Source organism: Bacillus sp. J14TS2 (assembly GCF_018333015.1).
Taxonomy (GTDB): Bacteria; Bacillota; Bacilli; order Bacillales; family Bacillaceae_C; genus Lederbergia.
Genome location: NZ_BORE01000010.1, coordinates 115,344 through 173,014 on the forward strand (window position 1 = coordinate 115,344; position 57,671 = coordinate 173,014).

65 protein-coding genes and 2 pseudogenes (2 of these 67 cut by a window edge) are annotated in these 57,671 nt (G+C 37.3%); 15 read left to right on the forward strand and 52 right to left on the reverse strand.

Annotated elements, in window-relative coordinates; translation table 11 throughout:
- The 25 genes from KI375_RS16215 to KI375_RS16325 form a co-directional block, all read right to left on the reverse strand.
- A protein-coding gene (locus KI375_RS16215; protein ID WP_212974510.1) for an MFS transporter crosses the window boundary here: on the reverse strand, positions 1–463 show its 5' end (the start). 809 nt of this gene lie to the left of the window's left edge; 463 of the gene's 1,272 nt are visible here — the first part of the coding sequence; it begins with the start codon at positions 461–463; the stop codon falls past the left edge of the window.
- A gap of 76 nt (positions 464–539) precedes the next feature.
- Positions 540–1,043: a winged helix-turn-helix domain-containing protein gene (locus KI375_RS16220; RefSeq protein ID WP_207449221.1), complete on the reverse strand. Its 504-nt coding sequence runs from the start codon at positions 1,041–1,043 to the stop codon at positions 540–542.
- Positions 1,044–1,287: 244 nt separating this feature from the next.
- Complete coding sequence (locus KI375_RS27440; RefSeq protein ID WP_306419834.1) at positions 1,288–1,485, reverse strand: dihydrofolate reductase family protein; 198 nt, start codon at positions 1,483–1,485, stop codon at positions 1,288–1,290.
- Positions 1,486–1,533: 48 nt separating this feature from the next.
- Complete coding sequence (locus KI375_RS27445) at positions 1,534–1,896, reverse strand: dihydrofolate reductase family protein (protein ID WP_244852746.1); 363 nt, start codon at positions 1,894–1,896, stop codon at positions 1,534–1,536.
- A 121-nt stretch (positions 1,897–2,017) separates the two neighbouring features.
- Positions 2,018–2,935 carry a VOC family protein gene (locus tag KI375_RS16230; protein ID WP_212974511.1) on the reverse strand — a complete coding sequence of 306 codons (918 nt, stop codon included), beginning with the start codon at positions 2,933–2,935 and terminating at the stop codon, positions 2,018–2,020.
- A gap of 116 nt (positions 2,936–3,051) precedes the next feature.
- Positions 3,052–3,834: an alpha/beta fold hydrolase gene (locus tag KI375_RS16235; protein ID WP_212974512.1), complete on the reverse strand. Its 783-nt coding sequence runs from the start codon at positions 3,832–3,834 to the stop codon at positions 3,052–3,054.
- An 89-nt stretch (positions 3,835–3,923) separates the two neighbouring features.
- Positions 3,924–4,652: a nuclear transport factor 2 family protein gene (locus KI375_RS16240; RefSeq protein WP_212974513.1), complete on the reverse strand. Its 729-nt coding sequence runs from the start codon at positions 4,650–4,652 to the stop codon at positions 3,924–3,926.
- Positions 4,653–4,729: 77 nt separating this feature from the next.
- Positions 4,730–5,509 (reverse strand): helix-turn-helix transcriptional regulator, encoded by a 780-nt coding sequence (locus tag KI375_RS16245; protein WP_212974514.1) that lies wholly within the window; start codon positions 5,507–5,509, stop codon positions 4,730–4,732.
- Positions 5,510–5,572: 63 nt separating this feature from the next.
- The gene (locus tag KI375_RS27450) at positions 5,573–5,926 is read right to left on the reverse strand and encodes a hypothetical protein (protein ID WP_244852748.1); all 354 of its coding nucleotides are present in this window, start codon (positions 5,924–5,926) and stop codon (positions 5,573–5,575) included.
- A gap of 30 nt (positions 5,927–5,956) precedes the next feature.
- A complete protein-coding gene (locus tag KI375_RS27455; RefSeq protein ID WP_244852750.1) occupies positions 5,957–6,544 on the reverse strand; it encodes an HD domain-containing protein in 588 nt (195 codons plus the stop codon).
- 140 nt (positions 6,545–6,684) lie between these two features.
- Entirely contained in the window at positions 6,685–7,188 is a 504-nt protein-coding gene (locus KI375_RS16255) for a DinB family protein (RefSeq protein ID WP_212974515.1), read from the reverse strand.
- A gap of 250 nt (positions 7,189–7,438) precedes the next feature.
- Positions 7,439–9,985, reverse strand: a complete 2,547-nt coding sequence (locus tag KI375_RS16260; protein WP_212974516.1) for a right-handed parallel beta-helix repeat-containing protein — start codon at positions 9,983–9,985, stop codon at positions 7,439–7,441.
- Positions 9,986–10,205: 220 nt separating this feature from the next.
- Positions 10,206–11,204: an acrylyl-CoA reductase family protein gene (locus KI375_RS16265; RefSeq protein WP_212974517.1), complete on the reverse strand. Its 999-nt coding sequence runs from the start codon at positions 11,202–11,204 to the stop codon at positions 10,206–10,208.
- 58 nt (positions 11,205–11,262) lie between these two features.
- The gene (locus KI375_RS16270; protein ID WP_212974518.1) at positions 11,263–11,886 is read right to left on the reverse strand and encodes a hydrolase; all 624 of its coding nucleotides are present in this window, start codon (positions 11,884–11,886) and stop codon (positions 11,263–11,265) included.
- Between the two features lie 211 nt (positions 11,887–12,097).
- The gene (locus KI375_RS16275) at positions 12,098–13,084 is read right to left on the reverse strand and encodes a zinc-dependent alcohol dehydrogenase family protein (protein WP_212974519.1); all 987 of its coding nucleotides are present in this window, start codon (positions 13,082–13,084) and stop codon (positions 12,098–12,100) included.
- A gap of 30 nt (positions 13,085–13,114) precedes the next feature.
- Positions 13,115–13,864: a MerR family transcriptional regulator gene (locus KI375_RS16280; RefSeq protein ID WP_212974520.1), complete on the reverse strand. Its 750-nt coding sequence runs from the start codon at positions 13,862–13,864 to the stop codon at positions 13,115–13,117.
- Between the two features lie 13 nt (positions 13,865–13,877).
- Positions 13,878–14,849, reverse strand: coding sequence for an alpha/beta fold hydrolase (locus KI375_RS16285; protein WP_212974521.1), 972 nt, complete (start codon positions 14,847–14,849; stop codon positions 13,878–13,880).
- 151 nt (positions 14,850–15,000) lie between these two features.
- The gene (locus tag KI375_RS16290) at positions 15,001–15,465 is read right to left on the reverse strand and encodes a DinB family protein (protein WP_212974522.1); all 465 of its coding nucleotides are present in this window, start codon (positions 15,463–15,465) and stop codon (positions 15,001–15,003) included.
- A gap of 264 nt (positions 15,466–15,729) precedes the next feature.
- Positions 15,730–16,506 (reverse strand): ABC transporter ATP-binding protein, encoded by a 777-nt coding sequence (locus tag KI375_RS16295; protein WP_212974523.1) that lies wholly within the window; start codon positions 16,504–16,506, stop codon positions 15,730–15,732.
- 2 nt (positions 16,507–16,508) lie between these two features.
- On the reverse strand, positions 16,509–17,492 hold the full coding sequence (locus KI375_RS16300; protein ID WP_212974524.1) for an ABC transporter substrate-binding protein: 984 nt from the start codon (positions 17,490–17,492) through the stop codon (positions 16,509–16,511).
- Positions 17,493–17,514: 22 nt separating this feature from the next.
- Positions 17,515–18,282: an ABC transporter permease gene (locus tag KI375_RS16305; RefSeq protein ID WP_212974641.1), complete on the reverse strand. Its 768-nt coding sequence runs from the start codon at positions 18,280–18,282 to the stop codon at positions 17,515–17,517.
- 287 nt (positions 18,283–18,569) lie between these two features.
- Entirely contained in the window at positions 18,570–19,556 is a 987-nt protein-coding gene (locus KI375_RS16310) for a zinc-binding dehydrogenase (RefSeq protein WP_212974525.1), read from the reverse strand.
- Entirely contained in the window at positions 19,553–20,338 is a 786-nt protein-coding gene (locus tag KI375_RS16315) for a VOC family protein (protein ID WP_212974526.1), read from the reverse strand. The genes KI375_RS16310 and KI375_RS16315 overlap by 4 nt, the downstream gene beginning before the upstream one ends.
- Position 20,339: 1 nt before the next feature.
- Positions 20,340–20,774: a PaaI family thioesterase gene (locus tag KI375_RS16320; RefSeq protein WP_212974527.1), complete on the reverse strand. Its 435-nt coding sequence runs from the start codon at positions 20,772–20,774 to the stop codon at positions 20,340–20,342.
- Positions 20,775–20,778: 4 nt separating this feature from the next.
- On the reverse strand, positions 20,779–22,326 hold the full coding sequence (locus KI375_RS16325; protein WP_212974528.1) for a class I adenylate-forming enzyme family protein: 1,548 nt from the start codon (positions 22,324–22,326) through the stop codon (positions 20,779–20,781).
- Between the two features lie 262 nt (positions 22,327–22,588).
- Between KI375_RS16325 and KI375_RS16330 the strand changes: the two genes are divergently transcribed.
- The 5 genes and pseudogenes from KI375_RS16330 to KI375_RS16350 all read left to right on the forward strand — a co-directional run bounded on the left by KI375_RS16330 (position 22,589) and on the right by KI375_RS16350 (position 25,699).
- Positions 22,589–23,182, forward strand: coding sequence for a TetR/AcrR family transcriptional regulator (locus tag KI375_RS16330; protein ID WP_212974529.1), 594 nt, complete (start codon positions 22,589–22,591; stop codon positions 23,180–23,182).
- A 260-nt stretch (positions 23,183–23,442) separates the two neighbouring features.
- A pseudogene (locus tag KI375_RS16335) lies at positions 23,443–23,737 on the forward strand (transposase); the annotation flags it as partial.
- Between the two features lie 64 nt (positions 23,738–23,801).
- Positions 23,802–24,113 carry a hypothetical protein gene (locus tag KI375_RS16340; protein ID WP_212974531.1) on the forward strand — a complete coding sequence of 104 codons (312 nt, stop codon included), beginning with the start codon at positions 23,802–23,804 and terminating at the stop codon, positions 24,111–24,113.
- Positions 24,114–24,118: 5 nt separating this feature from the next.
- Positions 24,119–24,994 (forward strand): Nmad3 family putative nucleotide modification protein, encoded by an 876-nt coding sequence (locus tag KI375_RS16345; RefSeq protein ID WP_244852769.1) that lies wholly within the window; start codon positions 24,119–24,121, stop codon positions 24,992–24,994.
- Positions 24,995–25,129: 135 nt separating this feature from the next.
- Positions 25,130–25,699 carry a hypothetical protein gene (locus KI375_RS16350; RefSeq protein WP_212974533.1) on the forward strand — a complete coding sequence of 190 codons (570 nt, stop codon included), beginning with the start codon at positions 25,130–25,132 and terminating at the stop codon, positions 25,697–25,699.
- A 64-nt stretch (positions 25,700–25,763) separates the two neighbouring features.
- On the opposite strand, the gene KI375_RS16355 is transcribed toward KI375_RS16350, so the two are convergent.
- The 6 genes from KI375_RS16355 to KI375_RS16380 all read right to left on the reverse strand — a co-directional run bounded on the left by KI375_RS16355 (position 25,764) and on the right by KI375_RS16380 (position 31,449).
- Complete coding sequence (locus tag KI375_RS16355; protein ID WP_212974534.1) at positions 25,764–26,993, reverse strand: cytochrome P450; 1,230 nt, start codon at positions 26,991–26,993, stop codon at positions 25,764–25,766.
- A gap of 39 nt (positions 26,994–27,032) precedes the next feature.
- A complete protein-coding gene (locus KI375_RS16360; protein WP_212974535.1) occupies positions 27,033–27,266 on the reverse strand; it encodes a ferredoxin in 234 nt (77 codons plus the stop codon).
- Positions 27,267–27,719: 453 nt separating this feature from the next.
- Positions 27,720–28,949: an amidohydrolase gene (locus KI375_RS16365; protein ID WP_212974536.1), complete on the reverse strand. Its 1,230-nt coding sequence runs from the start codon at positions 28,947–28,949 to the stop codon at positions 27,720–27,722.
- A 24-nt stretch (positions 28,950–28,973) separates the two neighbouring features.
- On the reverse strand, positions 28,974–30,200 hold the full coding sequence (locus KI375_RS16370; protein ID WP_212974537.1) for an amidohydrolase family protein: 1,227 nt from the start codon (positions 30,198–30,200) through the stop codon (positions 28,974–28,976).
- A 204-nt stretch (positions 30,201–30,404) separates the two neighbouring features.
- Positions 30,405–30,653 carry a nucleoside deaminase gene (locus KI375_RS27460; RefSeq protein WP_244852754.1) on the reverse strand — a complete coding sequence of 83 codons (249 nt, stop codon included), beginning with the start codon at positions 30,651–30,653 and terminating at the stop codon, positions 30,405–30,407.
- A gap of 112 nt (positions 30,654–30,765) precedes the next feature.
- Positions 30,766–31,449 carry an ankyrin repeat domain-containing protein gene (locus KI375_RS16380; protein WP_306419835.1) on the reverse strand — a complete coding sequence of 228 codons (684 nt, stop codon included), beginning with the start codon at positions 31,447–31,449 and terminating at the stop codon, positions 30,766–30,768.
- A gap of 213 nt (positions 31,450–31,662) precedes the next feature.
- Between KI375_RS16380 and KI375_RS16385 the strand changes: the two genes are divergently transcribed.
- Entirely contained in the window at positions 31,663–32,544 is an 882-nt protein-coding gene (locus KI375_RS16385; RefSeq protein WP_212974539.1) for a LysR family transcriptional regulator, read from the forward strand.
- Positions 32,545–32,684: 140 nt separating this feature from the next.
- Here the strand turns inward: KI375_RS16385 and KI375_RS16390 are convergent, their stop codons facing one another.
- The 6 genes and pseudogenes from KI375_RS16390 to KI375_RS16415 form a co-directional block, all read right to left on the reverse strand.
- Positions 32,685–33,152 (reverse strand): NUDIX hydrolase, encoded by a 468-nt coding sequence (locus KI375_RS16390; RefSeq protein WP_212974540.1) that lies wholly within the window; start codon positions 33,150–33,152, stop codon positions 32,685–32,687.
- A gap of 297 nt (positions 33,153–33,449) precedes the next feature.
- Positions 33,450–34,937, reverse strand: a complete 1,488-nt coding sequence (locus tag KI375_RS16395) for a UDP-N-acetylmuramoyl-L-alanyl-D-glutamate--2,6-diaminopimelate ligase (RefSeq protein WP_212974541.1) — start codon at positions 34,935–34,937, stop codon at positions 33,450–33,452.
- Positions 34,938–35,185: 248 nt separating this feature from the next.
- Complete coding sequence (locus KI375_RS16400; protein ID WP_212974542.1) at positions 35,186–35,821, reverse strand: carbon-nitrogen hydrolase family protein; 636 nt, start codon at positions 35,819–35,821, stop codon at positions 35,186–35,188.
- A gap of 329 nt (positions 35,822–36,150) precedes the next feature.
- Positions 36,151–36,699: an NADPH-dependent FMN reductase gene (locus tag KI375_RS16405; RefSeq protein ID WP_212974543.1), complete on the reverse strand. Its 549-nt coding sequence runs from the start codon at positions 36,697–36,699 to the stop codon at positions 36,151–36,153.
- Between the two features lie 245 nt (positions 36,700–36,944).
- Positions 36,945–37,543, reverse strand: a pseudogene (locus KI375_RS16410) (NADPH-dependent FMN reductase).
- 114 nt (positions 37,544–37,657) lie between these two features.
- Positions 37,658–38,515 (reverse strand): VOC family protein, encoded by an 858-nt coding sequence (locus KI375_RS16415; protein ID WP_212974545.1) that lies wholly within the window; start codon positions 38,513–38,515, stop codon positions 37,658–37,660.
- A gap of 709 nt (positions 38,516–39,224) precedes the next feature.
- Here KI375_RS16415 and KI375_RS16420 point away from each other — a divergent pair.
- Positions 39,225–39,569: a DUF3889 domain-containing protein gene (locus tag KI375_RS16420; RefSeq protein WP_212974546.1), complete on the forward strand. Its 345-nt coding sequence runs from the start codon at positions 39,225–39,227 to the stop codon at positions 39,567–39,569.
- Between the two features lie 17 nt (positions 39,570–39,586).
- Here KI375_RS16420 and KI375_RS16425 read toward each other — a convergent pair whose 3' ends face one another.
- From KI375_RS16425 to KI375_RS16435, 3 genes are all read right to left on the reverse strand, one after another.
- Complete coding sequence (locus KI375_RS16425) at positions 39,587–40,351, reverse strand: DUF817 domain-containing protein (RefSeq protein ID WP_212974642.1); 765 nt, start codon at positions 40,349–40,351, stop codon at positions 39,587–39,589.
- 116 nt (positions 40,352–40,467) lie between these two features.
- On the reverse strand, positions 40,468–40,692 hold the full coding sequence (locus KI375_RS16430; RefSeq protein WP_212974547.1) for a helix-turn-helix domain-containing protein: 225 nt from the start codon (positions 40,690–40,692) through the stop codon (positions 40,468–40,470).
- 10 nt (positions 40,693–40,702) lie between these two features.
- Complete coding sequence (locus KI375_RS16435) at positions 40,703–41,185, reverse strand: DUF2975 domain-containing protein (RefSeq protein WP_212974548.1); 483 nt, start codon at positions 41,183–41,185, stop codon at positions 40,703–40,705.
- Positions 41,186–41,395: 210 nt separating this feature from the next.
- Here KI375_RS16435 and KI375_RS16440 point away from each other — a divergent pair, with 210 nt between their 5' ends.
- Positions 41,396–41,953 (forward strand): PadR family transcriptional regulator, encoded by a 558-nt coding sequence (locus KI375_RS16440; RefSeq protein WP_212974549.1) that lies wholly within the window; start codon positions 41,396–41,398, stop codon positions 41,951–41,953.
- Complete coding sequence (locus KI375_RS16445) at positions 41,950–42,429, forward strand: DUF4188 domain-containing protein (RefSeq protein ID WP_212974550.1); 480 nt, start codon at positions 41,950–41,952, stop codon at positions 42,427–42,429. The genes KI375_RS16440 and KI375_RS16445 overlap by 4 nt, the downstream gene beginning before the upstream one ends.
- An 85-nt stretch (positions 42,430–42,514) precedes the next feature.
- Here KI375_RS16445 and KI375_RS16450 read toward each other — a convergent pair whose 3' ends face one another.
- From KI375_RS16450 to KI375_RS27465, 7 genes are all read right to left on the reverse strand, one after another.
- Positions 42,515–43,108 (reverse strand): sugar O-acetyltransferase, encoded by a 594-nt coding sequence (locus tag KI375_RS16450; RefSeq protein ID WP_212974551.1) that lies wholly within the window; start codon positions 43,106–43,108, stop codon positions 42,515–42,517.
- Positions 43,109–43,314: 206 nt separating this feature from the next.
- The gene (locus KI375_RS16455; RefSeq protein ID WP_212974552.1) at positions 43,315–43,869 is read right to left on the reverse strand and encodes a histidine phosphatase family protein; all 555 of its coding nucleotides are present in this window, start codon (positions 43,867–43,869) and stop codon (positions 43,315–43,317) included.
- Positions 43,866–44,648, reverse strand: a complete 783-nt coding sequence (locus KI375_RS16460; RefSeq protein WP_212974553.1) for a nucleotidyltransferase domain-containing protein — start codon at positions 44,646–44,648, stop codon at positions 43,866–43,868. The genes KI375_RS16455 and KI375_RS16460 overlap by 4 nt, the downstream gene beginning before the upstream one ends.
- Positions 44,649–44,681: 33 nt before the next feature.
- Positions 44,682–45,194 carry a DNA topology modulation protein gene (locus KI375_RS16465; RefSeq protein ID WP_212974554.1) on the reverse strand — a complete coding sequence of 171 codons (513 nt, stop codon included), beginning with the start codon at positions 45,192–45,194 and terminating at the stop codon, positions 44,682–44,684.
- 55 nt (positions 45,195–45,249) lie between these two features.
- On the reverse strand, positions 45,250–45,810 hold the full coding sequence (locus tag KI375_RS16470) for a histidine phosphatase family protein (RefSeq protein WP_212974555.1): 561 nt from the start codon (positions 45,808–45,810) through the stop codon (positions 45,250–45,252).
- Between the two features lie 64 nt (positions 45,811–45,874).
- Complete coding sequence (locus KI375_RS16475; RefSeq protein ID WP_212974556.1) at positions 45,875–47,986, reverse strand: GDYXXLXY domain-containing protein; 2,112 nt, start codon at positions 47,984–47,986, stop codon at positions 45,875–45,877.
- 346 nt (positions 47,987–48,332) lie between these two features.
- Positions 48,333–48,500, reverse strand: coding sequence for a DinB family protein (locus tag KI375_RS27465; protein WP_244852757.1), 168 nt, complete (start codon positions 48,498–48,500; stop codon positions 48,333–48,335).
- Positions 48,501–48,925: 425 nt separating this feature from the next.
- Here KI375_RS27465 and KI375_RS16485 point away from each other — a divergent pair, with 425 nt between their 5' ends.
- From KI375_RS16485 to KI375_RS16505, 5 genes are all read left to right on the forward strand, one after another.
- On the forward strand, positions 48,926–49,525 hold the full coding sequence (locus KI375_RS16485) for a short chain dehydrogenase (RefSeq protein ID WP_212974557.1): 600 nt from the start codon (positions 48,926–48,928) through the stop codon (positions 49,523–49,525).
- A gap of 629 nt (positions 49,526–50,154) precedes the next feature.
- On the forward strand, positions 50,155–51,102 hold the full coding sequence (locus KI375_RS16490) for a helix-turn-helix transcriptional regulator (protein WP_212974558.1): 948 nt from the start codon (positions 50,155–50,157) through the stop codon (positions 51,100–51,102).
- Between the two features lie 221 nt (positions 51,103–51,323).
- Positions 51,324–51,485 (forward strand): hypothetical protein, encoded by a 162-nt coding sequence (locus KI375_RS16495; protein ID WP_212974559.1) that lies wholly within the window; start codon positions 51,324–51,326, stop codon positions 51,483–51,485.
- A 74-nt stretch (positions 51,486–51,559) separates the two neighbouring features.
- Positions 51,560–52,459, forward strand: coding sequence for a DNA-3-methyladenine glycosylase family protein (locus tag KI375_RS16500; RefSeq protein ID WP_212974560.1), 900 nt, complete (start codon positions 51,560–51,562; stop codon positions 52,457–52,459).
- 67 nt (positions 52,460–52,526) lie between these two features.
- Positions 52,527–52,784: a VOC family protein gene (locus tag KI375_RS16505; RefSeq protein ID WP_212974561.1), complete on the forward strand. Its 258-nt coding sequence runs from the start codon at positions 52,527–52,529 to the stop codon at positions 52,782–52,784.
- 531 nt (positions 52,785–53,315) lie between these two features.
- Here the strand turns inward: KI375_RS16505 and KI375_RS16510 are convergent.
- The 4 genes from KI375_RS16510 to KI375_RS16525 form a co-directional block, all read right to left on the reverse strand.
- Positions 53,316–54,023, reverse strand: a complete 708-nt coding sequence (locus KI375_RS16510; RefSeq protein WP_212974643.1) for a DNA alkylation repair protein — start codon at positions 54,021–54,023, stop codon at positions 53,316–53,318.
- Between the two features lie 115 nt (positions 54,024–54,138).
- A complete protein-coding gene (locus KI375_RS16515; RefSeq protein WP_212974562.1) occupies positions 54,139–54,561 on the reverse strand; it encodes a DUF1801 domain-containing protein in 423 nt (140 codons plus the stop codon).
- Positions 54,562–54,637: 76 nt separating this feature from the next.
- Complete coding sequence (locus KI375_RS16520) at positions 54,638–55,375, reverse strand: GNAT family N-acetyltransferase (protein WP_212974563.1); 738 nt, start codon at positions 55,373–55,375, stop codon at positions 54,638–54,640.
- Between the two features lie 191 nt (positions 55,376–55,566).
- Positions 55,567–56,124: a DUF4256 domain-containing protein gene (locus KI375_RS16525; RefSeq protein ID WP_212974564.1), complete on the reverse strand. Its 558-nt coding sequence runs from the start codon at positions 56,122–56,124 to the stop codon at positions 55,567–55,569.
- Between the two features lie 439 nt (positions 56,125–56,563).
- Between KI375_RS16525 and KI375_RS16530 the strand changes: the two genes are divergently transcribed.
- Positions 56,564–56,893 (forward strand): tRNA-binding protein, encoded by a 330-nt coding sequence (locus tag KI375_RS16530; protein ID WP_212974565.1) that lies wholly within the window; start codon positions 56,564–56,566, stop codon positions 56,891–56,893.
- Between the two features lie 312 nt (positions 56,894–57,205).
- Here KI375_RS16530 and bla read toward each other — a convergent pair whose 3' ends face one another.
- Positions 57,206–57,671: the 3' portion of a class A beta-lactamase gene (bla, locus tag KI375_RS16535; protein WP_212974644.1), read on the reverse strand. 464 nt of this gene lie beyond the right edge of the window; only the last 466 of its 930 coding nucleotides appear in the window; its start codon lies off the right edge, out of view — the gene reads right to left on this strand; its stop codon occupies positions 57,206–57,208.

Here is a 57,671-nt window from a genome sequence, read left to right on the forward strand (position 1 = left end):
CTAAACCATTAAAAGTGATATCCACTCCTTGATATGCAATGGTAAAAAGTGAGTTTCCTTTTGTCAGCTTTTCTTTGGGTAGGACTTTCGGTAGTGCTGCCAGTTGAGCAGGGAAAATTAACACATTGAAAGTAGATATAATCGGCGTCAAAACGAGTACGAGTGTAACAGAAAGAAAGTCTAAATAATAAGCAAGTGGAATGACTAGCAATAGTCCAGACTGGATCAGCTGAGTGCGGATAAGTAAAGAACGAATGGGAATTCGATCGATAAGTGGACCTGAACTAAATTCAACAATTCGTGGCAAAATCGATAAGAATCCTGCTAGCCCTGTATAAAAAGTGGATCCGCCAAGTTGAAAAATTAATAACATGGCAGCTACACTATATAAACTGTCACCTATATTCGAAACAATTCTTCCAAAAAACATTAAGCTAAAATTCCGATATTTAAAAATCCCCATTTTTATATCCACTCACTTCATCAGTTTTTATCCTACATTAATGGCCGGTATGAACCTCGATAATGGAAATTTCTTCTTATTTTTCTTCCTCTGTTTTCTCTTTTCTGGAAACTAAAGTAAAGTCCATAACAAACTCTTCTTCGTTGATATAATCAGCTGCAGTTGTTTTGACAATCCATTTTTCCATCAATTCATGCACTTCTTCAAATAACTGTTCTTTGTCTTCTTCCTTTAGTTGTAATGCAATATTCATGCTTCGTCTTGAAGCAGACTTATAATTTGGATTCAGTTCGGGATAAACTCCATCTTCACTTTCAAACGATTTAGCACGTGCGATATAATACTTTTCAATCACACCTCCAGCTCGTTTTTCTTCCACTAAGTCGATTAACTTTCCTTGATGTAACTTTTGCATGTGGTAGTGAACATTACCTGGGGTTTCTCCGATCTGTACTGCAACCTGCTTTGTCGTCTTAGGAGTGTCAAGTAGTACGCCTAGAATTTTAACTCGTAATGTGCTGCCTAATAATTTCGATTGTTCAACAGAGAGTGGTAAAGGCTGATTATTTCTTTTTTTCATCTTGTTTTTCTCCTTCCTTAATTGTTAGGACTACCTTATTCTAATTTAATAGTTCGATCTATTTTATTTTATCGATCTGTATTTTTAGATCATATATAGTGTATGCTTCTTTTATCCATTTGTAAACCTTTTTCTAATTGATTGGTGAATTTGACAGGAGGCTGATTGGGACCATGATTAATTTTATTTAATAAAAAAGAACCCCATATAAATAGGATTCTTGTCTAGCGCATTCCAATAGATTTTAGTATAGGAGTTTATATTTAAGATGCGTGACATCAGAACCATCTATAATCTTATTACTTTCTAATTTTATAGATTCTGTTCCGATTTTATCGAATAATCGAATCCCTTTCCCTAGTAAAATAGGCGCTATATGTAGATGCATTTCATCCAGAAGCCTTGCTCTTATACATTGTTGTGCAATTGTTGCCGTTCCAATGCTGACATTCTTCCCATCTGCAGCTACTTTCGCCTGTTGGACCGCACTTTAAATCCCATCTGTAACAAAAATAAAACGGGTATTCTTTTCAAGATAGCTTTCCGGTGCTTTATGTGTTACCACAAAAATAGGAACCCCTTGAATCGGATGGCTGCCTCCCCATCCATTTACAATATCAAACGTTCTTCTCCCTACAATCATAGCACCTGTATTAGGGATAGATTCATCAAAGACTTTTTTGTTTGTGCTGGAAAGCTGAAAAAATTCATTATAACGACTCGATTGATCACCACTAAACAACCAACTCTGAATGACCTCGCCTCCATCTCCAAGCGGCGATTGTTGAGTATCATTCGAACCCGCGATAAAACCATCTAACGACATTGAAATATCTAAGATTACCTTCCCCATCCCGCCATCTCCTTCAACGTATTCATTAAGCACGGAGAAAAGGAAAAATAAACTTCACCTATATTTCTCCTCCAACTCTCACAGCATTTGTTCGACTTTCTTGGTGTTTCTATACTGTATCTTATAATCCTTTGTATACTTTCTGTAGCTCCGCGAGGTCCAGCTTCTTCATTTTAAGCGTTGCCTGACTAACACGCGCAATTTGTTCAGGGGTGCCGTTTGTCATCATCTCGTCCATTGCTCTCGGGACAATCTGCCAGGAGACACCGAACGTATCTTTCAGCCAAACGCATTGCTCCGATTCAGGCACAGCAGAAAGGTGATCCCAGAAATAATCTATCTCTTTTTGAGTGTCGCAATATTTTAGAAATGAAATGGCCTCATTGAAATTGAATGTATGATCGTTTGCACTATCCATAGCAGCAAACCACTGATTCTCTAGCATAAAATCAGCAAACATGACGGTCCCTTCTTTATTCGGTTCCAAGCCTTGAGGATAACGGGCAATATAGCCCTGCTTTGAATGCTTAAATATGGATACATACATTTGAATAGCTTCCTCGGCTTTTCCACATATATCACCAACAAACATAAGCGATGGCACGAGCGGAGGCGACTCTCCCCCTTCTAGATTAGTAAGAATTAACTGCCAAGACAAACCATACTTATCTTGAATCCAACCATACTTCTCACTGAACGGATACTTATCAAGCGGCATTAACACGGCCCCTCCATCTGCCAGTTTGTTCCATACCTCATCTAGTTTTTTACTCGCATCTTTTTCTCGTGATGGATCAAAATTCACCATAAATGACACTGAGGGATTAAACGTGAAATAAGGTCCTGCATTGATGGCCATCAACTTCTGTCCCTTTAATTCAAAAGAAACTACATCACAGTCTCCCGACGGCGTGTCGTGGAGGATTGTTTTACCTGTAATTCTTGAATCTGGAAAAATTGAAACATAAAACGCGGCCGCTTCTTCCGCCTCCTTGTCATACCATAAATGAGGAATAATGTTTTGCTGGATTTTCTTCATAGTGACTCCTCCTACAAAATCGGCTCTGTTTTGATTTCTGATAATTTGTTCCATACATCCACTCTGTTATATAGTCTTATTTTGCCTTTTCATTAAAGAATACTTAGTAGAGAACACTATTTTAAAAAGCTTGTAAGGAATGGTAGCAGCACTTTAGGGTCAGGCATATGGTCTTGTTCCTCAAGTTGAATGTATACCGCATCTGGGATTGCATTGCTCAATTGCTTTCCTACCTCCTGTATAGAACCAGGATTTTTTTCTCCAACCATGATCTGTGTTGGTGTCGTAAGTATAGCAACTTTTGAAACGGGTGGTAAATCGCCTGCTATGATCGTATCGTAAACAAGTGTTGGAGCAAGAGCCGTCATTGTTGTCCACTGAGGAGATTGTCGAAACATATAATCAATGACCTCCCCAGGAGTTCCAATCCCTTCTAAGAAACGTCTCAGAGCTTTATCGTTTTTTTCATTATCAAGCAGTTTACGTAGCTCTTGACTCAATTCTTGGAATTCAGCTAGATTTGCTTCATTATCTGCATAGGGCGGATCATACAAGACAAGTTTGTTAACTTTCTTATCCAATTGCATGGCTGCTTCAAGAGCAAGTATGGCACCCGAGGAATGACCATATAGATTTGCTTGACCACCAGCAACATCAATCATCGCTTCAATGTCTTCGATTTCGCGATCTATTGAATAAGGCAGTGTATCACCACTGTCTCCGCGTCCGCGCCTATCATAATTATAGACAGTAAATTGTTCCGCAAATACGGTTGCATCATATAAAACCGGTTCAAACGAGCGAAAACAAGTGGCACCCGTTATGAATATAAGCGGGGGGCCGTCTCCGAAAATATCATATGCTAATATTGTCCCGTCTTTCGACTTGGTTGTTTTCAAATTTCACCCTTCTTTCTATCGTTATAATCTTATTAAAGAATTTATGGACATGACATTTGATTTCCGAATTCCATCAACAATCTCTAAAGTCATTCCTCTCTATTCATTTCTTCTTGACTCGACAATTCGATTAAATACGCTGTTAAATCTTGAATTTGGTTATTGTTAGCGCCGTCAAAAGTATAAATATCGCAAAAGGCATATAACTTTTCTTGGCCATTTGCTTTCGGCATTCTCATTGTCCCCTCAATAACCGCTTTATTTCCTTGTGTAATAATATTATTTGTTTGATATTCATTTGACGCTGCACAGCGCATCGGTTCAAGCATGTTCTTAACAGCTTCTCTTCCTTGCAATTCAGCTGTACCTACGAGATGCCACTGAACGTTTTCAATGACATTATCAATCACAAAATCCGCATCACCGGTGGCAAATGCATTATTGAATTTTAGCACTGTCTCATCAGCAAGTGATGCATTCCTTAGATCAAAGCCAAAGTAGACAACAATTTCTTGAATTTGGTTGCCAGTAAATCGAAAGTGTTCCATATTTTGAAAAACAGCTCCCGACTTTCGTATACATTCATAGCGAATAATCACTTCATTCTTTTCTGTAAAAAGATTTTGAATACGATATTCACGAATATCTAAACAGCTTGGCCAACATTTTTCAAAATAAGTCTCACGATTAATTTTTTCGTCGACCGGGCTACTAAACATGAATTCTGGACTTAACAATTCTTCTATCATTTCTCTTTCTTTTGTCTCGTAGGCTTTAAAGTATTTCCGTACTAGATTTGATAGATCAATCTGTTCCATGCTCTATCCCTCCTCAAAAAGTGCTATAGTTTACATATCTTGTTTGCATTCTAGCACGTTAGAGAGAAGATAGTTTCTTATAATTTGCTATTCCCTTTTTTTAAAAAGTTTTTCATTAAAACTGGTAAAGAGATAAGGATCGGTGGATCATCGAGACGGGGGCCACGGAGTATAAGTCGTTGATGAGGTATATCCTTATTAGCCCCAACTATAATCGGATGGTCTACTTTTGCACGTAAGGTTTGGTGTGGCACAAGAATTTCACTTGACTTCATCTCCCAAGACAAGGCAGTTGCCATTAAATAGTAAGTGCCTGGTCGGACGTCTGTAAAGCTGAAAGTAGTTAATGAGGTTAGTAATGTTCCATATTGGGGTAATCCTTCGGGTATCGGTTTTGTGAATAATCCAACTAAAACCACACCCTGAAATGGACTCTCCACTTCAATCGTTCCTTCCACCCTATTATATCGAGGCTCAAGAATAGGATTATATGGCAGGGCAGTCAGTTTTTTTAAGGTTTGTAAATACGTACTGACTTGCATGGGAGATTTTCTAAATTCTTTTGGTGTCATGCCAACCCTTTCAGTGAACCGTGTTGTAAAGGTACCTAAGCTTTGTTGTCCAATTTCCATTCCTATATCGCGAACTGTTAAATCTGTATGCAATAATAAATCTTTAGCCTTCTGCAATCTTAATGAAGCCACATAGTAATGTGGTGTAAGACCCATTTTTTCTTTAAATATACGCGAAAAATGATAGGGGCTATATGCTGCATGATCCGCTAACGTGGAAAGCGAGAGTGGTTCATCCATGTGTTGATGAATATAGGCGATGGTCTCATCTATTTCGAAATTCATTTTAATTTTTCCTCCATGGTTAAGAGATTTCATTTCTTCAATTATAGATATGGATGTTCTTGATTAGGTTGAAATACAGACTTCTAAATCAAACACTAAAGTAGATAAATAATTCACCATATTTTTTGCCTCTGCATTTATACTCGTTAATGTATCTCCGTTACATAGAGGTATCTTATTATAAATTTTCTGCACACTGATTGGGTATCCCTTCCCCAAATTTTCCGAAATTTGAATTCGATATGGTTCATAAAGTATGGTATGGATGATTTGTGTTGCTTCAATTGATGGTGAAGTTTTTAGCATAGCCAGCACATCAGCATCCGTTAACTGAACAAAAACGTCCTTATTTGTCCCATTACATTTATCCCAATGGTGCTTTATGGCTTCTGCTAATAATCTGTCTATTCCAGCCATGAAAGGGGATAAAAACAGTTCATGGTCTTTTCAAATTAATTTTAATAGATAAAGCCCTGTAACCTCATCTGTCTCTATTCCTTTTGGCGTACAATGAATTTTTGATAACATATCCTTAGGTAGATATTTGCACTCACCTGCCATGTATGTATCCCTAAAGAAACTATCAAGATGATCAATTCCAAGTATATCTTCTTTACCTGTTAATACAGATGGTTTATTGAGATAATCTATTATTTCAAAAGGATTTATTCCTATTTCACGTAAGATGTCACTAATCTCTTCCTCTTGGATAAATTGCTCCGTTAAATGGTGGTGGTTAAAACCCAATATTTTTTCCAAAGAATGAGAAAATGGCAAATGTCCAATATCATGAAGAATTGCAGCCCCCCTTAACAAAACATCATCTGGGAAGAAAATAGCTGCCAATTTCCAGACCCCTACCGCATGTTCGAACCTAGAATGTACGACTGAAGAAACAATAGATCCTGCCCCGAAATGTGCTAATTGTTTCAAGCGTCTAACCTTCACAGTATTAAATAGTTCTACCTCCCATGGATGCGGTTCCACAAACGGATACAAAGGTTCATGTAACAATACTTTTTTTGTCCGATCCATATATAAATCTCCTCAGCATTAAGTCATTCGCACCAAACATCTCTATTAACTTTAGTGTAGATAAGAGGTCAAAATTAAGAGAAACCCTATATCTATTGGATTTCCCATTCGAATTCCTAACGAAATTGTTCATAATACTATTAAAGTGGTGGATTTTTCACACCTAAGTGAATCCAATCTTCTTTTGGTGGTCCATACACCCCAAAAGGTTTGATTCCTGCTTGACGCATAAGAATTGTAACTTGTCCACGATGATGAATAATGTGCTTAATTAGCCCCATAAGAATTTGTGCATTTGTTTCTTCTCTGCCAAATGCAGTTTGCATCTCATTCAAAGATTCATCTGTCCATTGTTCTTCAATGGCTTTGATTGCAGAAGCACTCACATGTTTAAATGTTTCAGCAATTTCTTTAGCTGAGGCAGGGACATCTTTTGCATTTTCTACTTCATCTGTTTTCAGCCCAAAATGTGCTAAATACTCTGGAATATTTGTTGTAAAATGCCAAACAATTCTTCCCAATGTACGACCTTCTGGATAAACTTTTTGATTCAATGAATCATCAGTTAAGCCTTCCAGAACCTTTTGCGTTAGCATTGCCTCCCAATTCCATTCTCTAACAAAGTCTGCAATCGCTACATACATAGACATTCCCTCCATAACCACATTGATATACTTTAACAAGCTACTAACGTCTTGCACACCTTAGCATCATCGAACATTTGTTCTCTCACTAATGATACCAAAAATTCTAACAAGTATCAAATATCAATATTTATCTTTAACAGGGTCTTGCATAAAAATAGCGTTAATATAACACATCCATTAATCTTGTATTCTTTAGCTAGGCTGGCGTGTTTTTTTCAATCAAGTAATTCCCACTTTTCAAACACTCCTATAAAGGTGCTTCCACAACGCCTTTAAATAGATCCATTTGTGTTAAACTCACGATTTGCTCTTTCATAAGTTGTTGATTTCCTTCCTCTAATAAGCGCTCGGATTGCGCTTGAATAATAGCCTCTACTACTTTCTCCGGCCAATTGTTAATTCTTTCGTCCACAGCATTGGGATAATTTTCCTCAATGGCTTGTCGTAAGAAGGATGTATCAAACACAAATTGATGGGCGACAAGTTTTTGTCGGACAATCTCTGCCACTTCTTCTGTAGTATAAATACTAAAAGTTACCTGATCGTTTATTTTCTCCCATAATTCAGGGGCGCAGGTCTGCAATTGCTTGATTTTATCTTCTGTTCCAGAAAAGATCATGACGATTTCATTGTTTGGTTCCATTGCTTTTTTTCGCAGCGATTCTACAAGGTCGGGGTCATTTTGCAAGTTTTCCAGTTGATCAACCCATAATAACCCTTTTTTAATTTGATTTAGTTCCTGAAATGTTGCCATTGTTGATAAGCGATAATAATCCTCTTCTCCAAACATGTCTACTTGCTGAAGCAAATGATGGGTCTGCTCGATAAATGGTTGCAGGTTTTCCATTCCTTTTTGTATCCATAACATCAACCAACGATGTGGTAACTTGATCCCCTGTGTAACTCGAACTTTTACTAACGAAATCTCTTTTAATAGTTGCTGCATGCTTTCTTTGTAAGCAATAGGTCCAATCAGTTTGTCTGCCTGATGCTTTTCCTGCGGCTGAGGCTCGGTGTTGTTCTGCTCTAATTGAATGGGTTCTTTTGTTGGCATCATCGGACCATTCTTACTAGCGAAATCATGCTGAACAATCGTGTGTGGCGGGTGTATTAAATTTGTTTCCATAGAGCTATTAATATCCTTTGCCAGAAGTATGGATATATCCGGATCATCAAACTGCACTTTTGCAGAGGATTCCATCAATAATTTGAAATGAATTGCCTCTTTTTCCAGGTTTGTAAATGATAAGAAGGAGACCTTTAAATCGCTATTCAGCGAAAAGACGCCTCCTGATAGTCGAAGCGATGTTCCTTCTACTTTGCTACGCTCGCGTAAAGAAATCGAAGCCGTTTTATCTATGATATCAAGACTATTCAGCGTCACTTTTGAATTAGCAATTGCTAATGCCGCATCAACTACTTTTGGGACATCTGAATTTGCCTCATATGTGGGGGTACTGTCTAGATTATTATTCTCGATATAACTATTGCTAATGGCGGCTTGACAATCAAAAAGAATAAGAGCATTTTTAAAGCAATTCTTAATCGTCAATTGCTCAGCGTTTACTACTGATTTATGAGCGTAAATCCCAGTATTCACAGCATCAAAGGTAATGTCTTGAAAATATGCATCCTGTAGTTCAGCGATATAGATGGCATCATTTGAAGATTCTTTGATCACCGTTTTCTCAATAGCAAGGCTGCCTTGCTCCTTCATAAAAATAACAGGGTAGTTTTTTTCATGTTTATCCACACATTGATGAAAGGTACTATTTTGAATAGACACTTTTGACTGATTTGCAATACTTATCGCATTATATTCCGTCTTATTGACTTCTAAATTGTCTATTTCTATAGTGGATTGTTCGCGAATATATATGCCCATATACGTCTTTGATATAGTAGAATCGGAAAGTTCTAAGTGAGATTGGTAAACTTGAATCCCATCAAAAGGAGAATCATGAATATCGAAATCTTTAATCTTAACAGAGGAGTTATTTTTAATCGAAATGCCTGGATAGCTAGCTTTATTATCCTCACTTTTCATTTCACAAAAGTGCTTGATTTCTCCTTTTTCAACCGTCACTTCACTTCTATCAAAGCGAAGAACATCACGATATGTATGATTGCTGGTTATATTTTGAATATACCCTTGGCTATTTTCCATTATTACAACTACACCGCCGCCCGTCATGTTGATTGTTTCTAAATGAAGTTGGGCCTCTTTTGCATAGATACCATAACTACTTGGATTTTTAATATTAATGTTTACTGTGGTCAATTTACTTTCTAAATCAGCATAGAGCCCAAATCCTTTTATATCACAATTTTCTAGGGTGACATCGGATTCTTGAATGTATACACTATTGGAGGTATGGGCGATCAACGTACTATTTTTCACCTTCACCGTAGACTCTAATCCAATCCAAAGGGCTGGATAAGGTGTCTTGACATCAGGATAATTCTCGCCTTCGATTGTACACTCCTCTATTTCAATCACTGATGTTTCCTTCACATAAATGGCATTTGAATGCCCTTTTTGATGAAAAGTGATTCCTTGCAGCTTAACGGTTGCATCCGCAGTCTTCAATAAAGGATAATTCTGTGTTCCAGTAATAAGAACATTACCTCGTCCTATCAAAGTGACCTTTCTGCTGTCCACTGACAAATTCTCCTGATATTGTCCACTTTCGATATAAACAATACCACCATCTTCAACAGCAGCTATTCCTTGTTGGATTGTTCGATATCTATTTAAAAGTCCAGATTTTTTTACCACTACTGACTTTTTCATCCCATTGCCCCTCTTCATAGAAAGTAATTATAGTAGATATAATATAGGAAGTTAGCCAATCATGCTAGGAATCTGAAAAACTTTGTAGAGAAAAGTCGAAAAGGAGTGGTTGCATATTTTCTCGCCTAATAAAAAGAGAGAATGCAAAAAAATTTGCATTCTCTTCACCATAATCGGTTCATATAGGTTATGAAAATATTTGCAGCACCACTACTATGCATTAGTCACCTATATTCACAAGAATCCTGCCATGATGTTGCCCCTTAAGAATAGAAGGCAACAGTTCAGGCAATGCCTCTAATGTAACTTCCTTAAAAATAAACTCATTCAGTCTATCAGGTTTTAAATCCGTTGCTAAACGTTCCCATACATTTTGGCGTTCTTCCATCGGGCAATATACTGAATCAATTCCCAATAACGAAACACCTCGTAATATAAATGGAAACACGGTTGTTGGGACTTTTACTCCTGCAGTTAGACCACTTACTGCAACACTGCCTCGGTATTTTATTTGGCTTAATAAAGAGGCTAACGCCTCTCCACCTACCGGATCAATCGCTCCTGCCCACTTTTGTTTGCTTAGATTTTTTAACGTACCGTTGTAAACAGTTTTTCTATCGATAACTTCATCTGCACCTAGTTGATGTAGATAGGTCTCTTCAGATGATTTCCCCGTACTTGCTACAACATGATAGCCTTTCTTTTTCAACAAAGCGATCGCAATACTACCTACGCCACCCGTTGCACCAGTTACAAGAACAGAACCCTGTTCTGGATTCAATCCATTCTCTTCTAGTCTTTGAATAGATAAAGCAGCCGTAAAACCCGCTGTTCCCATTATCATACTTTCTCTTAAGCTTAATCCTGATGGAAGTGGTACGATCCATTCTGAAGGGACACTTGAATACTCACTATAACCGCCAAAATGAGAAACGCCTAATTCATAACTCGTTACAATAACGGCGTCCCCTTTTTTAAAGCGTTCATCTTTTGACAAAATAACTTCTCCAGCTAAATCGATTCCTGGAATAAAAGGATACTGATTCACTATTTCCCCATCGGGGTGAGCGGCAAGACCATCTTTATAGTTTACACCGCTATATTTCACTTTGATTAAAACATTATCATCTGGTAAAAAGGATGTTTTAATTTCCTTAATCTCTAAATTTAAACCTTCATTTTCTTGCTCTATTACTAAAGCTTTGAATGTATTTTCCATGATACGACCTCCACTCGTTTATATTGGTTTGCTATATTCTACCGCACATAAGCATCTCTTAAGCTAGGAGAGACTTTATTTTAACTTTCCCTACTTCAACCGCTGTCTCTATATAGCCAATGATCTGGTCAAATGTAAAGACATTGAGATCTTTATGAACATTTTCCAGGTTGAAATCCATATCACCCAATACAAAAGGAATGAATCTCCTCACATCTTCGGATTGAACCTCTTCCAAGTCTATAATCGCTGGAAAATGACTGAACGTTTCTTTCAATTCACTGGTAAAACCGTAGTGTTCTAATAATTTCCCATTTAGTAAGCGAAAGTCATTATGGTATAACGTATATAACCCTTCATCAGCTTCCATTCTGTTCTTTAACCAGGAGAGATTAAAGCCTCTGAGCCAAATATCATCTGCAATTAAATGAGCATAATACCCCATTACATAATCATTTTTATTTTCCACATGTGAACGATACTTATGTAAAAATCCTTGTTCATCTACACGTCTTGAATAATCTTTGACATCTCCTATAAAAAAGTGAGAGATGTTTTTTTCTTCGTGTGAAAAAACAGCGTCTGGCGCCACACTTCCAAGCAAAAAGGATGTTTTATCTTCTAGCGATAAAGCTCCCGCCATTTTATGTCCAATAATCGAATGCATGATTCTTGAGCCCATTCGTCCTCCTCCTATCACCATTCATTAAATTCTGACAATACAAGTGTAACATAGAGATTGCTATCAGTGGGCTCTTCTTTACTATCTCATCTCCAACCACTCCGTATTCTCTATAAGCTTGATAGGGATTTTCAGAACACGGCTCTCCCCTCACCTCTTTTAGTTACTAAAAAATCTACTTTCTCCAGTAAAGATCGCTCTATTTTGCTTGCTAAAAACGACCCGTAAGAAACACTTTCCCTTTGCTACTATTTACAGCTTCAACTGCCTTTTTCACGTCAAGTAAATCATACTGTGCATCAGCCTTCATCAAGCGCAATTGCTGATTTTCTACTAGTTTTATTACACTTGTCAACGTTCTTTGCCATTGAGCTGTGGAAACCTTTTGATTCCAATGACGTAAATGAAACATGTTCGCATTCACTTTTGCTTTGTTGACAATCTCTCCCCAATTAACTTGGATGCCGGATAAAAGACCAATGGTAAGAAAATTCCCATTCGGACGTACGCAGAAGGCTAAATCATTTCCAGCCGTCCCTCCGATTGAATCAATCGCAGCCGTTGCTCCCCTTCCATTAGTTAAATCCATAATGGTTTCATAGAGTGGCATTTTTGAAGTATTGATTACATCAGAAGCACCAAGTTTAAGTAAATCGTCTGTATATGTATCATTCCTCGTAACCGCGATGAATCGAAAACCGAAAATCCTCGCTAATTGGGCGAAAATACGCCCGATCGCAGAACCAGCAGCGTTCATCACTAAACAATCATTCGCTCTTAGGTTTAAAACTTCCTTACAAATCACCCATGCAGTGACTGGATTAATATATAGTTGGGCTGCTGTTATATCATCAATTGAATCTGGAATGGGGACAGCTAATTCGGCTGCTGTTTTCACAAATTCTTGCCATGTTCCCTCACCACGCAGGGGTAAAACACGTTGACCAATCAAACTTTTAGAAACGAGAGAACCAACAGCTTCAACAATTCCGACGCCTTCATAACCAGGGGTATTTGGTAAAGCAATTCTGTGAGAATAAGCTCCAGTGATAGGAATTAAATCAGAGGGATTAATGGGCCGGGACAACATACGTACACGGACTTCATTCTCTTTTGGGAGTCCGATACTTTGATATTCAACTTTTAACACATCCTCAGGTCTACCAAATTCATAGAATTTAATACATTTTGCATCCAAACAGTATCCCTCCTTCATCTTTCTTTTCCGCTAATTAGTCTGGTAATAGTTTAAAACCTCCTCTAAATAATCTTCTGCTTTCTTAATGAGAAGACGTTCCCCTGCATTCCATTGTTCTCTATTTTGATCAACAGATTGAAATGCATTGAGAATTTGTTCGTCATCATTTGTTGCTTTTCGAACCATTTCTTGCCATTCATTCGCTAATGACTCAGCTAATGTCGACTCAATTGGAACCTTCGAGGCCTTATAAGCAGCTGCTTGCAATGATAATTTTCTAAAAGTATTGTAAAAATCTAAAACCATTTTTTCCGATGAGAATACTTGCTGAAATAACATCGATTCCTCTTTCGTAAATTTGTACTTTTTCCAAGTATGCATCTCTACTTCATTCAAAGACCTCATCAAATAAGCCAACAATTCCCATGGTGTTTCGTATCCTTTATTTATTAATTCTTTTACTACCGTTACTCCATCCAGTTTGGCTTGGATGCTTTCTTTTTGTGAATAAAGCACTGACTCCTGATAATCAAGAGTCCCTTTTATATCTGTATCCTCTACATCAGTAACCAACTGTTCTTTAATCTCACTTAAAGAAAAACCAATCGCTTTAAAAAATGTAATCTGTCCAAGTAAATAGAGTTGTTTTTCAGTATAGACCCTATGCCCTCGTTCGTTTCTTTTTGCTTTTAAAATCCCCTCATTATCATAATACTGGATTGTTCGAGGAGTAACGCCTGATAGTTCGCTCATTTCTTTAACAGAATATTTCATTCCCATAAACTCATCCTTTTTATTTGAGTTTTCCTAAAAAGATTTCAATTGTTTCTACCAATTCTTCAGGATATTCTCCATTAATCGCATGAGAGGCATCTGCATATACCACCATCTCACTATTAGGGTTTTTTAAAGAATCGATGCCGTTTTGATACGACTTTTCACTGTGATGCATAGTGGATTCTCCTGCCAAAATACCGAGCACAGGCATCTCTATTTCTGCTAATTGTTCCGGAGTGATTTTTTCTGGCATTGGCAATTTACTTTTGTATGTCCGCATACCTGTTTCAATTAAATTAGCGGTCGGATCACTCTGATCAACATCTGACCCACCTGAGATATAGCTAAGCATAGTCTCCCTAATCGGTTTCGGTACAAGTGGGACATTGGCAGGAATAGATGCGATAATCATTTTGAATGGAATGGGTCCAAACACATATACGGGATCTACTAAGATCAGTGACTGAATTTTATTTGGGTACTTGAGCGCTACATTTGCTGCACTCCATCCACCAAATGATAAACCCAATAAGTGGATGTCTGATTCCGGTAACTGCTCTAATACTTGTTTTAACCAGATAGCTTGGTCCTCTGCCGTTTCTATACGTTTTGTTTCTGCGCTTAATCCTGGTTCTCCAAGTAAATCAAGCGTGTAAACAGGACGGTATTCCAGAAAATAGCGTAAATTTGGTTCCCACATTGGTGTAGAAGATCCCTTTCCAGGAAGTAATACCACTGGCGTTTTACCGACAGTGTCATTTTCTTGAAATTTATAAAGCTGTACCTCACCAAAGTCAGTGCTGATCTTTTTGGATTCAATTGGTTCTGGTAGATCTTCCATTGCTTCATCATAAGCTTTAGCAAATTCTGTATGCCCCTCAATACTAACAAATTGACTCATCGAACCATCATCCCTAAAGAGAAAAAAGGCTAAGAGCAACAGCACTAGAATACCAATACAAGTTATCCATATCTTTTTTCGCTTCATTTTTTCTCCTCCTTTCAACTTTACTATAGCGTATTACGTAACGTTATATGCAAGGGCAAAGGAGGATGGGGAAAAACGAAATACCGTTATTCCTAAGCAAACAATAATTATTTGCGAGGAGAATACTTTATCACTCTAAAATAAACAATTTTTATTCAAACAACAATATGTTGGGGTCTTGTTGATAACAATGGACGAGCATGGCGTGTAATTGGCCTCGATGATGATAAATATGGGCTAATATCTCTAGCAGCCATTCATATCGAGTGTACGTCACACCCCAATAAGAAGTTGTTTCTTGCTTGAGTTCTTCCTCAGATAAATTCAGATACTCATTTTTTAATGCTTTAAAATTTGTAAGCAAACCTGCCTTAATGGAGGCTAATGTTTTATAAGAAACGCCTGTATAAAATTCTTCCATTTCTGTTTGTGTTGCTTCCTGTGCTATCCGCCGATCTGCTTCACAAATGACTGCTAAATGCTCTAATAACTCTCCAATTGAATGCTTATCGGCTGTAGGTCTTTTCAGTATATCTTCTTCTGATAATGTTCCGATGATTTGAATAATGGTTTCCATTGCTACCTCAATTTGATGCAATGCAGCTGTACAATTCATATGCTCCTCCTTAACAAAAATCCTATTTAGACTTCAACAACTAAATCTAATTATATTATAGAACATTAGTTCTTACAGTCAAACTCTTTGACTTTGCCAACCGTCATTCATCTCCCTCTTATCGTTGAAGAAAAAACAAAAAAGACCGAAACCCATACTGGATCCAGTCCGAAACTTCATTGTTTTAGTTTAACAAAGGGTGATAGTTCAAGATGTGTTCCTAACATCCTCCAGTGATTCTCCATCCCTTCAGGGGTACATGGATCAAATTGAATACTCAGGCATTATTTTTTCTTTTGCTCGATTTATACTTTCATAGATTTTGGATTGTAATTTAAGTAATTGCTCATCATCGCGATTTCTTGGCCGTTGCTGTTTAATCGAAAAGATTTCTTTGACCTTTCCTGGTCGAGGACTCATAAGTACGACGCGATCCGCTAGAAAAACAGCTTCCGCTACATCATGAGTGACAAAAACAACTGTCTTTTTTTCCTTTGACCAAATTTGCAGCAGGTCATCCTGCATGGAAAGCCTTGTTAAATGATCTAGAGCTCCAAATGGCTCATCCATTAAAAGGACATCAGGATCGTTCACAAGTGCTCTTGCGATACCTGCTCGCTGTTTCATTCCACCTGATAATTGGTGTGGATAATTTGTAGCAAAACCATTTAGTCCGACCATATCTAAATATGAATGAATAGCTTCCCTTCTATCCTTTTTCTTTACTCCTCTCATTTCAAGACCAATACCAACATTTTGCTCGATTGTTCTCCAAGGGTACAAGGATGCATCTTGAAAGATAACACCAATTCGTTTCGATGGTTTCTCTAATGGTTTTCCTTGAAAATGAACTTTACCTGCTGAAACCGTTCGTAATCCACCAAGTATTTCAAGGAGCGTACTTTTGCCGCAACCACTAGGACCAATTATACAAATAAATTCATTACTGTTGATTGTTAAATTAATATCACTTAAAGTTGTCGTTGTTTCCGCACGTGATTGATATGTCTTTGATAGATGTTCAATAGAGAAAACCGACATGGTTACTCCTCCTTTTCTTCATCTAGGTCAGATATAAAACGTGAATCGATGAATTGTTCAACATCATAAATTTCATCTTGAAAGCCATATTCAAGCTGAATTTCTTGGGTGTATTGTAGTGCATCTAAATCAAGCTGTGGTTTGTTCTCCCAAATCGGCTCTTCTCGTTCAAATACCATTTGAAGTACATCTGGTTCAATATCAACATTTTCACCGACATATTCTAAATATTCGTCTAGGTTTTCTTTTGCATATTCATTTGATTTAAAGTATGCTCGCAAAAACTTTGTGATCACCTCTGGATCAGAGTCAATAAAATCAACATGTGCTGTCACAACACCTGTATGAAAAGACGGTAAATAGTCCCAACCATTTGCAAGCAGCTTTGCTTCACCTGAAAGTTCCCCTAAAGAAGCAAACGGTTCATGGATAATCGTGGCATCTACTTGTTTATTTAATAAGCTTGAATACGCATCTTGATGACGTCCGTTGGCAAGTAACGTTACATCATCTTCTCCTATTCCGTGCTGCTTTAAGATCTCACGTGTATAGAGTTCCATTCCTATTCCGTTTCGAGCAATACCGACTGTTTTTCCTTTTAGGTCTTCAACCGTTTCTATATTTGGTTGACTAATTAAATAAAAAGGGCCTTTTGTGCGATACATCGACGATATAATTTTCAATGGGACTTCTCTTCCCGCCCCAATAATCGCATTGGTTGTCGATGCTTCTGCAATATCAACTTCGTTACTAGCAAGCGCAGCTATTTGATCCTCTGTATCGACAAACTCAATACTTAGTCCCTCATCTTCAAAAAAGCCTTTTTCAATTCCGTAGTGAATGGGTAACCCATTGATCCCAGCAAATCCCGCAAAGCGTACGGTTTGTAAAGATCCGTCCTTGTTTTCTCCCGTTGATTTTTCTCCCACACATCCTGATAGCAACAAAATAAATCCAATTGCTATAATCATCTGCTTCAAAGTCATCTTCCTAACCTCCCATGACTTCTTAATGACTTCCACGCAAAAACAGTTTTTTCTCAATCAGGTTAATAATCGCGATATTCAACACGGATATTAATGTGACCAGCGTAATTAAAGCAAACACATCTGCCGTATTATATAGCGAGACTGCTTTTGTAAGTAAGTTTCCAATCCCTGCTCGTGATGCAAGCATTTCTCCAAATAGCGCACCGACTAACCCACTTGCCGCCGCAAGACGGAAACTAGCAAAAATAGTCGGAATAGCTGAAGGGATCAATACCTTTGTAATAATTTGCCATTTTGAAGCTTCAAAAACTCTTGCTACCTTTAAATGATTTTCTTCCGTCTCCTTAACACCAGCCAATGTATTAAACAATATTGGGAAAACACAAAAGAGTATCACAATCATTGTTTTTTGTGTTAGCCCAATCCCAAGCCATAACGTAAGCAGTGGAATCAGTGTTACGTTCGGTATCGCCATTAATGCCGCCAAGTAAGGAGAGCTAAATCTTTCTAGTTTTGGAATAATGGCAAGAAAAACGCCTCCACCAACTCCAATAACAATCGCAATTGCAAACCCGGCAAAGTACTCAGAAAGGGTCACATAAATATCCGTAAAAATAGGCTCAGTGGTGAAGTAAGAAACAAACACACGAATGACTTCTGTAGGTGCTGCTAAATAAAGTGTACTAATAAGACCAGAGCGGACAGCCCATTCACAGCTTCCTAGTAAGATGAGGAGAAAGATAATTTGTGCTAAACGATTACCCCATACTTTTCCATTCACCGACATTCTCCTCCCATCTAGATTCAAAATTAGTAATAGAACAAACCGGAAGGCAGAGTCACCGCCTTCCGGTCGAAGCATTTATCCCGGTGCCACCGTCCGTAGCCCCCACAAGACATGAAATGCCAAGAAGTCTAAGTGTGGGGGATAGTGGACGTTAACGCCCCCGATAAATCCCGCTAACCATCAATGGGGAAGAAGGTACAGACTTAATTCGCTACATCTGTATATCCTTGTCTGTATGATCTACAGCCCGTAGTTTGCAGCCTCCTCCCACTGACAGCAGTTTCGCTTTAAGGCTGCAAAATAAGTTTTCCGAAGATTTCACGCTCTTCCATTAAACGATGAGCTTCTCTTGCCTCTTCTAAAGGAAGGATTCGATCAATGATTGGTTTAAGCTTTCCACTTTCAACAAGCTCTAATAGAATCTCCAAATCTCTTCTCTCCCAACTAGTTGAGCCAATAATTGAGATTTCACGTTTCCACACATAGCGTAAATCTGTCACAGCATTAAAACCAGTCGTTGCCCCACAAGTCAAAATCCGCCCTCTTTTTTTAGTAGCAAGAATACTTTTTGGCCAGGTCGCCTCTCCAGTGTAGTCAACGACTACATCAGCACCTTGTTTTTTCGTGATTTGCCATGTTTTTCTAGAGAAGTCTTCTTCATTGTAATTAATGACATGATCCGCACCTAATTCTTTTAATTTTTCTAGTTTTTCTTCTGAACCTGCCGCAGCAATGATATTCGCGCCAGCGATTTTTGCAATTTGAACAAGTGCATTTCCTACACCACCACTTGCCCCTAAAATAAGAACCGTTTCATTGGCTTTTAACTCGCCTCGATTGATTAACATTTTCCAAGCAGTTCCATAAGCAATAGGAAGAGCTGCTGCATCCTCAAATGAAATATTCTCAGGCAGTGGAATGATATTTACTGCTGGGACTTTAACAAACTCAGCTAATCCACCTTGTAAATCTTCACCTAGTGCCCCGTAGCCGGCAATTTTCGGATCAATTAGGACACGCTCACCAACTTGAAGACCTTCAACATTTTCGCCAATTGTATCAATGAATCCAGCTACATCTCCTCCAGAGATATGAGGAAAAGGAGGTTTCTTTCTTTGACCAGGCATCCCTCTACGAACAAAGATATCTAAGTGGTTTAAGCTAACCGCTTTTACTTTTACAATGACATCATCTGCTCCAACTTCCGGTTTGGGGTGCTCTCCAATCACGACTTTATCAAGACTTCCATTTTCAGTAATAAGTGCTGCTTTCATTTTTCATCCCTCTTTCTACTCTCATTTTTTTGTAAACTTCTATATGTGGCACCAAAAATAGTGGTACTAGCATCAACTGTTGCTCCCTGTAACAAAACTTCGTATGACTCAGCTTCCTTTTTGTGCGAACGGTGAAAAACGATATCTCCACCATCTAATCGAAGACGAACCTCATTTTTTTCTGTTTCCTGTTTTAAGTGAAATATATCTCCCCATTGTGTTGCACAAGTTAAATCAGAAACCGGAATCCGGATTTCTTGCAATTTCAATGAGCCTAGCTTATGTTCAGCAATGATAGATTGTCTTTGTAAAGATTCACGCCTTTCCCCATCAGGCTCTTGCCACTCAATAAGGAAGGGCAGGCGTACTTCTGTAGTAGGGTCATTTATATAAAGTTGCTTCCAATAAATCAATTTTCCATCTGGACGACGCCTTTTTGCATCAATGGGCCCAATGACTTCAAGTCCCTTTTCTCTAAACAATTGCGCATCTTTTTCAATTTGCGTTGTACGTAGCGCAAGTCTTACAATACCTTCTGTATAATCAGATTCTTTAATACTTGAGATGACGCTTAGCGGCACATGATTTTCGTCAACTAGCTGTTGATTAAAAATACCAATCCATTCAATGTAACTTAAATCAAAGTAGCAAAGTGCATTGTATGTTCCTCTTGTTTCATGACGGCCACCTTCAACCGCATGAAGCCCAAATGCTTTTGCAGTCTCCAACGTTTTTTCTGGGCTGGCTACATAATGAATGATATGATCAAATTGATAGTTCATCTTATTTCTTCTCAGCACGCTTCGTTGCACCTTGTGTGCTATAAACCCCTCGACCAATGGCTATTTCACGTTGATTCTCATTAGTTACTTTAATATCACTCACTCCTAAAGCACGCCCCCCTTTTACAAGTGTAGCCTCGGCATATAAATCCTCTGCTTTAGCTGCTCGCAGGTAATCAATCCTTAAGTCAACTGTAGGCAGTGGCTGTCCATAGGCTGGGACAAAGACAAAGTCACCAATAACATCTATGAATGAAGCAATGACTCCTCCATGAATGTACCAACCTCTTTCTTCAGAGCCGGCTTGGAAGATTTCTTGAAAAGGGAGCTTTGCTTTTAAATAAGTGTCGTCAACCTCTAGCACTTCAATATTGAGAAATTTATTAAATGGAGCATGTTTTAATCTTTGTTGAATCTCTGCTTTCAAATCTGACATTTCATTATTCCTCCTTTATTTTCTTTAATTGATCATCGACGTATTGTTTTAATAAAACTTTATCGACTTTTCCTGTACCAGCTAGAGGCAATGATTCAAGAAAGAATATATGTCTTGGATAAGCGTACACTGGCCCATGCTCAAAGAAATGATCCTGTAATTCCTTTTCAGTGATCGAGTGACCTGTTCGACATTCAACAACAGCAATAGGCACTTGGCCTTTTAGGTGATGAGGAATCGCAGTCACAATCACATCGCGGACACTTGAATGCTTGAGCAAAACATTTTCAACCTCTTTTGGATATGTATTCTCGCCGCCAACGCTAATCATATCGTCTTTTCTTCCAGCAATATAGGCATGACCGCTTTCATCGATTCTTGCGAGATCACCGGTTTTCAGCCAGCCTTCATCCGTAAAACGTTCAGCTGTTACTTTTGGTAATTTCCAGTAACCTTTTGCAACACCTGGACTTTTCACCCAAAGTTCACCAATTTTATTTGTTGCGAGAGGTTTTTCGTCATCAACGATTTGGACCTGAACACCAGGTAATGCCTCTAAAAAGGGACGTTTCCCGGTTTGACTCGTTCTTCGTGAAGAAAAAACAACCGGACCACCTTCTGTCAGCCCATAGCTTTCTAAAACACTCACATTAAATTGTTTCTCAAGTTCGATCACAACCTCTTGTGCAAGTTCCGAAGAACCGCATAACAAGAATCGAAGACTTGATAAGTTATGTCCCTTATTGTCGCGGTAATAACTTAAGAGCATTTTATAAATTGCTGGCACAGCAGTCATAAATGTTACTTGCTCACGTTCAATTGCTTCAAAAATCATCGCAGCATCCACTTTTGGTAAAATAACGACTGATCCACCTGCAAACAGCGTACTCTGTATATTAACCAGTGCATTCGCATGATACAACGGAGCAAAAATAAGCAATCGCTCACTTGAATTTAATTCACGCACCTCGCGAAGAGCTTCAGCATTCCAATACTGCCCGCCATGAGTAAGAAGACAACCTTTGGGCTTTCCTGTTGATCCTGATGTGTACAGCAAAAGGCATGTATCATGATCATTAACCGGCTCTGTTTCAAAATTGGTAGAATACCCGCCTAGAAGTGAATCATAGTAATAAATATCCTTTCTTTGGGTACCTCCAATTTGAATAACATTCACTTTTCTTTCTAGATCCAAATTGTGTAAAACGTCAAGTAACGAATGATGACAAAACAAGATGGTCGCTTCACTATCCTCTAGAATATAGGAAATAATTGATGGTGGTAATTTTATATTGATGGGTACAGGGATCGCGCCTAATTTCATCGTTCCATATATAATTTCGATAAAACGAAAATCATTTGGAAGAAGTAAGGAAACCCGATCGCCCTTTTTTACCCCTAAAGACTGCAAAAATGAAGCCACTTGGTTTGATCTTTCATTCAACTCTTTGTAGGTCAAACGAGCTTCATAATCAATGACCGCAATCTTATTTGGTGTTTGCTTAACTGCTTCTGTAAATAGTTCTCCAAAATTCCCTGTCTTGTTATTCAATCGTTCCCCTCCTGTCTAGCACCTTAATTCCCTCTATTTACATCGGATATGTTGCTATTCTATCATCGGGTCATCATCATTTGTACCATCATTATTTTAAAATCAATTGTTTAAGCAACATAAAATCTATAATTGTTGATTAACAGTACACTTTCTTAATATTTGATTGTTTTTTTCTATTTTTCTATTTACTTATTAATCATTTCATTATATTCTGGTATGAATAATGGGTTTTAGGATAATGCAGGGGAGAGTGATTTTTTTGGAAGAACAACAATATTCGTATGATATTGATCGGAGAGTACTCAAGACGAGAGCTTTTATCAACGACGCACTGTTAACTTTGTTAGCTGAAAACTCCTTTGACAATATTACAGTAAGAGCAATTTGTGATTTAGCCATGATTAACCGCTCAACATTTTACAGTCACTATGTTGACAAATTCGATCTGTTCAACCAGTTGATTAAAGGGAAGCTAGAGCTTTTTAGCACTGTTTTAAATAAACATCCATTTACATTTATGAATGAAAAAAAAGCACTAAAAGTTGACCCTTGTTTTTATCACATACTGCTTCATGTAAATGAAAATGCCACGAGTTACAAATTGCTCCTTGCACATGATGATACAAAAGTATTCGCCAAATCATTTGCTCGCTTAATAGAAGAATCGGTAATTAGCTATCTTGGCGACTCCGCTTATGCTAGTCTGGAACATAGCGGACCAAGTAAAATTTTCAAGTGCTTTCTAACAAACACAATCGTTAGCATGGTGAACAATTGGCTTCAATATAAACACCAATATACTCCTCACGAATTTGCTTTAGAGTATACACAGATTGTTCATAAGTCTATTTAAGACATGCTTGTATGTATAAAGCGATATGTAAGCGACAAACATGCGATGAGATCAAGCTCCTTATCAATAATTTTATTCCCACCTTTGGTATAATTGAGTTTGTACTAAAAAACATAAACCTATCTCCTGAATTATTTATAGAAAAATCTAAAAAGCTTGTCATCCCATACCTGTCAAGTAACTGTAAATAAATGAAAAAAGAACCCATTTCTGATAAGGTTAAAAGTACCACCAAATAACCAACAGAAAGGGTTCTTATAATGGCTTTTTTACGGCAAATCACACTTGATTTCAATCGCAAAAATAAAACTATCCCATGATGGAGACGAATTATCCTCCAATACCGGTGAAATGGTTTTTCGTGAGTTTGATGAAAAAGTTGGTTTCTCTGCGACCTTGGCGGAATATTTACAGCTTATTGATGAACGACGCAACTACGTGCATGCGAATGAAGATTTACTTCGTCTGAAAATCTATCAACTCATCGCTGAATATGCCGAAGATGATGCAGCGGACGCCTTGATACACTACCCGGTATTCACGCAAATCATGGGGGGCTTGCTTCCCTGCTATTGGCTCACTACATATGTACGATTATCATTATCAGAGAGCTCAAAGAATGATTGATAATTATGAAAACATCAATCTTGCTCCCAAATTAGATGTAGTTATTTCCCAAGAATTTTTTGATTCTGAGTTAGGAATTCTTTTTAAAAAGGAGAAGTATTCAAGAATAACAGGCAAAAATGATAATAAATATATTTTAAATTTACCGTGGATAAAGTATGTTGATACTCTCTTCTTAGCTCATAATAATTGGAAAAAATTTCGGGATATAGAATCAGCACGAAGAATTTTGTCTAGTTTAGAACCTTCTGATCTGTTGGAGGCAACAAACGACTTTTTAGATAGACAAGTGAAAGTAGAGTGATAAAAATGAAGGTAATATTTAGCAGAAAAGGACTAGATTCTTCTTTTGGTAGTACATCTAGTGTGATTTTTCCAAATGGTACTTTAGCATGGTTGCCTATTCCTGAAACAGATCAACGTAAAAAACTTTATTCATATAATGATTTATATGTTGAAGATAATTGCCTTGGAGATATTGTTGAAAATATTTCTCAAGGCAAGTTATTGCCACAAACAACTGTGCATTTAGATCCAGATATTTTACCATTTCACACAAAACGTGATAAGGAGTGGTTTCCTATATTTGGACAAACTGGTGCGGCTGAATCACATCTTCGAAATTGTGATGTTGGCCCAGGTGATATATTTCTGTTTTTTTCATGGTTTAGAAAAATTGATTATGTTGATGGAAGATATAGGTATGTACCTAAGACTTCTAACCAACATATTTTATATGGCTGGTTTCAGATTGAAAAAAAAGAAAAAGTCAATAGTTTTACTCCACCATACTCATGGATGAAAAATCATTCACATCTACAGGGAATAGAGTATAATCAAGAACTTGATACAGTATACTTTCCAACAAGAAATCTAATTTTAAATGGAGAAGAAACAAAGCTTCCAGGATGCGGATATTTTCCAGAGGTACATGATCAATTAATTCTGACAGAAAAGGGAGAAAAACGTTCGGTTTGGAGACTTCCAAGATGGTTTTATCCTGATGAAGATAAAAAACCACTGACTTATCATAGGAATCTATCAAGGTGGAAGCTCAATAATGAGACAGTAATTTTGGAGACAGTAGGTAGAGGACAAGAATTTGTGTTAGATACAGTGGGATATCCCCAGTGCATTCCATGGCTAAAATCATTGATAGAAAATTATGGAAAGAGTAGTGTTTAAATAGTTTTCAAGAACTAGTGATCTAAATACTAAGTTCTTCATAATTAACAAGCGTTATAAGATTATGGCATATAAAAGAGGACGTACGATACTATCGATATTTTGCTAACTATCCAGCCATGGAATGATAAAGAGTTGGCTCTGAAGCGCATTCAAAGCTTTAAAAAGTTTAATGTTAAGAAAGTACGAGTTAATTTAAAAACTTTATACAGAGAGGAGCATTTTGAAGAATTATTTTTATTTATTAATGAAGTGAATAATTTAAACACAGATATTGAATGGTATTTTGATATTGGAATCCCTGGTGATACTTTAAGATTTGTTATACCTAAACCACCATATTATATTCAAATAAAATCTGGTCAAAAAGTTCAAATTAATTTTGATGATGAAAAGGATTTATATTTAAGAAAGCCAAATTTATCTATTCCAAACGATAAAATATTCTATGAGGGTCTACATCTTCTTTACGAAGACGGGGAAATTGAATTTGAACGAATACAGAGGCTGAGACTAAGATGTTTTCAAACAAGCCAAAACCGAACTGCTAGGTTCATATACCCCGCTCCGGAAATATACTTCGCTAAGGCAATACATTGTTCGTCTTTAAAAGTTAGCAATTTAGTTATGTCCCAGCCTCTGCTCAATAAAGTGAAACTTAATCAGCCAGATTCTCCTTCGTCCCCAGTGATTTCAGAGGATTAAAAGCTAGAATCGCAACAGCCTATTGTTCACACGGGCTAAATGCACACGCTTTCCTTAGCAAGAATTATTTAAACACCTTCATTGGAAGATGTGTTAAGGACTGCCCTGTAGCTGACTCTGTTAAATTATTCTCCAAATCAAAGGATTCCACAGGTGCAATACGAGAAAACTTCTGTAAAAATGCCTGCAATGCTAGTGTCAGTTCCAGTCGGGCAAGAGGAGCACCTAGGCAAAAATGTGGACCTTTTCCAAATGTTAGATGTTTTTTATTATTTGAACGGTGAATATTGAGCGTAAAAGGATCTTCAAACATTGCTTCATCCATATTAGCTGCACTCATCCAGGCAATGACCGTATCCCCTTTCTTCATTTCGGGACCTAGTAAATCATTGTCTTGTTTCACAGTGCGATCTCTCTTTGCGTTATGAAAGCGATAGCGGAGCATTTCTTCAACAGCTTTTGGAACTAATTCTAAGTCGTTTCGAAGTTCTTCATATAGAGACTGATCATCATATAACAATGAATAAAAGGTATTTGCCAACGCATGGCTCGTTGTTTCAACACCTGCACCCAAAATAAACATTGATACCCGTATAATTTCATCATCGGTAAGCTTCTCACCATCTACTTCAGCTTTAATTAGGTCAGAAAGAATATCCTCTGCTGGATTTGATCGTTTCTCAACAACAATCGGGTAAAGATATTGGTAATATTCTTTGGCTGCAGCTTGTTTTCTAAGTTCAATTTCCTCATAGTTCTCTTTTTCATAAGGTTGGAAAAGGATGTCCACCCAATTTTTAAACTGTGATCGATCATCTATTGGGACACCAAATAATTCTGCGATAACCATACCAGGCAAAGGGGCTGCAAATGCTTGCACGATATCAACAGTAGAATTTCCTTTGATGTCTTCGATAAGTTCAGTTACGATCCGCTCGATACGAGGCTCCCAATTTTTTAAACTGCGTGGTGTAAAAGCTGCGGACAACAAGGATCTTCTCTTACGGTGTTCCGGAGGATCCACCATAATATTGACATTATCTGGAATTGATCCTTCTTTGCTGCTCGCTCCCACAGAAATAGTTGTTTTTGGTCCTTCAATTGAAAAGTATTCATAGTTATTTAATACTTGCTTCACATCATCATACTTAAAAACGTTCCATGTATTCGTTTCCTCATCAAAATAAACAGGTTGAGAGTTAAGCATCTCTTTATACCATTGTAATGGAAAAAATTCTTCTGCACGTGTCTGAAACTTTTTAATATCTTCTAATGAAATGATTTCTTTTGACATCAGAATAGCTCCCTTCAAAATTTTAACATCCGTTTCATCTTATTCATTGTCGAATGGCTGATCCGCTATCTTGACTGAATCCGTAGGGCATTCTTCCATGGCGTCTATCAAGCTATCAATTTGATCTTCTGGTACAGGGATAGATCCTCGATTCTGGTCTAACTTCACAAACGCGACTCCATCTTGATCAAGGTCGAAAATGTCTGGAGCCAATCCTTCGCAATTTCCACAGCAAATACATGTTTCTTGGTTAATAATTGCGTATTTTTCCATTGTAACCCCTTCCTTCTCTTTCATTTCCCTTTTCAAAGTCTCTGTTTTTTGTTAAAAGAATAGAATATGACCCATCGGTTTCCCTGTTGACCATTCGGTCATATATAGCGTAACATAATCATTCTCTCGCAAACAAAGGCCTTTCGAATGGTTTTTTTAGAAAGGAAGATGTTGTTAAGCAAGGTTGGTTGACATCCTATATATTACATAGGGAAAGGAATAGACATTTTTTTCCAATTGAATGGATCAATAGAGTAGGAAGAAAGAGGTGGGAGTGAGGTAGGCCTTTAGGGTATTAAGTTGAAAAAAGTTAAATTTTTATGGCAAATAGAAAAGAACCGAGGCGCCTGCTCTCGATTCTTTTCTATTTTGAAGCAGCAGCCAACCTATTATGGCGTAGACTTCCATTTACTTAAGACCATTCTTATAGACATATTTCAAACACATATCTGTTTATTTATCGTTCAATGCTCCTGAGACAATCTTTCCCTCAAACATGGTCGCTACTCGTCTAGCTCTTCTTGCAATCGTTTCTGCAGAACAAGTTGCATCAATTAATACGAGGTTGGCTTCGTCCCCCACTTTGGGCCAAATCTGTTTTCCATTGGAATCAAGTGGTGCTTTTCCAGCTGTAATAAAAGGAAGGGTTTGTGCTAATGATCGTTCATCTACCCAATTCGAAATTTCGGCTAAGCGCCCAGCTCGTTCTAAAATATCTCCATTTCCAAATGGTGACCAAACATCAAAAATATTATCACATGCAACTGCAACAGGAATCCCTTTCTTACGTAATAATGCAACAGGTGGAAACTTTCTCCCAAGTGGAACACTCGTCATAATCGTAATCCCTGCATCTTTTAATTGTTCTGCTACCATTTCCGCTTCGGCTTCAGACACGTCTCCAAGACCAAACGCATGGCTAATCGCAACCTTCCCGTGGAGACCAGCTTCTTTTGTTAACTGAGCTAATCTTTTTATGGTAAAAATCCCTAGGTGATCTGAATCATGCAAATGCAAATCAATTCCTGCATTTCCCCAGACAGCAAGTTCAACCATTTCTTGCAAAGAAGCCTCAATATTACCATCTACTGTAGCAGGGTCTACACCACCTACCAAATTAGCTCCTTGACGAAGAGCCTCTTTTACTAAATCTTTTGACTTTGTTCGCAATAAACCATGTTGAGGAAATGCGACGATTTCAGATGTTAATTTTCCAGAAAAAGTGCGCAATGCTTTTTGAACTGCTTCTAAATTCTTTAGACCAACCTCAGGATATATATCGACATGTGTGCGCACATGAGTCACTCCTGATTTCAAATAGATCTCCAATAGCTTTTCCGCACGTTCTTGTGTAGTGGTCTCCAACGTTGGCAGCGTTTCTTTTTCTATATCAAGTCGAGCAAAGATATTTTTTACAGGTGTGACTGCACGCCACTTATCGCCAAGTATAGTTTTATCCAAATGACAATGCATTTCTGCAAAAGAAGGAAGCACCAATAATTGCTTGGCATCTTTTTTAGGCGAATCATCTAAAATAGTTTCCGTAGAGGAAATGATCTTTGCTATCTTCCCTTCCTCAATGAATAAATGGAAACAATCTGTCTTTGTTTCCAACATAGTACCATTTTCGATTCGGTAGCCAGTCTCTAATCGGGCATTAGTTAACCAAAAATTATTACTCATCGCACTCTATCCTTTCGTTAAACATTATAAAAGCTCACCAGAAACAACATTTCCTTTAAAGATGACAGCTTTTCTTTCAGCTCTTCTTGCCACTGCTTCAGCAGAGCAACTGGCATCAACAAGGACAAAATCAGCTTTATCCCCACTATATGGCCAAATACGTTCACCATCTCTATTTAAAGGAGTGATCCCTCCTGTAATATATCCTATAGCTTGTCCTAGCGAACGCTCATCACTTAATCCGAAACGTTGTGCCAACGTTCCTGCTTTCTCCAAACTATCTCCTTTTCCAAATGGTGACCAGTGATCGGTAATACTGTCATCACCTAAAGATACATCTACTCCTTTTTCATGCAAGAGCGGAATTGGAATCGTTCTACCAAGAGGAACGGATGAAGTAATCGATATTCCTTGCAGGGCTAGTAGCTCGGCAACCTCACTCGCTTCTTGAGAAGAGATGTCTGCTAATGCCAAAGCATGGCTAATCGTAACTCTATTCTGCCAGTTGGCTTCTTCCGTTAAAGCAGCTAATCGCTTAAAGGTAAAAATCCCCAGATGACCTGGATCATGGATGTGCAGATCAATATTTGCGTTCGCTTCTACTGCTAGCTCCATGACTGTATATAATGATTTTTCAATATCACCATCGATAGACGCTGGGTCTACACCCCCGACAAACGAAGCTCCACTCCGCAACGCTTCTCGCATTAATGAAACCGAATCGCTACGTAATAAACCATGCTGAGGGAATGCAACAATTTCAACTAAAGCCTTGTCTTTATATGCTTCCACTGCTCGTAATGTCGCTTCAATATTTTTTAAGCCAATATATGGATCAACATTACAATGTGAACGAATATGAGTTGAGCCAGCGCTTAACAGCAAATCTATTAGCTTTTTGGCTCTTTCTTCAGTAACTGGCAATAAATGTGGAAGCAGTTCTTCCTCTTCTTCCAAACGAGTGAGCAAACCTTTCGTTGGAATCGTCGGCGCTTGCCAAGATCCTCCATAATACGTTTTATCAAGATGGATATGCATATCTCTAAATGACGGCAACATTAAGTAATCATTGGCATCCTTTTTCAGCACATGATCTGTTAATGGTTTTTCTGCCGCAACAATTTCACTTATTTTTTCATTTTCAACCTTGATATGAAAACGTTCTGTCTTTGTTCCTGTAACTGTCTCATTTTCAAACTCATAACCTGTCTCTAAACGGACATTTGTTAACCAATATGCTGAAGTGACCATATTTCTTCCTCCCGATATAATAAATCCTTCTTTCAAGCACAAATGGGCTGAATAGGATTAGCTTTTATAATGTATCATCTTAATCGCTCGATCCTCACGCGATAAGGAAAACTGATTATATACATAATCTTGGCTTGGCGTGCTCGCATTTGCAAAGTAGGCAGTTTTTATTTGTGTATAGTAGATAGCACATAAACACATTGGTCACGGCTCTGTGCTTGCATACAGCTCACAATCTGAAAGATCCGTTGTGTTTAACATTCGGCATGCATCTCGAATGGCTTCAATCTCTGCATGTTTCGTTACATCATTCGTTTTCATTACCTCATTAATACCAGTTCCAATGATTTTTCCTGCTCGCACAATAACTGCAACAAATGGAGACCCATTACCACTCCGTTCATTTTCATTAGCCAATTCGATCGCTTTTTTCATAAAAACTTGCTGCATCATCTCATTCTTCCTTATTATATTTCTATCTTAAGAGACCTATAGAATATTTACCTTGGCATTCTCCATTGATAGTTAAAAATTCTTTACTCAAAAATACTTGAACTTGTGCGGATCAGTGTGCTGCATTTTTTAAAATTTGTTCGATTTCTTGAAATCCAAGCCTTTGTGCATGTTCCAAAGGCGTAACCCCATCACCATCACCAATTTTTATATCTGCCCCATGATCCACTAACAATTGCACAATATCTTGATGATTCTTTCCTCCATCTCCTAGAATGACCGCTTCCATTAAGGCAGTCCATTGTAGATCATTAATATGATTTACATCGACATCAGAATTTTTCAGTAGTTCTTTCACAACCTCTACATGCCCACGTTCTGCTGCTGGAATTAGTGCTGTTCCTCCAAATCTGTTTGTCAACGTTGTATCAGCCTCTGCCGCAATCGCTAATTTGACAATATCAAGATATCCTGATGCTCCAGCATATAAAAACACATTATTTAATTGGTTATCGCGAATATTAATATCCGCTCCTTTATCGATTAGCACTTCTACCACCTCTATATGGTTACCATAAGTAGCTGCCACAACCGCCGTTCTCCCTTGTGCATCTGTTCCATCGATATCAACGCCCTTTTCAAGAAGGCGCAAAACCTCTTCTACATCACCTTTTCCTGCAGCTAAAATAAATTGATTTTGATTCATTGGTATATCCTCCTCTGTATTCAGTTCTACTTTTTCCGATAAGGGCTTTGAATGATCTGGATCGGTTTGGCATGCAGCAAGTAAAATCATCACTATAACAATCCATATATGATTCGTTATTCGTATGTCTACTTCATCCTTCCCTATATGCAATTATCTGTGAGCAAATCTCTTAATTTAAGCGAATCTCACAGCTATTTTCTCTTATATAATTATGGTATCATGATGATAGTTATATGAAAAATATTAAAAAAGTAACTTTCACTTAGGATTTGCATATAATAAGAAAAGAGGTATTTTCACGTGGATATAAGACAACTTCGCTATTTTATAGCCATCGTACAAGAAAGAAAGATCTCTGCCGCCGCTGAACGACTTCATATTTCCCAACCTCCATTAAGTCAACAACTTAAAAATATGGAGGATGAGCTTGGTTCAAAATTAATTGTTAGAAATGGGAAGCATTTTGAAGTAACAGATGCCGGAAAAGCCTTATATCAATATGCCTTGCGAATGACTCAATTAATGGAAGAAGCTAAGATGGAGGTAAAGGAAATCGGTAACGGTGTTAATGGCTCACTATCCTTAGGCGTTAATACCCTTTCTTCAGATGAATTGCCAGAATTACTCAAGCAATTTAAAGAAAAATTTCCGAAAGTTCATTATAAAATCCAACAGAGTGAATCTGCACATCTCTGCAAAATGGTTCGTGATCGTGAAATAGAACTAGCTATTATTCGTTTACCACTTGAATTAGATGATTTCTCCATCCTTTATCTTTACACAGAACCATTTTACTTTATCACTTCAAAAAAACAGAAACGATTCAATGGTGACGTTACACTTGAGGATATAAAAGACTTACCACTGCTTTTACCAAGTACAGAAGGATTAGGTGTATATTATTCAATAGTAGAAGCATTTTCGCGTTTACAGCTAGAACCTAATATTATCGGGGAATGCTCTGATATTGCTCTATTACTTGATTTAATCTCGACTGATTTTGGAACAGCAATCGTTCCCGAATCATTACTTAATCGTTATAGAGGATACCCTATTCACAGTCACAAGATTTCCAATATTAATGATTTTACGGCTCCTGTCGGTCTTGTATGGTTAAAGAATCACTACTTATCTAGAACCGCTCAAAATTTTGTTGATTTATTAAGGAGTAGGTTTTGTTAAGGAGAAAATTATTATCGCCTTCCTACCCAGCTTACATATAATCGTTGGTCATTTCCTCGGAAATGGTGAAAATGCATTTTAACTTACTCATACCAGGTGTAATGGAATGATGGATTTCTTCAAAAATAGCTATCAAAAGGTTACTTAATAATTGGCAGCTGTTTTTCTGATAATAGATCATCAACAAACACTTGGTGATCTGTAAAAATATTTTTTGGCAGCTCTTCAATGGGGAAAAACTTATTCTGAATGGATTCCTCGTTACTTTCCACCAGCTCGCCGCTGTAACGCTTACAAACAAAAGAGATTTGAACCAACGATACTTGGTCGCCATTAGGAAATGTCTTATCATACTGGGGACCCGAATAAATCCCAAATAACTCTAGTTCTTCTAACAAAAGCCCTGTTTCTTCATACACTTCTCTCTTAGCTGTATCCTGAACGCTTTCACCTAATTCCATAAAACCACCAGGAAACCCCCACTGACCATTATCAGCACGTTTTTGCATGAGTATAGCATTCTCTCTATCAAAAACAAAGGCACCCGCCACAACCATAATGACTTTCTCATTCCCAACCATTGACCTTACATGTTGGATATAATCCACTGCAATCTTCCTCTCACATTAAGCTTACTCAAACAGTACTTCGTTGTTAAACACTTTGTGAAACAATATGTTTATTCTATTTCAACCCAAAAATAAAGTGATAAGCATTGCGGTCAATAATATAGAACATTCAATAGAATTTCCAAATAACGATTATATCTTCAAGCATATCCATCCCTAACGCAGCGACAAGATGAATAACCGATAAATTACTGTCACCTATTTTTCAGTATATGAAAAGGATTCTAATATACGTTATTTTATTTGGTATGTTCATCTTTTTCTCCTATGCTTAAATTAAAGCATCTGTATCTCCTGTATGAACTTTTGAGCTATTTCCTTATCATTGAATTCAATTGTTTTATCTTGAAATATTTGATAGGTTTCATGCCCTTTACCAGCTATAATGACAACATCATTTTTCTTTGCTGTTTTAATTGCTTTATAAATGGCCTCTTTTCGATCAACAAATAATTCATATTGTAATGTACTTCCTCTTTTTAATCCTTCTTCAATATCATTCATAATTATATTTGGGTCTTCGGAACGCGGATTATCAGAAGTAACATAAACAATATCACTGTATTCGCTTGCAATCCTTCCCATTATTGGGCGCTTCGTCGCATCCCTATCTCCGCCGCAACCGAAAACAGTAATGATTCTACCAATTGTAAACTCCTTAATCGTTTTCAACACATTTTCTAAAGCATCAGGTGTATGAGCATAGTCAACTAAAACTAGAAAATTCTGTCCTTCATCCACTATTTCCATTCTACCATTAATACTAGCTATCTGAGATAAGCTATTTCTAATATTTTCAAGGGGAATTCCTTCCAATAACGCCGCAGTGATAGCAGCCAATGCATTATATATATTAAACCGCCCAACCAATTTCATGTCGATTTCAATGTCTCCCTTAAAGGTAATTAATAAAAATCGAATTCCCTGTGAGCTCATGGTTATATTTTCTGCAGAAACATCAGATTCATTGTTAATTCCATATGTAATGACCTCAGCAGATGTCACTTTACTAAAATACTTAAAACTTGAATCATCCGCATTTAGAACTGCATATTTTTTATCTTGATTGTTGAACGAATTTCCTAGGCTAGAGAATAATAAACTTTTCGTATGCCGATAATTTTCAAACGTACCATGATAGTCTAGGTGGTCTTGTGTAAGATTGGTAAATATGGCTGTTCGAAAATTACATCCCATTACACGTTTCATATCTATCCCTTGAGATGTCACTTCCATTACACAATATTCCGTTTTGTAATCCCTCATCTGCCGGAGATTTCTTTGCAAAATTGGAGATTCCTGTGTATTTATATCTGTCGGATACATATTTCCGTTCATCTTTATGCCGTTATTCCCCATAAGGCCCATAGTAAGCCCATAATCAGAAAAAATGCTTTCTATCATATACGATGTTGTAGTTTTGCCGTTCGTCCCTGTAATCCCGATCAGTTTCATTTCATGTGATGGATAATTATAAAAATGAGAAGCAATCATCGCCATTGCATGTCTTGCATCTTTAACAAAAATTTTGGGAACATTACTATCAACATCTCGTTCAACTACAAGGGCTACCGCGCCATTCTTTATAGCTTCCTGTGCGTATAGATGCCTATCCTCAAGAAACCCTTTGATCCCTGGCACACAGATAAACAAATTTCCCTTTTCTACTTTTCTTGAATCCATTTGTAAACCTGTTATTTCGATATCGAGGTTTCCGCTTGTACTTTTCACTAGGAAAAGGCTCGCAATCTCTTTTAATAGCAAAATACTTACCTCCTATCTTTCGATAATCTAATCCATATTTTAACACTTTCCCCTTCTTCATTTGCTCAGGTTGCTAATTGAATATCGGGTCATTAGAAAAAAGGAGAATTAGAACTATGTCGATCTTCATCTTTTGTTGAAAGTGATTTTCACTCTATTGATTAACCATTGCGTTTATCTTCCCTATCAAAACATTAAAATTTTCCAAATGTATAGGATAATGATTATTCATTTTAATTTTCTCTTTATTATATTGCTTCACCTTGGACCACTACTTTTTTGGAATCGAAGTGCAAAATACGTGTTCGAACATCGTTTGCTGAAATAAATATCGCCGTCCCATCTTTATCAATGCAATAAGCAATAGGGATAGACACTCCTGTATCCCCATATGAGCCATCAGCATGACTTGTACCAACGATTACCACTTTGTATGTAACGGCAATTTTTGTTGCTTCCGCAATCCATTCATCAAACTGTTCTTGACTAAACATCCCGACCCCAATGGGATGAACAATTAGGTCAGCGCCCCGGTATTGTGCCCCTTTTATTCCCTGTACAATCAATTCATCACATAGAATATGCCCAATTTTTAATCCTTCTTCTACAACAAAGGAAGTTGTGGTATATTTTACTCGCTTTAAAACCACCTCTCCTTTGCGATTTATTATTAGCACTCTATCCTTTGGCTTGTCTTGTAGCTTCCTATAACCGCCGATTAACACGGTATTATACTCCCTAGCTAATATACAAGCTTGCTCTACATTTTCATTGAGATAGCCCTCTGGAAATATGACTGCATCAACAAAGGGATTGTTTTTCAATTCTGATTCAAGTTGTTCGATACCTTTTTCAAGTTTTGGTTGGATAATTAAAAATTTCATCTAGATACCCCTATTCATTAAATCAAAAATTTTATAATCGTAGTTCTGTTTTACCTGATTCGCTTAATTAATCACACACTTATATTTTAACAAAACCTTTGGTTACGTTTACAACAAAGGACTAGTCGTTTAAAGAAATATTAATTGAATTCCAAAAAAGAGTTATCAGATGGAAGAGAGTTTCTTTTTGAAAAAGTGGCAGAGACATAATTAAAACGTTAAGCTCCAAAGACGAATAACGCATTACCTGAGCGGAAATAATGTATATACACCATAGTAATTCGTTTTTTCTTTGGTGAAAACACTTTTGTCCCAGCCACCTTAGTCCGCTATTGTTTCTTTATTAACTCAATAAACGCATCCACGAAGGTTTGTAAAAAATTCCTTGTTCCCTCATTCTGTAAGTGTCCATTTTCATCTAATAATTCAGCAACATTTGCAAGATAAGCTTCTGGCTGCTGAAGTGTTGGCATATTTAAAAAGACAAGGGATTGTCGCAAATGATGATTTGCACCAAATGCACTTAAATTTCCAGGAGATTGACTAATAATCGCGGCAGCCTTACCATCCCACACACTTGATCCATAAGGTCTTGACCCCACGTCCAATGCATTTTTTAATACAGAGGGCACTGAACGATTGTATTCAGGAGTGACAAATAATACTGCGTCTATTGCCTGCATTGTTGTACGAAATGTAGTATATGCCTCTGGTACATTGTTTTCATCATCGTAATCCTGATTGTATAAAGGCAGATTCCCAATTTCCACTATTTCTGTTTCGTATCCTTCCGGAAAGAGAGTTGCAACATTTTTTGCAATTTTTTTAGAGAATGAATCTTTACGAAGACTACCAACTAGGATACCAACTTTTGTCATTTTCTTTCCCTCCTTATTTTTTTGATATGGTAAGGTGGCTCACGTTATTATTCCCTATATACACCGTTTTAATATGCTTTAAAAAAAGATTCTTTAATACACCAGCTTATCGTTATATCTCACCTACTTTCATTTAGCAATACTGTCTCTATTATATAATTCAAGTAAATATGAATTCTACCTTCTATCCCATACAAAAAACCGACCTCTTTTGTAAAAAAGAAGGTCGGTTCAAATTCATTCACTTATCTTATAGTTTTTAATGCTCCGCTCCAGGCAAGTACTTCATCTAACATCGTATTAACATTTACAAAATGTAATTCTTGTGGTTGAAATTCTGTTGCATTCACGAAATCTGTAAATAAGCTTAATGTTGGGTGTGTACGAACATCGGCAACTTTTTGTTCTGCCAAAATGCCTCGTAAATGTTCGGCAGCGCGTGCTCCACCAGTTGAGCCATAACTTACAATCCCTGCTGCTTTGTCATACCAAGCTTCTCGAGCGAAATCGATCGCATTTTTTAGAGCGCTCGTAATACTATGGTTATATTCTTGAACAATAAATACAAAGCCATCAAAACTAGCAAGTTTTTCATTCCATGCGACAATTCCCGGTTCTGTTCCATCAGTTGTTCCAAAAAGTGGGAGATTGTAATCTAAAATATCGACGATTTCATAGCGAGCATCTTCGCGTTGAGTTGCAAGTTTTTTTACCCATTCGCCTACTTGTGGACTTACACGTCCTTGACGTGTACTCCCTAAAATAATTCCAATATTTAATTTTTCAGTTGTCATTATGTCTTCCTCCTGGCTTGTTTTCCAAATGTTTTTTCAAAATAACCCATTGTTGATACCATTATAATTCATCTAAAACGGAGCAAATTTCAGTGCTGCGTACTCAGTACAGCTAACAAAGCATTTGGTACTAGTATACTTTCAAACTAATAACAGCTTGCTTTTCATTCCTTTGCAACGCTCAAGATGATGCGATTACCTGAGGGGTCTTGGGTAATAAAGGCACCATTTTCTTTTACAATGGAAGCCCCAATTTTATTTAACTGATCTATAATTTTCATTCTCTTCTCTTCATTTGCAACCATTATAGTAAATGATTTCAAGCCAACACTATTTAGAGACGGCTGTGGTGCACCAATTCCATTCCAAGTATTTAAACCAATATGATGATGATATTTTCCATCAGAAATAAAGAGCGCTTGATCACCAAATCGGTTGACTACTTCAAACCATAATCCCTCAACATAGAATTCTTCTGTTTTTTCCAATTCAGAAACGTGTAAATGAATATGCCCCATAACCGTCTTGGTCGGAAGCTCAGTCCACGTTTGGTGGTCATGAATCGAGAGAAGGTCGGGAAAATTTAACGGATCCACAGTCATTTCCACTTCTCCATCGTGCCAGTTCCATCGGGAAGGGGAGCGATCTATGTATATCTCAATTCCATTTCCTTCTGGGTCAGATAAATAAAGGGCTTCACTCACAAGGTGGTCTGATGAACCAAATGGAATCCCCAACTCAGAAAGATGGAAAACCATTCGCGCTAAATCGATTCGTTCTGGGAGCAAAATAGCAAAATGATATAACCCCGTTGTTTTTCCTAATTTCGGAACAACTTGCTTCGGTTGTTCAATCGTTAATAAAACCGTATTTCCATCTGCTGTTAAGCTTGCGAATCCTTCAGATTGTTCTAATACCTTGAATCCAATTATCTCTTGATAAAAGGCTAGAGAGCGTTCTAAATTTTGTACTTTTATGTTCACTTGCCCCACAAATGTATATGGCTCCCGATGAAAACTCAATCAACTCACCTCCTTTTTACTACTTTGAATAGGCATAACCCAAAATTACTTCTATTTAGTTACTTTATGTAAGTAAGTATAATAATACAACCTAATAAAGTCAAGTAATCTTTTAACAAAAAAGTGAGTTAATTATTTTCTAGAACGAATAAATGGGATAGATTGGAAAAAGACATGGGAATATTTAGCGAACGGTGGGACAGGTCTAATTCTTTTTCTGTTTCTCTCTATGCTCCAACGTTTTGCTGTATTGGATCCGCTACAGAAAAAACGGAATTATAAAATGGGGAGATTACCAGTAATTCCTGTTCGTATTCACTAACTGAGAAAGCTTAGCTGTAACACTAGGGAGTGAGGACAAAACTGCTTGAAGTATAGTGGATAAACTTCGCCGAAAATAAAACCCAAGAATGCTAATATAACAGCATTCTTGGGTTTTACCCTTTTAGCTATTTAGGTTGAATGGTTTCTCCGTCTTTCATTCTAACTTCTAAAGGTTCAACAATTTTACCTAAGGAAGCTCCTTGCTTTTAATCTCCCTTACAAATCTCCGGGACATTTAACTGTCAATGCTTTAATTGCTACCATAAAGTGAAACTTCAACAAGTGGCGGTTTTACAGCCAGTTAATGCGGGATAAATTTATTATTCATTTGATGTATAGACTCAATGAACAAGAAAATAATAAATAAAAGGAGGTTAAAAAGACAATGAAAACTCTATTCGTTCCGTTGGTAATGAGCTTATTCTTCCTTGGAAATTTTGTCCCCCTTGAACAGCTAAATACTGTAAAAATTGCTGAAAATGAGCCTTCTTATGCTAAATGGGGGAAATTAGCTATGGAAAAGACGAAAGAGAAATACCCCCAAGCAGATATCGTTGATTACCTTCATGTCGGCAGAGAAATTGCTTCAAAATACTCCACAGAAAAATTTAAGCTATGGCTAAAAAGTGATGATAAAGAGTTCGGCGTTTTTGTTAATATAAAATTTGATAATAAAACAGAAGAAATTATCAATATAACATACAGAAAAACTAACAGATCATTTTTATAGTTGAATTACGAACTTTCTTAACGGGAATTACTTTTTACTCGCTTTAACATCGCGACAATTAAAAAACTAACAATCACTAGTAAAACCCAAGAACTGACTTTTCCTAGATGAACGAGGCTCCATGCCTCTGCCTGATTTGGATATGTCCAAGCACCAAAGAATGTGGCAATATTTTCGGCAATCCAGATGAAAAAGCCGATTAGCATAAAAGAAAAGGCAAGCGGCATTCGGTAACGTGTTCCATTTACTTCGTATGTTACCCAAGTTTTCCAAAAGACAATGATGACAAGACCAGCTAACCACCACCGGATATCGATCCAATAATGATGGGTAAAAAAGTTTAGGTAAATGGCTGCAGCGAGCGACGCAACAATCAGAAATGGCGGCCATTTAATTAGATCAACCTTCAGCCTCCTCCATGCCTGGCAAAGATAACTCGCAACACTTGCATACATAAATCCGCTATAGAGTGGAACACCGAAAATTTTAAAATAGCCTTCCTCTGGATATGACCATGAACCCATATGTACTTTAAAAAGCTCGAGAGCAAGTCCAATCAGGTGAAACATTGTGATCACCTTTAATTCGTCTTTTGTTTCTAGCCCGGAACGTACCATCCACCACTGCATTAACAGACAGATGATCAGCATCCAGTCATATCGTCCAAGGAATGGGAGTGGTAAGATTTTCGTCAAAGCTAAGGCGGAAAAAATAACAACAGGAAACACGCAGGACAGCGCCTGCTCCCAACCAAAATGAATAAGCTGTTTACCCGCTCTTATAACTTGCGCCTTCAAAGTTTTTTTCTGTGACTTATTTTCAATGGCTAAATTCACGCTAACCCCTCTTTTTGGAATGTATTTGAATGGAACTCGCCAGTTTCTTCCACATATTTCTCCTATTCATCCTGAATGTCTTCATTATTTTGGTATTCTAAAATATCTCCAGGTTGGCATTCTAACGCCTTACAAATTCCCTCTAGCGTTGATAAGCGAATCGCTTTGGCTTTTCCATTTTTCAAAATCGAAAGGTTTGCCATCGTGATTCCAACCTTCTCTGAAAGTTCTGTCACACTCATCTTCCTTTTAGCCAACATAACATCAATATTGATGATAATTGCCATCTTATTCACCTCAGACCGTTAAGTCATTTTCTGATTTTATATCGATCGCCTCTTTTAAAAGCCTTTGAAGAACAGCCGCAAAGACGGCGATAACCAAAGAAGCAAAAATAATGATCAAGCCAATGACGATGATTCCTGGAGCATCATCTACCTCTGCCATAAAATAGAAGAGTGGCATGCCCACGACATAAAAGCTACTAATTGCGATTGCACAATACTTTATATTTTTTAAAGCTTTTACAGAGATGTCTGCGAACGCCTTGTTTTTGTCAATATAACTTAAAAGTTTAAATGCCTGGTACAATGCAATAAAAAACGGGATCGCTGATATATACATCACAATTAAAATGCCATACAGTACATAAGCAAATTCAGAATAACTGTCCACTGCCTCTTTGGCGACTATTGGTAATCCAAATAGACACAAAGCCAGAATGGGAGTCCCAATCAGAAAAACAGCTATTCTCAAAAAAAGCGTTGAGCCTCGTTTCATAAAAAAGCACCTCACTTATTCAATCTCAAATTGATTTTAACATCAAATTTATCGTTTTACAATAAATATTTATTATTATTTATGAATTTTTTATTGTTAAGCTTGCCGTTTCTATATAATCATATATTTACACACAACCTTTGACTTCCGCCTAACATATATTGTATTATATATCTAAATGATACATATCAATTAGATAGGTGGCATAAAATGAAAAAATACAATCATACAACATACGCGATTCTTGGCATTTTGACGACTGAATGCAGAACAGGATATGCGATTAAACAGCTGATTGATCAGAGTCTTAATCATTTTTGGAAAATCAGTTATGGTCAAATTTATCCTACTTTAAAACTAATTGTTGAGGAGGAATTAGCAAGCGTTCAAACCTTATCAGAAAAAGGCAAACCTGAACGAAATGAATATTTTCTGACTGATAAAGGAATTGCTGTTTTAAAAAACTGGCTGGAAACACCGATTAAACAGATACCAGTTGAACGAAACGAAGTTTTATTAAAATTATTCTTTGGTCGGCACCAATCTAAAGAAAACACCTTATTACAACTTGAAGATTATCAGCAAAGGTTAGAAGAACGCTACCAGCTTTACCAAAATATAGAAAAAATGATTACTTCCACCCCTCATAACACAGAAGATGTGACCTACTGGTTATTTACTTTGGATTACGGAAAACGAGTAACAATTGCGGCCATTGAATGGTGTGATGCAACAAAAGAACATTTTATAAAAGGAGGATCAGTATGACAAAAAAAGTTTATACCGGACGTTATACAACTGAAAATGACGAGGATGTAGTGGTTTTTCTTATTGGAATGCGTGTAAACAACCCCTTTGCCATTCATAAATGGGGACCAGTATTTGCCTCTATGCCTGGCATGATTAAAGAGCTCTATACACATAAAGAAGAACTAGGATTTCTTTCGATGGAAAGCTATTTTGGGTTGAGAACCACTGTTATGATTCAATATTGGCGGTCTACTGAGGATTTATTAGCTTATGCCAAGGGAAAAAAACATTTAAATGCCTGGAAAAATTTCAACCAAAAAGTCGGTAATAATGGGGCTGTTGGTATTTATCATGAAACCTATGAACTGAAGAGCGGCCACTATGAATCAGTTTATGGAAATATGCCTTTGTATGGGTTAGGTAAGGCGATGAAGCATATTCCAATTACAAAAGAAAAGATGGGAGCTATGAAACGGCTCAAAAGAAATACCTAGATTCATATAAAAACCTCTGTAACAATAAAAAACGCTCAGTTCATTGAGCTGAGCGTTTATCTTCAGTATATTGGACAAAATCTACTTAAACTCCCATTTTATTTAAATCAGGATGGGGGACCATATCAATTTGTTTAATTATTTTCGCTGGGTTACCGCCAACAACTACATTGTCTGGTATATCTTTCGTCACAACAGCACCAGATGCAATCACAACATTGTCGCCAATCGTTACGCCTGGATTGATGATTGCACTTCCGCCAATCCAAACATTATTCCCGAAAGTAATCGGCTTTGCATACTCTTTACCGGAATTCCGTTCTATTGGATTAAGTGGATGGGTGGCAGTATATATTTGCACACCTGGTCCAAGCATACAATTATTTCCAAAATGCACTTCACAAACATCTAAGATCGTACAATCGAAATTCGCAAAAAAGTTTTCACCAACGTGCGTATTGCGGCCATAATCAAATCTTATATTGGGTTCCATATATACATTTTCCCCAGTGGATCCAAGTAGTTCCTTTAATAATTTTATTCGTTCCTCTTCATTCGTCTCTAAGGTTTGGTTGTATATTCTAACCTTGCGCCTTGCTTCTTCACGTTCATATAGTAAGACTGGATCAGCTGGGTCATACATTTCTCCAGCCAACATTTTCTCTTTTTCAGTTTTCATTCCAAGAACCTCTTTCCAATTATCTGTTCGGCAAATAACATTACTAGCTATCCAATATAGTTTACCCTATTTACTGATGTTGACAATATATCAAAGACAATTATTAAGAATAATGGTGAAACGAAATTGAGAGCTATCACAATGACAGCTCTCATTTCCATTCCCTCATTTTTCTGTACCATCGAATGTTAGCTATATTCCCTTTTTCAAAAGGACCTATCCGTCCATAAACGTTTAATATCACAGTCCTTCTGTAAAATTCTTACTAGATACACATCTGGATTACTTAGCTTTTTCCATTGCTCGAAACCAAAGCTGTTATCATACTGGCGCAATAATAAGGATATAATCCCTCCATGGGCCACGATTAACGTGTGTTTGGAATCACTTGTCAGAATATCATTTACAACCCCGACAATTCGATTTTGAGCCTCGTTACTTGATTCTCCACCTTCATACTTTAAATCCATATCCTCGAATGTCGTTTCCAGTTTTTCCAGCCAATCTGGAAATGACATCGAACTTAGTACCCGTTCGGTTAAGCGGCTGTCCGTCTCAATGTCTAAATCCATTTTTTCTGCAAAAGGCCTTATCGTTTGAATAGCTCTTAAAAAAGGACTGGAAATGATCCTATCCACTTTAATATTAGACAGAAAATCAGCCAATGCTTTCGCTTGCATAAACCCCTTTTCTGTTAATGGTGAATCAGCAGATTGTCCTTTTGCTTCACAATGCCGAATAATGTAAATGTTTTTACTCATACTTCCCCCTCACTAGACGATGTATGTAATTTAATCATCATCCGCAAAAATGCACTGGCTTGTGCATTCTTTTCCATATTAGATTCGATCCAATCGATTTCGTCGCCTAACAAGTTCACTAAATAGTAAACCGCCTTATTATGGGATGCTGGTGTATTATAGTTAAAAATCATCCTTAGCTTATCAAGAGGAATAGCAGGCAAAAAGGCTTCAAGTGCTTTTAATCCTAATTGAGCCCGTTCAGGTTTATATCTATGTAGCAATACTTTTGAAAGATTGACCATCACATGTTGTAACATTTCGACAGACCATAAGTCATTGCCTCTTTGGTTTGCCTTATGATATTGAAATAAAAACCAAGCCACGTCATAAGCAAAATCGTGAAATTCTTCTTTAGAAAGCAACAAGTTTTGGGTTGACTCAAATTTAGCTAATCTATTTTCAGGGTCATACAACACATGAAAAAAATCCTTTTCTTTAAATGTCTTTTCAGTCACAGTGAATAAATCAACATGAAGCAGATTATCATAAACAGCTATTTGCGGCGCGATTATAAAGAAATCCTCGAAAAACAATATTTTTCGATACGATTCTAAATGCTTTAATCTTTGGTCCAAAAAGGCCTCTTCATCTTTTTCATCTATCAAGCAGTAAAGGTCTACATCTGAATACTTGTCATATTCTCTTCTACCCATTGATCCCTTTAGAAAAATGGCCTTCACCCGATTATCTTTCATTAAACTTTGCGAAATGATGCGGACCGCTTCTTCCTGCTTCATCCATACACCTCCATCTAATAAAGGCTTTATTAGCTATTCAATTTTTAGCGTATTTAAAAATTGCTCTACCTCGGTTGGAGAACGTAAGATCACGATTTCCTTTTCATTAGAAAACGAAGCCAGTTTTTTCAAGATTAGCGGTTTTTTAGATTTTGGATATTCCCATACCCATTTCAAGAATTCAATTGAAACCCTTTCTTCACATCCTTCTCCCATATCAGGTCGGGTCTTATTTCTGTATTGAATCCACCGTTTTATAACACGATATACACAAATTGTTCGGGGAATATCTAGAAAAATAATCGTGTCCGCACTATTCAAGCGAATATCGATTGTTCCACTATAATTTCCATCCACAATCCAACTTTCTTGTTCTACCAATTCATTTTGAACAAGTTGCTGCTCTTGTTTAGAGGTTGCAACCCATCCGGGGTTCCAAAATAACGCATCAAGATGAAATACTTCAATCTTTAATAATTCCCCTAACTTTCTTGCTAAAGTAGATTTTCCAGAACCACCTGACCCAATAATGGCAATTTTTTTCACCGGACTCCTCCTCGCTTAACAAGCGTATACGTTATTTATTTTTCCGCATGTGCTGTTAGAATTTCCCCCATATTCTATCCACTTTTTTGAGATTCTTTTCATTAAAAGAGCATTTATATATATCAGGCATTTCAAGTTTTTTCCAGAAATCAAATCCATATATAGGATCGAAATAATTCATCATTAACACCATAATATTTCCATGAGTACCGATCACAATGTTTTTGCCTTGGTGAGTTTCTAAAAGTTGTAAAAGTGCATGAACTCCTCTTTTTTGAGCAACTCGGTTTGATTCTCCTCCTTCCCATGAAAAATCATCATCTTCCCAAACTTTTGAAATTGCGGCTGTGAAATCTTCTACAGATTTTCCAGCTAATATCCGTTCTTTGAAATCATTTTTAATTTGAATTTCTTTATCTATATATTTAGCCAGTTCTTCTATTGTCTGTACTGCACGCTTATATGGACTAGAATAAACATAATCAATATTTTCCCGTTTTAGTAATTTAGTTACTGTCTGAGCGTCAGCAAAACCACGCTCAGACAGCGGCCTTTCCAACTCATTTGGTGTATAGGTAGAGTGGGCATGTCTAACAAAATACAAATTCGTCTGCAAATCAACCAACTCCTCGCCAAATAGCTTATAATAAGACATCCTGTATGTTCCAATAAAGTGAAACTTATTCTACATTTTGCAGCAGGGCATTTCCCTTTTTTCCAACACGTAAATAAGCTATTTCCGCGTTATCTTGTAATTCTATTCCCTCTCCTTCAGGAACAAAGAAGCTTTCTGTACCATAAATAACCTCGCCAGGTCTGTTCGTTTTTCCATTTATAATAACATCACCAAGTTGCTTTTTGTAGGGACGATTCCATTCGCCATCTGCATAAACATACCCGGCATAACCATAGATATTATCTTCATTCTCTCGAAGCACGACCTTTACTTTCTCATTGCTCATTGAGGAATTGTCCAGGTCAGGAATAGTTGAAATGTCATAACGTAAAGTAACATAATCTCCTTGAAGCAGAGAACGGGGGTCAACAGGTTCGAGCTTAACTTTAATTAACGTCCCCTCTTTTAACAACATCTCATTTGTAATCGATTGATAGCTGACAAATCCGACTTGCAAGCATACAAGAAGCAGAATGAACGCCCATTTTTGTTTGAAGCGTGGACCTTTCTTCTCTGTCTTGGCCAATTTCCTTTCAAAATAAATCGTAACTCCCAGAATGACAAGTCCAAGAAATAATAGTAGCAACGATTTATGGATTAGTTTCCATAAAAATTCATAATATTTATAAGCAATAAATAAAAACCAAAAAATAAAACTTGTTGTCCATTCCCATCTTCTCGTATTTCGGTTTAACACAAAAAGGCAAGTGGTTGTGATTAAGAAGAAGCTGAGATTATACACAATGCTCAACCAATCGGAAACTTCCATCATTGTAAGTGTAATAAGCGATAAAAAGGCAAGTATAAGCGCCGTATATCGCGTTGCATTCTCCTTTTTTTGTAAGAAGTAGTAACCCCCATTTAAGACAAGCAGGCTAATGGTCACAGTATGAATCCAAAACCACTCAAACAGGACTGCAGCAAATACTAGATTTAAAAGGAGATAAAGAAATACTCTTATTCCTTTTTGTTTCATGATGTAAATGGCGAAGCTGACAAGGGCGAACAAAAGCAAACGATAAAAAAGAAGTTGATGAAAAAGGACGATTCCTACGGCAATTAGAAAACCTGTCGCTAGAAGCGTATATTTAATTTGAATCGGCCACTTTGTGATTACCGCTGGGAGGATAAGCACAATTATGGCAAAGAAAAATAAGAGATCAATTGAACTCCCAGGAAATAGTAAGAAAAAGAGACCAAATATCGCACTTGTGGCAAATAAAGTGGCGATCAACGTGACAGCTATTGTAAGCAAAGACTTTATAAATCTAAAAAACGGTGTCTCATTCATAAATTTCACTGCAATGATACTAAGGAAGACAAGCGCAGCCGCTAAAAATAAAAAGAAAAATAATATCCATTCACCAAAATATGGAGCAATCCAACGAAAGCTTTTTATGACAAGATAAATAATGGTATATACTCCGAGTATAGTAAGCAGCACACGATTCTCTTTCTTTTTAGACCAATAATAATAGCCGATTCCTAACACAATAATATATAAACCATTGCTTATGAATTTATAAAGTGGTAACCCAGCAATAACAGTCAAAAATACAAAGATGTAATGAAAGACAATAAACGATCCATATTTTAACGTTTTAGAATGAAGGAACTGCTCACTTACATAAAAAATAACGGCATTCCCAAGCATAACTCCAAACAGGATCCAGAAATATTGATGCTCATTCCAATTAGCTAAATAAGTAGAAGGTGTTAAGTAAAAATAAATCGTTATGTGCAACAGTATATAACTGAGAACATAAAAGGGCTCATACTTCGTAGCCAAGGCAAAAAGTAGTACAGGAAAAAGCCAGACTAGAAACAATAAATAACTGTCTGCATGAGAATTGTATATTTGCCCAATGAGTGCAACAGATAATCCAAATATAATACTTGTAGCAACCAGCATCCAATCACTTAAAAATTGCTGATGCTTCATTACTTTGCGAAATAGTAGATGTAGTCCATAAAAAAGAAAAATAAGTGCAATGCTTAGACAAACTTTCGTTATACGATCAAATCCCTGCCAATTTGAAGCAAAAAAATAAAATACACTTGAAAGAAGCAGACTGATTCCTAATAAATAGCCGGTCTTGATTCCTTTCAGATCCAAATGCATTCTCCTCCTTCTTAGAACATCCTCTTATAGGATTTCTATCGTTAGTGCGTATGTAACAAATACCTTCTCCTAGCTCATACTATGGTACATGGATAAAAAACTTGATTCAAGACGTGTTTCTTCCATTCCCTTTTTTAGTTGGAGATATGCAAAATGATCCTTACAGATATACGTGCGAATAGGTAAGAGGACAAAGATAGGATCAATGTTGGAGAAGACAAAAGTGTTAACATTTTTGCCTGAGGAACAAACAAGTAGAAACATATCCTTGATGTATATTCAACATAACATCCTTTTACTACAGGTTTCACTCTCATTACGAAAAGTTATTGCATTGAATTCATTTCATAGAGATAGAAAATATAATCCGTTGATACACCTGAGTATCCCTGTTGGTCAAATTTCCCCGATGATATGTACCTTGGTTCACAACATGTTGAACTAATTCGACGAGATACGTTTCTAGACGGCCAAATTGAGGATGTTCAAGACAAATCTCTTTATCCAAATTCTCCTCATTGTTTAAATAATATTGATTCTTCTTCGCTAAGTCATAAAAAAAGCGTTTCTAATGCTTTCAGTCGTATATCTTTTGTCTTTTCTTGCGTTTCTATAATAGTGACTTGGATTTCACCCATACTCTTCTCTCCTGACAATAAATATCTTCCGGCAATTCCTCAATTTTACAAAAACTTGTTGTTCGCTCAAACGTGATAATCATACAACTGTAAAGAACGATTTTTTTCATCAACTCACTTCTCACATCCATATTTCTCTTTACTAATAATTACTTCTGTTTTCGTTGTCTAAATCCTTTATTTCCTTTACATTCATTCTGAATAAATCGGTTGGAAGCAGATTACAACATCAAAGCTATTGTTTAGATTAAAATAAGAGATGTAACAGAATTCGTTGATCGGAAGGAGAATAACAATGAAGATCATTCTTGTTGGAGCAAGTGGTACGATTGGACAAGCGATTGCCGAAGAACTAGGAAAAAATCATGATATTATCCGCGCTGGAAGGAACGGATTAGATGTAGCAGTTGATATCACTTCTGTTAATAGTATTAAAAATATGTATGAGCAAGTGGGGAAAGTCGATGCAGTCATTAGCGCAACAGGTGGTGCTCATTTTGCTCCTGTTTCAGAATTAACACCAGAGTTAAACGAAATAGGCATTGAAAGTAAGTTGAAAGGCCAAATTAATTTAGTCCTTTTGGGAATGGAGCATATTTCTGACAACGGAAGCTTTACTTTAACAACAGGTATCATGATGGATGATCCCATTCCTCAAGGTGCATCAGCAGCCATGGCTAACGGTGGAATTAGAGCATTCGTTAAAGCTTCTTCTATTGAAATGCCAAGGGGAATCCGTATCAATAGCGTTAGCCCCAATGTCTTACGAGAATCTCTTGAAAAATATGCTGACTTTTTTCCAGGCTTTGAAGCCGTTCCCGGCAGTCGTGTGGCTTTGGCTTTCAAAAAAAGTGTAGAGGGAGCTCAAACTGGGCAAAATTATGAAGTTTATTAATGAAATCTTATAATAATATCTTACTTCTTCTAAAATGAAAAAGAATCTATTTTGAAATACTTAGTAAAATTAAGGATAAGTGAATGTAAGTTTTTATATAAGAACAGTAACTTATCTTTAATGTCACACATTGTATGCTAATTAGTACATCACTTATATATAGTGGTGTACTTTTTTATTTAGTTGACCTCCTAAATGACCTCATTTACTACTACAACAACATTTTGCAGTACAATCATACAGGAACTTATATTCCGTTGATATCCATTCTTTAAAAGTGGTATAAGTGGTAAAGGAATAAAAACTGGGGTCCTTCTTCTACCTCTGTTAAATTACAAAAGAAGAAAGTAAGTGATTCTCTGACTTTACACAAAAGAATACGAAGAAAAAGCAGGTGTATCACCATGTCAAAATATTGATATGACTATTGCCCTGATGGTGTAGAAAGTCGTTTTGAATCATTAGTTTTTGACCGTCAAAATCAACCGAGTTTACGGAACAACGTAACAGAACCATATTCCCTTATTTTGTATGAATTCCCGATAGATGCCAACCCTAGAATAACTAAATCATCTTCTCCATTAAGATGTGATACTATTATTTCGCAATAAACAACAAGGGGGAAACCAATGAACAAAACAGACCGATTATTTGCCATCGTGCTGGAACTGCAACGTAAAGAAGTTGTACGGGCCGAAGATTTGTCAACCCTATTTGAAACTAGCGTGCGGACCATTTATCGTGACATCGAGGCGCTGAGTGAAGCGGGCGTGCCGATCATAGGAGCCCCTGGTACGGGATATTCCCTGATGGAAGGCTATTTCCTGCCGCCGATCAGTTTCACGGTACCGGAAGCAGTGAGCTTGCTGATTGGAACAGACTTTATCGAACAGCGATTTGATGATGATTATCGGGGCAAGGCACAAGCCGCTCGCGGTAAAATCGAGACCATTCTACCGGAAAGCGTTCGCAATGAAACAGCTCGTGTACGCAACGCTATGCGTTTGCTCAATTCCGATAATCAGTCCATACCGTCAAAAGAAAAGGAATATCTAGAAAAGATCCGTCGGGCGATATTAGACAAGCGAAAGATTGGCTTTCAATATGTAAAAAGACTTGCAGATTCCGAGGGGAATCGTCATAGTGTTCGTACCGTTGCTCCCTATGGATTGGTGCTCGTTCAAGGATCGTGGATGCTCGTAGCCCATTGTGATCTGCGCCGAGACATTCGCCATTTCCGATTATCCAGAATGACGGAACTTATCGATCTGGAAGAACGATTTAAAATACCGGCGCACTTTAACTTTAGGGATTATACCCCTGCGGATGATCGGCACTTGCTGGTTCGTCTCCGATTTAACCCTGGCATTGCAGATAAGGTGAAGGAATCTAACTATTATTACATAGAGGATATGGAAGAGCATCAAGATGGATTGGATGTGGTCATACGCGTTCGTCAACTGGACGAGGTGTTGCAATGGGTGCTTGGCTGGGGATCGGGTGTAATAGTATTGGAGCCTGAATCGTTTCGAAATCGGATTCGTGAGGAAGCCGAAAAAATGTTAGAACACTACTGACATACCGTTGTCAGTAGTGTTCTTTTATAATTGGAGTAAGTAAGCATAAAGGAGTGATAGAAATGCGAAGTAGTATATCTAGGTTACGGAATTGTATCGTTTATTATAGAAAGGATGGTATTTCGTGAAATTTGCTTTTGTGCACATCACCACCGACGACGTGGGCAATTTGGGGTCCTTCAATATTTAGAAGAACCTCCAAAAGATAGGAGATTTTTTCGTTGAAAGTCACAAAACAAATCAAGGAGCAATTAAGGTTTGGGAAGCGTTACCTGGAAACTATTGAATTGGATGTTCTTTCAGGGATTTCAGTCAAGGAGCAAAAGGAACTCAAATCGATTTTATTAAAGTTATGGACAACCATATCGAAGAAGGAAAAATAATGAATCGTATTGGTTAAGAAAATTCGATTGTGACTGTTAATGGGTTTGAAACTCATGGAAAAAGGTGATTTTTAATGTTGTACAAGAAAATTGGTGAGTTATTCCCTAAAGCCCCTTTTGATTTTGAAAAAACTATAAGGTTTTTAGATGGATTTCCCCCAACTAAAAAAGAACAAACGCTGAATGAAAATCATCTAACCAAAGCCACTTTAATGAATGATCAAATATTTGTCTTTGATTTACAATCAGAAGGTGATATTGAAAACCCAAAATTGATATACACCATATTTTCAGACAAGGATATCTCGGATAAGAGCTTAAAAATGCTTGAAAAGAAAATCGATCATTTTTTAAGTTTATCTGATGATCTCAAGGAATTTTATACTTTAGCATCGGAAGATCCGTGGTTCCAACATATAAATAAAAAACTATATGGCTACCATCAGGTTAAATTTCTTACTCCTTTTGAAAATGCCTGCTGGGCGATCTTTACCCAAAGGACGCCCACGAATATCGCCAAGGAAATCAAGATGAGATTCTGTAAAAATTTTGGTCAATCACTCGAAATAGACCATCAATGTTATTCTGCATTTCCCGAGCCTGTAAATATCCTTACAGCTTCCGAGGAAGCTCTAGCAGAAACGGTCAAAGATAAGCGAAAGACCCAATATTTGCTGTCAGTCTGCGAAGCATTTTCCGACGTTGATGAACAGTTCCTCACCGACGGAGATTATGATGAAGTTGAATACTGGTTAAAAGGTATTAAAGGAATCGGTGAATGGTCAGCCTCGTTTATTCTTATCAGAGGGATTGGGAGAATGGAACGATTACCTGTTAGCGAAAAAATGTTATTCAAGGTGTTTTCAGAAATTTATAAAGGTGATCAGGATGTTAAGGTGATTGCTAATCATTATGGAAATTGGAAAGGATACTGGGCCCATTATCTTCGCGCTTTGGGTGCATTTACAAAATAGGGTAGAATAGGATCGTTCAAAAGACAAAACGCTAATATAACACACAATATTTAAGGAGATGAAGTACATGGCTACACCACAACTCGACTTTTCATCTATTCAGGTAAGGGATCTTGAAAGATCACGTGAATTTTATCAGAATACCTTTGGTTTTGAAATTGAAAATGAAAATCCAGGAGCCTATATCTTTAAAAATGAAAAGGGTGCTTCTTTTGCTATTAGAAAACCTTTGGTTGATTTAGACAAAGCGGGCAAACTTGGATGGGGAGTCGCACTTTGGTTTTCCGTTCCTAACGTGGAAGAACGATATGATGATGTGAAGTGAAGATTGTTAAGGATTTAGCAGACAGTCCCTTTGGTAAGGTGTTTACAGTAGAAGATCCTGATGGATATTATATTACTCTTCACGGATAAATCTCCGAGTTTCTTATTTTAGCGTATTACAAAGAAGGACAGTGATAAAGCGAATCTTATCTATCCTTCTCTTTTTCCCAAATAAAATATCTTGACTTTTAATAAAGTGAAACTTCATTCAATGTTTTTTCCATCGCCCACTGATTTTAGAAGATCAAAGACTAAATTCGCGACGTCCTGTCGGCAGGCTCAAAGCACGACATCCTGTCGTTTCGCCCGCACTAGTACGTCCTGTACGTCGCAACGCTTTTGTGACCAATTTCCTGTCGGCCCGAACCAATCGGGTATTTACTGGCAGTTGTCCTCCACTTACAATTCTCGTTTTTACCTCGAATTCTTGAAGTGGAGGTCTTACTGCCAGTTAATTCGGGATAAAAAAGAATGTTCAAAATGGCTTCTTTACATAAAAACGCAAGCGCCCTTTTCGCGATATATAAATTTTTTAACATCTTACATATTTTCGTTTGAAACCAACTCTTCCTCTATCGATATCTTTTTGAATACTTTCAGAGGCATTTAAGAAACTACTTTTCTTTTTGGGTCTTTTAACTTCTACTGTTCCAACCTCTTTGGCAATGTCCATTGCCTTTTCATGAAGCGCTACATAGGAAATAGCCACAGTGTATAGGAAGTTATTCATAGAAGCTTTTGTTCGCTCAGGGGAGTCATGAATCGTATCTTTCACCATTTCAAGCATGTAGGAAATCTTACTTTCAGAAAATTCGTTGTCACGGAGTCTTCCTAGAAGCCAGCAGTAACAGCTCCATCCTGCCGACATTTTCAACTCTTCCTTACTTGAAATCCATTTATCGGCGACATCCTGTGCTATCGGCGATTCTGATAATGTGACTGCGACCACATAGTCAGACAACATATAAAAATAGGCCGAATCCATCCAACGATCAAAATCAGACTCTGTCATTGCTTTTGGATCTGCAATAATGCCTGCAAAGTACATTGCATCGTAGTTCCCTGTAGCATAAAGTTCTTCTGCTAAAGCTTGATTTATTTTTATTTTCTTCGCGATCGGCTTCATTGCACCAGTTGCAACACCAAAAAGCGGCTCGTGTGCACCATTTGATATGTACATTTTCTTCATTCGTTCCTTCCCAAGTGCTTCGAGCTCCTCCATTACCATTTCTACATTCATCAAACTCGGCGAAATTCCTCGGATTCGGGAAAAACCGCCTTCTCTCCTTTCAATTAACAGCGTACTTACATATTCATTTTTTAATGCTGTCCATCAACCCTAACAGCAGGAAAAATCATTCATTCGGGTAGGTTTCTTGCAAAAAAACCACAGATTGTTTGATTAATTCCTTTAAGACATCCACATGAATATCTGCTACTTTGTTGATATACACACAGGCTTTTCCTGTTGTATGTTTTCCAAAAACCTTTAATAATTCATCTCGTTGTGTGTCACCTGTTGCAAAATATAAACTGATTTTAGCTTTTCGAGGTGAAAAGCCAACGAGCGGTGCATCGCCTTCATGCCCAGATGCATATTTATAATGATATTTGCCAAATCCAATAATGCTTGGCCCCCACATTTTCGCTTTATACCCTGTTGTCTCTGTAAAAATATCTAATAATTTATAGCCATCTTCACGTTTTCGAGGTGACTCCACATTTTCAATAAACTCGATGACACTACTATCTGTTTCTTTCGTTTTTAGTTCGTACATCGTCCCATCCCCCCTAAACGTTGTTCCATCGAATGACTGCTTAATCTTGTAACATTATGTTACCTTCAATCATCCATCATTCCGCTTTTACACGGTACCAGTATTGATATTTCTCCTGAAACCCTAATTTTGAATAGAGATTTAATGCAGGTCGGTTATTTAGGACTACTTGGAGATAAGCAAATTCCGCACCGTTTTTCTTTCCCCACTTTAGCAAATTCAGCATTAACTGCTCTGCAAAGCCACGATTTCTCCACTGCGGATCTGTAACAATGTCAAAAACCCCCAAGTACTCTCTCTCCAAAACGCCTAGACCACATGCAACAACTGTCTCTTTATTATAAAGTGAAATAAAGCATGTTTTGGGAATAATCATTGAAAGCATTTGCTTCATAATCACCCTATTACATTCATTTTGCTGATTAAATTTACAGAACTGATTTAGCCATTCGTCCTTTACTCTCTCTTCCCATTTAACTGAATCTATTAGTGGATCCTTTAGGTTCGATAGTGATAATAACTGAACACTTGTCTGGTCAATCACAGTGTAACCATGACCTTCTAGAGTCATATCCAATCTATCTGGATAAGCGAGCTCAGTCATTTTAAAAACTGGCTTTAAATTGCGATCCGCAAATATATGCTCACAGTAATGAATTTTCTTATCTATATCCACAGCTGACGTATAGATCGGATTAACAGAATTGGCACGTTTTGTATAACCATTAGAAAATCTTAACAGCCAACCGTCATACACCATTGACGACAATGAGGGCCATGCGTTAAGCGATAACTCTTCAATAGTACGAATCATTTCTTATCTCCTCTTTTTGAATCAACATACAACAAATTGTATGTTGATTCAACAGGGATATTATTGCTTTTTTATCTTAGAACCATCTTCCGGAATCCCTCATTGATGCACTTTTGCTTTTCTACTCCAATAAGAAAAAACGATACCCCTTCATTGATAGGAGATACCGATTTATATTTTCTATACGAGTTTTAAAGCCTTAACGATCCTCTGAATCCTCTAGAGCCATAGTAAGAGTCGGCGCCATTGTGATACAAGAAGACATGCCCGAAGCGATAATCACAGAAAAGGGCACCCCCTAGTTCTCTAATATCTTTTGGGGTTTGCACCCAACTAGACGTCTTCTTATCAACATGTTCCAGTTCCTGCAACGCCCGGTATTGTTCTTCCGTTAATAGTTCAATCCCCATGGCCGTTGCCATATCGATCACGCTATTTTCTGGTTTATGTTTTTTTCTCGCCTCCAGCGCTTCGCGGTCATAACAAACACTTCTGCGTCCTTTAGGACTTTCCGCTGAACAATCATAAAAAATGTATTCATCTGCTTTTTCATCATACTTAACAACATCCGGCTCACCGCCCGTTGTTTCCATTTCATTAAGCGACCACAGTTTTTCAGGATTCGTTTCCAGCTTTTCTTCAATTTTATTCCATTCAAGCTCTTGATGGCGATGCATATTTTTCTCAAAGCGAGTCTTCAACGCTTTGAGTAATTCTTCACGTTGTTCTAGTGACAGCTCTTTTGCCATGTTCGATCCTCCCTTAATATGTATTTATAATGGTTATTAGTCGTGCTAATTATATGCTTCAATGTCACAGCATCTCTTATTAGTGGATCCGATCTCAAATTCCACCCAATATCTTTAGTATTCACTGCAATTTTTCCTACTATATATGCTTTTTCATTCTATCATAGAATAATGACAAATGATCCTGCCAATAAATAGTATAACTTATTTAATTTAATTCGACTTTTAAGAATTCATATATCATAATAGTCAATATAGAAAACCTCTCCTAGACATCGTTTTGTTGCAGAGTGAACCTTTTCCCTATGGAATGAGAAGAACTTATTCTGATTGCGAATCTTACTAAACTAAACTTCAATCTGCTGAAATTGCGATTCGTAGATATATTTGCTACTATGAATCATTACTTATACTAGCAAAAAATATAGGAGGGATTATGGTGGCAACTTTCGATGATTTTCAAAAACTAGATATGCGTGTTGGAGAAATTATTAGAACAGAAGCATTTCCTAAAGCAAGAAAACCCGCATACAAACTGTGGGTTGACTTTGGAGAAGAGATCGGAATTAAACAAAGTAGTGCTCAAATAACTGACTGTTATGAGTTAGATGAACTAATTGGCAAGCAAGTATTAGGAGTGATTAACTTTCCTCCTATGCAAGTTGCTGATTTTCGTTCAGAAGTTTTAGTGATGGGTGTATATTCGAAACAGGGTGTTGTTCTTATAGAACCCCAGCAAAAAGTAAAGAAAGGAGACCGGTTAGGATAAGATCATTCTACCACTGATATTTTGATGTTAAAGTTAAATCCGTTTTGCCCTGTTCTATAGGATTTGCTATTAAGAGCACCTGTGTTGTTATAAGACTGTGACAACACGACAAGAACGATTGGCAAACCACTTTTTGATATAGCTAAGCCAAAGAGGCTGGGACATAATTAAAAAGTTAAACTCCAAGAACGAACAATACATTTGCCTTAGCGAAATATATTTCTGAAGTGGGGATATATGCATCCTGTTCGTTTTCTTGGTGAACATACCTGCGTCCCAGCTTCTTTAGCTGCTTGTTTCACTCAAAGAAGCTTATTGTAAAGCATGAATTGTGATTTCAGCTGCTTGCTTGATTAATTCATCATTATATTCCGCATTTTCTGTATCACGACTTGACAGAATAGCCATAACGATAGGTTCTCTACCAGGTGGCCATACAATGGCAAGGTCATTTCGTGTTCCGTAACTGCCGGCTCCAGTCTTATCACCGACTTCCCAACCTTCTGGAACACCTGCACGGATCAGATTGTCTCCAGTGGTATTCTTTTTTAACCATTCCAAAAGAATTGTGCGTTTATCCTCAGGAAGTAAATCCTCTTTTATTGCAAATGCTTGGAGACTAGTGGCAAGAGCTTTCGGTGTGCTAGTATCACGGGAGTCCCCAGGAATTGCTTCATTCAAGTCTGTCTCAAACCGATCAGATTTTATAATGGTATCACCGATCTCTCTCATTGCTTTCTCAAAACCATCAGGTCCTCCCAGTGCTTTCAATAAAAGA

Coding starts and splice junctions, on each gene's coding strand:
- KI375_RS16255 (WP_212974515.1), bottom strand. CDS start 7,188: ATGTATGTAGCGATTGCAGACTTTGTTAGAGAATGGAATTGGGAGGCA.
- KI375_RS16505 (WP_212974561.1), top strand. CDS start 52,527: ATGGCTACACCACAACTCGACTTTTCATCTATTCAGGTAAGGGATCTT.
- KI375_RS16320 (WP_212974527.1), bottom strand. CDS start 20,774: ATGTCAGATTTGAAAGCAGAGATTCAACAAAGATTAAAACATGCTCCA.
- KI375_RS16290 (WP_212974522.1), bottom strand. CDS start 15,465: ATGAATTGTACAGCTGCATTGCATCAAATTGAGGTAGCAATGGAAACC.
- KI375_RS16270 (WP_212974518.1), bottom strand. CDS start 11,886: ATGGGCTCAAGAATCATGCATTCGATTATTGGACATAAAATGGCGGGA.
- KI375_RS16280 (WP_212974520.1), bottom strand. CDS start 13,864: ATGGGAATGAAATATTCTGTTAAAGAAATGAGCGAACTATCAGGCGTT.
- KI375_RS16525 (WP_212974564.1), bottom strand. CDS start 56,124: ATGGCAAAAGAGCTGTCACTAGAACAACGTGAAGAATTACTCAAAGCG.
- KI375_RS16305 (WP_212974641.1), bottom strand. CDS start 18,282: ATGTCGGTGAATGGAAAAGTATGGGGTAATCGTTTAGCACAAATTATC.
- KI375_RS27450 (WP_244852748.1), bottom strand. CDS start 5,926: ATGGCTGGAATAGACAGATTATTAGCAGAAGCCATAAAGCACCATTGG.
- KI375_RS16510 (WP_212974643.1), bottom strand. CDS start 54,023: ATGAATGTAGAAATGGTAATGGAGGAGCTCGAAGCACTTGGGAAGGAA.
- KI375_RS16430 (WP_212974547.1), bottom strand. CDS start 40,692: ATGGCAATTATCATCAATATTGATGTTATGTTGGCTAAAAGGAAGATG.
- KI375_RS16310 (WP_212974525.1), bottom strand. CDS start 19,556: ATGAAAGCAGCACTTATTACTGAAAATGGAAGTCTTGATAAAGTCGTG.
- KI375_RS16355 (WP_212974534.1), bottom strand. CDS start 26,993: ATGTCAAAAGAAATCATTTCATTAGAAGATATTAAAAAGTTTCAGACA.
- KI375_RS16245 (WP_212974514.1), bottom strand. CDS start 5,509: ATGAATTTCGAAATAGATGAGACCATCGCCTATATTCATCAACACATG.
- KI375_RS16230 (WP_212974511.1), bottom strand. CDS start 2,935: ATGAAGAAAATCCAGCAAAACATTATTCCTCATTTATGGTATGACAAG.
- KI375_RS16405 (WP_212974543.1), bottom strand. CDS start 36,699: ATGACAAAAGTTGGTATCCTAGTTGGTAGTCTTCGTAAAGATTCATTC.
- KI375_RS16420 (WP_212974546.1), top strand. CDS start 39,225: ATGAAAACTCTATTCGTTCCGTTGGTAATGAGCTTATTCTTCCTTGGA.
- KI375_RS16315 (WP_212974526.1), bottom strand. CDS start 20,338: ATGAACTATCAATTTGATCATATCATTCATTATGTAGCCAGCCCAGAA.
- KI375_RS16380 (WP_306419835.1), bottom strand. CDS start 31,449: ATGATTTTACTTGCTGCATGCCAAACCGATCCAGATCATTCAAAGCCC.
- KI375_RS16400 (WP_212974542.1), bottom strand. CDS start 35,821: ATGAAATTTTTAATTATCCAACCAAAACTTGAAAAAGGTATCGAACAA.
- KI375_RS16460 (WP_212974553.1), bottom strand. CDS start 44,648: ATGAAGCAGGAAGAAGCGGTCCGCATCATTTCGCAAAGTTTAATGAAA.
- KI375_RS16360 (WP_212974535.1), bottom strand. CDS start 27,266: ATGGAAAAATACGCAATTATTAACCAAGAAACATGTATTTGCTGTGGA.
- KI375_RS16260 (WP_212974516.1), bottom strand. CDS start 9,985: ATGAAAAAGTCAGTAGTGGTAAAAAAATCTGGACTTTTAAATAGATAT.
- KI375_RS16485 (WP_212974557.1), top strand. CDS start 48,926: ATGAAGATCATTCTTGTTGGAGCAAGTGGTACGATTGGACAAGCGATT.
- KI375_RS16515 (WP_212974562.1), bottom strand. CDS start 54,561: ATGTACGAACTAAAAACGAAAGAAACAGATAGTAGTGTCATCGAGTTT.
- KI375_RS16345 (WP_244852769.1), top strand. CDS start 24,119: ATGAAGGTAATATTTAGCAGAAAAGGACTAGATTCTTCTTTTGGTAGT.
- KI375_RS27455 (WP_244852750.1), bottom strand. CDS start 6,544: ATGGATCGGACAAAAAAAGTATTGTTACATGAACCTTTGTATCCGTTT.
- KI375_RS16435 (WP_212974548.1), bottom strand. CDS start 41,185: ATGAAACGAGGCTCAACGCTTTTTTTGAGAATAGCTGTTTTTCTGATT.
- KI375_RS16500 (WP_212974560.1), top strand. CDS start 51,560: ATGTTGTACAAGAAAATTGGTGAGTTATTCCCTAAAGCCCCTTTTGAT.
- KI375_RS27460 (WP_244852754.1), bottom strand. CDS start 30,653: ATGATGCAGCAAGTTTTTATGAAAAAAGCGATCGAATTGGCTAATGAA.
- KI375_RS16440 (WP_212974549.1), top strand. CDS start 41,396: ATGAAAAAATACAATCATACAACATACGCGATTCTTGGCATTTTGACG.
- KI375_RS16300 (WP_212974524.1), bottom strand. CDS start 17,492: ATGACTTTGAAGCAGATGATTATAGCAATTGGATTTATTTTGTTGCTA.
- KI375_RS16445 (WP_212974550.1), top strand. CDS start 41,950: ATGACAAAAAAAGTTTATACCGGACGTTATACAACTGAAAATGACGAG.
- KI375_RS16450 (WP_212974551.1), bottom strand. CDS start 43,108: ATGAAAACTGAAAAAGAGAAAATGTTGGCTGGAGAAATGTATGACCCA.
- KI375_RS16365 (WP_212974536.1), bottom strand. CDS start 28,949: ATGAGTAATAATTTTTGGTTAACTAATGCCCGATTAGAGACTGGCTAC.
- KI375_RS16490 (WP_212974558.1), top strand. CDS start 50,155: ATGAACAAAACAGACCGATTATTTGCCATCGTGCTGGAACTGCAACGT.
- KI375_RS27445 (WP_244852746.1), bottom strand. CDS start 1,896: ATGGGGAAGGTAATCTTAGATATTTCAATGTCGTTAGATGGTTTTATC.
- KI375_RS16295 (WP_212974523.1), bottom strand. CDS start 16,506: ATGTCGGTTTTCTCTATTGAACATCTATCAAAGACATATCAATCACGT.
- KI375_RS16220 (WP_207449221.1), bottom strand. CDS start 1,043: ATGAAAAAAAGAAATAATCAGCCTTTACCACTCTCTGTTGAACAATCG.
- KI375_RS16240 (WP_212974513.1), bottom strand. CDS start 4,652: ATGGAACAGATTGATCTATCAAATCTAGTACGGAAATACTTTAAAGCC.
- KI375_RS16340 (WP_212974531.1), top strand. CDS start 23,802: ATGATTGATAATTATGAAAACATCAATCTTGCTCCCAAATTAGATGTA.
- KI375_RS16285 (WP_212974521.1), bottom strand. CDS start 14,849: ATGAAGCGAAAAAAGATATGGATAACTTGTATTGGTATTCTAGTGCTG.
- KI375_RS16520 (WP_212974563.1), bottom strand. CDS start 55,375: ATGATTCGTACTATTGAAGAGTTATCGCTTAACGCATGGCCCTCATTG.
- KI375_RS16370 (WP_212974537.1), bottom strand. CDS start 30,200: ATGGTCACTTCAGCATATTGGTTAACAAATGTCCGTTTAGAGACAGGT.
- KI375_RS16455 (WP_212974552.1), bottom strand. CDS start 43,869: ATGAGTAAAAACATTTACATTATTCGGCATTGTGAAGCAAAAGGACAA.
- KI375_RS16265 (WP_212974517.1), bottom strand. CDS start 11,204: ATGGAAAATACATTCAAAGCTTTAGTAATAGAGCAAGAAAATGAAGGT.